The organism is Pandoraea sp. SD6-2, from assembly GCF_000389825.1.
GTDB lineage: Bacteria > Pseudomonadota > Gammaproteobacteria > Burkholderiales > Burkholderiaceae > Pandoraea > Pandoraea communis.
Window position 1 is genome coordinate 1 of sequence record NZ_KB944439.1, and the last position, 57,671, is coordinate 57,671.

A 57,671-nucleotide genomic window follows, 5' to 3' on the forward strand; every position below is an offset into this window, starting at 1 on the left:
AAGCGGTGCGTCTGAAGGAAGCGGGCGTGGCGACGGAGGTGATCGCGGTGTCGGCGGGCGTTGCGCAAGCGCAGGAGACACTGCGCACGGCGCTGGCCATCGGCGCGGATCGCGCGATTCTGATCGAATCGGATGAAGAACTGCAACCGCTGGCTGTGGCCAAGTTGCTCAAGGCGGTGGTGGACAAGGAGCAGCCGCAACTGGTGATCCTGGGCAAGCAGGCGATCGACGACGACTCGAATCAAACCGGTCAGATGCTCGCGGCGCTGGCGAAGCTGCCGCAGGCGACGTTCGCCTCGAAGGTGACGGTGGCGGATAACCGTGCGCAGGTCACGCGTGAAGTGGACGGCGGTCTGGAGACGGTGTCGCTGTCGCTGCCTGCGGTCATCACGACGGACTTGCGCCTGAACGAGCCGCGTTACGTGACGCTGCCCAACATCATGAAGGCGAAGAAGAAGCCGCTGGAAACGCTCAAGCCTGCGGATCTGGGTGTGGATGTGAGCCCGCGTCTGAAGACGCTGAAGGTGGCGGAGCCGCCCAAGCGCAGCGCAGGGGTGAAGGTGGCGGACGTGGCAGCGCTCGTCGACAAGCTGAAGACCGAAGCGAAGGTCATCTAAGAAGGGAGACGACGAGATGAGCATTCTGGTAATTGCAGATCACGACAATCAATCGATCAAGGCGGCAACGCTCAACACGGTGACAGCTGCGCTGCAATGCGGCGCCGACGTGCATGTGCTGGTTGCGGGCAGCAATGCCAAGGCAGCGGCGGATGCGGCCGCGCAGATCGCGGGCGTGAAGAAGGTGCTGCTGGCCGATGCGCCGTACTTCGGCGACGGGCTGGCCGAGAACATCGCCGACGAGGTGGTGTCGATTGCGGGCAACTATTCGCACATCCTGGCGACGGCCACGGCGTATGGCAAGAACATTGCGCCGCGCGTGGCAGCGCTGCTGGACGTTGCGCAGATTTCGGACATCACGAAGGTCGACAGCGCGGATACGTTTGAGCGCCCGATCTACGCGGGCAACGCGATTGCCACGGTGCAAAGCGCGGACAAGGTGAAGGTGATCACGGTGCGCTCGACGGGGTTCGACCCGGCAGCGGCGACGGGCGGCAGCGCGGCGGTGGAGACGGTGGCGGCAACGCCGGACGCGGGCGTGTCGCAGTTCGTTGGGCGTGAGGTGACGAAGCTGGACCGTCCGGAGCTGACGAGCGCGAAGATCATCGTCTCGGGCGGCCGGGGTCTGGGTAGCGGCGAGAACTATACGAAGGTGCTCGAGCCGCTGGCGGACAAGCTGGGTGCGGCGCTGGGCGCGTCGCGTGCGGCGGTGGACGCGGGCTACGTGCCGAACGACTATCAGGTGGGGCAGACGGGCAAGATCGTGGCGCCGCAGTTGTATATCGCGGTGGGCATTTCGGGGGCGATCCAGCACTTGGCGGGGATGAAGGATTCGAAGGTGATCGTGGCGATCAACAAGGATCCGGAAGCGCCGATTTTCTCGGTGGCGGATTATGGCCTGGTGGGCGATCTGTTCACGGTCGTGCCGGAGCTCACGGGCGCGCTGTAAGCGCGTCATGAGTCAGGTGAGGTTGCGGGGCGTGCGTGTGAACGCGTCCCGCAGCCGATCCGCATGAGGAAACTGGCCGGCGACGGTGGGGGGCTTCATGCGAATCGGAAGGTAATTAAGGAATAGCAATGGACAAGGTCGATTGCGTCGTGATCGGCGCGGGGGTGGTGGGGCTGGCCGTCGCGCGGACGATGGCCATGGCCGGCCGCGAAGTGGTCATCCTGGAATCCGAGCGTGCGATCGGCACCGGCACGAGTTCCCGTAACAGCGAAGTCATTCATGGTGGCATCTACTATCCGCCCGGCTCCCTCAAAGCGAAGCTATGCGTCGAGGGCAAGCACCGGCTGTACGATTTCTGTGCCTCGCATGGGGTGGAGCACCGCCGTTGCGGCAAGCTGATCGTCGCGACCACCGGCCAACAGGTGGGTGAACTCGAGGCCATCGCCGCCAACGCGCGCGCCAATGGTGTCGACGACTTGCAGTGGCTGAGCGCCGATGAAGTCACCCAGCTTGAACCCGAATTGCACGCATTTGGTGCATTGCTCTCCCCGTCGACGGGCATCGTGGACAGCCATGGGTTCATGCTGGCTTTGCAAGGCGATGCGGAGAATGCCGGCGCGATGCTCGCGTTCGACGCGCGTGTCGTCGGCGGTCGTATCGGTCATGCCGATGGCATCGAGCTGGATGTCGAGACGCAGGGCGTCATGTCGACACTGCTCGCGGACACGGTGATCAACAGCGCCGGGCTTTACGCCGTCGACATCGCCCGCACGTTCGCGGGGCTGGCGTCCGATCGCATTCCGCGGCGCTATTACGCGAAGGGAAGCTACTTCACGTGTGCGCAGCGCGCGCCGTTCTCGCACTTGATCTATCCGGTGCCGGAGCCGGGCGGGCTGGGTGTGCACCTGACGCTCGATCTTGCCGGGCAAGCGCGCTTCGGGCCGAACGTGCAATGGGTCGACGAGATCGACTACACGGTCGATCCGGCAGATGGCGATGGTTTTTATGCCGCGGTGCGGCGCTATTGGCCGACGCTGGCAGACGGCGCGTTGCAACCCGGCTATGCGGGCATTCGACCGAAAATCAGCGGGCCGGGCGAAGCGGCGGCGGACTTCCGTATCGACGGGCCGGCGGCACATGGGGTGGCAGGGCTCGTGAACCTGTTCGGCATCGAGTCACCCGGCCTCACAGCCTCGCTGGCTATTGCCGAAGCGGTGCGCGCGGTACTTTGACGCGAGACGTGACCGGCGGTCACATCTCGCGCATTCGCTGCTATCTGGCTAACCCCGTAATTCCCGTTCGGCGGTGCCGCGAGCGTTGCGCGGACATTCCTGTCGAATGAGAACGATTGCGATGACGGTGCGGCGTAACCGTAAGGGCGGCCGCTCAACGCATTGCAACCGGTGGCTTCCACGACGCCGGGTTCGTCCAGAACACCCCGCGCAGGCGATCGGTGTCGCCGCACGGCGTGCTGCGGGCCGGCTTGCTGACTTGACCTGCGCAGGTGCTGATATCGCGGCCCGATTGTTGCAGGCGTTTCAGGATCGTATCGAGCATGCCCGATTCGCGCCACTCATTGAGTTTGCGGCGGCAAGTCGGCACAGAGGGGTACTGCATGGGCAGCTTGGACCAGCTCTCACCGGTGAACAGCACCCACAAGACAGCATTGGTCAGCGTGCGCTGCTCGACTTGAGGGCGGCCGCGTCGTTCCGTACGGACCGGTCGGTCGCAAATCAGATCACGCAGGGCGTGCCATTCAACGTCGCTCAGTTCAGTAAACATAACACCTCGACCCAAAACAAACGGAGGCGCCGCAGGGGGCGAGTCCGGGCTTCACGATCTGGCAGGTACCGGTGCAATCTGGTGCGTGCTTATCAATGAAACCTCGGCCAAGGCGGCGTCGTTCCCCGATGCTGGAAATACAAGCAACAAGCATGCCAGGGCATCGGATTCTCTCGTGAAGAACGCCGAGGGCGGGTCGAACCACACTGCGAAGGGAGCGTTTAACCAGCAAAAAAACGCCCACTTGGCAGGTGGGCGCAGCTCCTGAGTGGCTATTGGGATAGGCAATCGCAAAAGCGTCAGGAGAAAAGGAATACGTGCCTTTGGGCCAGTCCGGATCGTTTTTTATTCTCGGTCCCGGCTTCGGTGTCTCGCTCCACATGCGCCAGCTTGTCAAGCTTGCAGGCGCCATGATGACAAAAAGCGCGAGTCGACGCGCTTCGGAATTACCCCCATTGCGGTGCATGGCTCACGACGAAGGCGACTCGCCCAAGTTGGGTGCTCGCTTGCGCCCCGATAGGGCACCATGTCGCGAGAATGGGCGCAACCCGATTTGTCAGAGGCGCAACCGAATCTCATCAGGCGAGAAAGCGCCCCGGTCGCAGCGTCGCGTTCCGTCAGGCCTCCACGGCCTGACGTCGATAATCGCCGGGGCGAACCCCCGTCCATTTCCGGAATGCGCGAAAGAACGCGCTCGGATCGGCAAAGCCTAGCGAGAGGGCAATCTCCATCATCGGCTTGGACGTGTGACAAAGCGCGTGAATGGCGAGATCGCGCCGCAATTGGTCCTTGATGGACTGATACGACTGGCCCTCGTCTTCGAGCCGCCGGCGCAGTGTCGATGGTGTTGTGTGAAATTCTCCCGCGAGCACTTCGAACGCCGGCCAGCCATCGGTCGGCATCGTCTTCAGACGCCGGCGTACCCGTGCAACCATGCCTTTCGTATTCTTGTATTTGAGGATGATGTTGGCCGGGGCCGCGCGCAGGAATTCCTTGACGGACACTTCGTTCTGCACCACGGGCAGATCCAGACATGCGGCGTCGAATTCAATGGCGGTATGCGCCGCGTGAAAGACCAGACGGGGGGAATACATCGTCCGGTACTCGTCGCTGTAAGCCGGTTCGGGAAATGCGAAGTACGCCGTGCTCAGTGTCACGCGACGCGCGATCAGCCAGCACGTCAGCGCATAGAAGAGGATCAGGAGCGTTTCGTGCCCGAAGATGCGCGGCGCTTGTGCGTCCGCACGCTCATGCACTTCGAGCCGGGCGAGCGCGCCGTCGCGCACCAGATGCATTTCAAGATCGTCCAGCAACAACGCCATGAAGCGCGCAGCACGTTGCAGCGCCTGTTCCAGCGTGCGGCAACCGATGACGCTGTAGCACAGCATCGCGAAGCTGCCGACCTTCATGCGGCGGGAATCCTGTCCGAAGAATTCGTCGTCGAGCGCGAGACTGATCAACCGCCACAAGTGAGCGTAGCGATCTGCCGAAACGCGGGCTTGCGGATGCGCGAGCAACGACGGTGCAATATCGGCGGCACGCAGCAATGCCGTCGGATCACCGCCGAGTCGCTCGACATGCGCCAACGCGTTGATAACGAAATAGATCGAGATGCTGCCTTTTTCCATGCGTCGCGAAACCGTACGTCGTAGCAGGGGAACCCAAGGATTCTAGCAGCGTGGCCCCTGTCGGCGCTTCCGGCGCCGTCCGAAAACTAGCTCGGCGCCTTCCGATTTCGCGTGTGTCGCGGGATCTCGATACGTCCGGTGACTTACTTCGGTGCCATACGCAATGCGCCATCGAGACGAATCACCTCACCGTTGAGCATGGTGTTCTCGACGATGTGACGCACGAGCGCGGCATATTCCGACGGACGTCCGAGGCGTGGGGGGAAGGGAACCGAGGCCCCCAGTGCGGCTTGCACCTCTGGCGTCATGCCCGCCATCATCGGTGTCTCGAAGATGCCGGGTGCGATCGTCACTACGCGCACCCCGACGCGCGCCAGTTCGCGGGCAGCGGGCAGTGTCAGCGCGGCAACACCGCCCTTCGATGCCGCATACGCTGCCTGCCCGATTTGCCCGTCGAACGCCGCGACGGACGCCGTGTTCACGATCACACCCCGTTCGCCTTCGGCGTCGGCGGTGCCCTCGGCCATTGCCGACGCCGCGATACGCAGCACGTTGAACGTGCCGATCAGATTCACGTTGACGATGCGGGCAAAGGTGTCGAGTCGGTGCGGGCCCTGCTTGCCCAGGATGCGCTCGCCGATCACGAGTCCTGCGCAGTTCACAGCACCGTTCAGCGCGCCGAATGCGTGCTGCGCAGTATCGACCAGACGCTGTACGTCGTCCTCGCGTGTGATGTCGGTCGCCACAAAGCGAGCGGCGTCGCCCAGCAGGTTGGCTTGAGCGGCACCCGCTTCGGCGTTGATGTCACCGAGCACGACCTTGGCGCCGGCGTCGACGAACATGCGCGCCGTGGCGGCACCCAGACCCGACGAGGCGCCGGTGACGAGAAAGACACGATCCTTAATTTGCATGAGTTGCGATTCCTGAAAGAAGAGGGCGGCGCTCAGGCCGCGTTGGCCGACGCCTGCGCGGCCTTGGCGATTTCCTGATTGCGCAAGATGAAGCGCTGGAGCTTGCCGCTCGGCGTCTTGGGCAACTCGGTGACGAATTCGATTTCACGCGGATAGGCGTGTGTGGAGAGGCGGTGCCGGACGTGAGCCTGCAACTCGCTCGCGAGTGCCTCCGTCGGTGCGAACTGCGGATGCAGCACGACGAAGGCTTTGACCAACTCGGTGCGCTCCGGGTCCGGCTTGCCGACCACGGCCGTTTCGATCACTGCCGGATGTTCGATCAGCGCGCTTTCGACATCGAACGGCCCGATACGGTACCCGGCCGACGTGATGACATCGTCATTGCGCCCGACGAAGCTGATACTGCCATCGTCATTTCGCTCGACGGTATCGCCGGAGAGGTAGTAGTCGCCGGCGAATGCTGGCGTGTCCCGCTCCCAATACCCGCCGAACCACATCAATGGTGACTGTTTGCGATCAAGCGCGAGAACCCCCGGCTGCCCGACCGGGCATTCGCACCCGTCGTCATCGAGCACGACCACACGGTGGCCGGGCGAGGCAAAGCCGGCGGCCCCCGCCTGCACGGGGTGGGCGAGGGCGTGGTGGTTGCAGACGACCATGCCGAGTTCCGTCTGCCCATAGTGGTCGTGAATGGTCACGCCGAGATGGTTGGCGAACCAGCGGATGACCTCGGGGTTGAGCGGCTCACCAGCACTGGATACCGCGCGTAGCTTTCCCTTGAGCGGCGCCGCTGCCTGATCGCCGCCCGCAATCAGCAGGCGGAATGCAGTCGGTGAACCGGCCAGATTCGTAACGCCGAGTTTGTCGATGATCCGGTAGGTGCTTTCGACGGTGAAAGGACCGTCGTAAAACGTTGTGGGGATGCCCATGGCGAGTGGGCCCGTCACCGCGTAGTACAGGCCATAGGCCCAGCCCGGATCGGCGATGTTCCAGAACGTGTCGGTGGGGCGCAGGTCGACGGCGTCGCGCATGTAGCCGGCGAACGCCAGAATCGCACGCAACGGCACCATGACCGGTTTCGCGGCCCCGGTCGTGCCGGAGGTGAACATCATCAGGAACGGATCGTCGCCGCGCCGCAGCACGGGCTCGAAGTCCGGTGCGTGTTGCTCGACCTCGTGCCAGAAGCTGAAATCACCGCGGCGCACGCCCTGACCGCGCGGGCCGCCGACCGTGACGACGCTCGGGCAGTTGGGCACTTCATCGAGCTTGGCCCGATTGGCTCCGTCGGTGATCACGAGCTTGCTTTGCGCACCGAGCAACCGGTGCTCGATGGCCTTCGGCCCGAACGCCGTGAACAACGGTTGATATACCGCACCCGCACGCCATGTGCCGAGGATCGTCACGAGCAATTCGGGCGTTCGCGGCAGCAGTCCGCTCACGCGGTCGCCGGGCTGCACGCCCTGTTCGCGCAGGAAGTTGGCAAAGCGCGCGGAGAGCGTCTGCAATTGCCGGAACGTCCACGTCTGGCTCGTGCCGTCTTTTCCTTCCCAGAACAAGGCGATGCGGCCGGGAAGTGCATGCCGGTCGCAGCACTCGACACACGCATTCATCGCGTCGAGATTGCCTGCGAGCGTGGCGCGTACAGCGGCGTCGAGATCGAACGCCCGATAGGCGTCGGCGTAATCGGCAGTCATGGATCGTCTCCTGTAGTCAGTGCTGGCCGGCGGCGCGCCTATCATGGAGAGACTCGGACGCGCGTCGCCGGCCACCCCCGGCGCCGTCTTGACGGGGCGCAGCGCTCAAGGGCAATGGCGAAATTCATCGTAATGCGTGGCGTCGGCGGCAGGCAATGTCCAAACGGCTCAGAGTTCGTGAGGGATTTATCCACTCCGGCGATGGGGAAAGCGAGGCCGGACAAGGGTTTGCCAGACAATACCGCTCGGGGTTGACCTACGCGCTAAGGGTTTGTCCGGGGCGGGTTTCGGACGTCTCCGATGGCAATTCCGCTCATGCAAATTGCCGTTTTTGGCTATGGTGCCAATGCGGTGCGATGCCTAAACTGGGTCCATCGACATGGCACAAGCGCCGGCGGTCCATTCGGACAGCGTCAGGGCGCAGGAGACAGAACATGGATTTCTATACCGAAGACCAACGCATGATTCGTGACATGGCGCGCACGTTTGCCAGTGAGCAGCTTGCGCCAAATGCCGCGCAGTGGGACCGCGATTGCGCGTTGCCGGATGCGATAGTGGCGCAAATGGGGGAACTCGGGCTGTTGGGAATGATGGTGCCCGAGCAATACGGCGGGTCGTACACCGATTACACGGCGTATGCGCTTGCGATGGAGGAGATTGCCGTGGGGTGCGCCTCCACAGCCACGATGATGTCGGTGCATAACTCCGTGGGGTGCGCACCGGTCCTGAAATTCGGTACGGATGCGCAACGTGAGCGCTGGCTGCCGGATCTTGCTGCCGGCCGGAAGATCGGAGCGTTCTGCCTGACCGAGCCGCAAGCCGGGTCGGAAGCCAATAATCTGCGAACGCGTGCGGAGCGTCGCGGTGACAAGTGGGTGCTCAATGGAAGCAAGCAGTTCGTGACGAACGGCAAACGCGCGGCAATGGCCATCGTATTCGCGGTGACAGACCCGGCAGCCGGGAAGCGAGGCATTTCGGCCTTCATCGTGCCAACGAATACGCCGGGCTTCGAGGTGGGGCGCCCCGAACACAAGCTTGGCATCCGGGCATCGGATACCTGCCCGATTACCCTCGTCGATTGTGAAGTTGGCGACGACGCAATGCTTGGCGAGCCGGGGCAGGGGCTGAAGATTGCGCTGTCCAATCTCGAAGGCGGACGCATCGGCATTGCTGCGCTTGCCCTCGGTGTGGCGCGCGCGGCGTTCGAGGCGGCGCTGCGTTACGCCGGTGAGCGTCAGCAGTTCGGCAAGCCGATTCGCGAGCATCAGAGCATCGCGAACATGCTGGCCGACATGACGACGCGCATCAACGCGGCAAGATTTCTGATTCTCCACGCGGCAGCACTTCGCACGCAGGGATTGCCGTGCTTGTCCGAGGCATCGCAGGCCAAACTCTTTGCGTCCGAGCTTGCCGAGTGGGTGTGCTCGCACGCCATCCAGATTCACGGCGGATACGGTTATCTCGAGGACTATCCGGTGGAGCGTCATTATCGCGATGCCCGTATCACGCAGATCTACGAGGGCACCAGCGAGATTCAGCGTCAGGTCATTGCACGCGCGCTGGACTGACCGCGTCGCGGCACTCACTACGAATCGTATTGCCACAAGATTGTGCATGTGCCTGCCACCGGAAGCAGGGCACCGCAAGGAGGAGGGGGAGTGAATCTGCGTGACAACGCCGTTGAGGCGCAAGACGAAGTGTTGTTCGAGGTGGTCAATGGACTCGGCGTGATTACGCTGAACCGGCCGCGTGCATTGAATGCGATCACACACGGCATGGTGCGCGCGATGTGGGCGCAGCTCAACGCGTGGGCGCAAGACCCGGCAGTGCGGGCGGTGCTGATCGAAGGCGCGGGCGAGAAGGCCTTCTGTGCAGGGGGCGACGTTCGAGCGCTCTACGAGAGCCGCGTGAATCATGCCAACGAACATCAGGCGTTCTTCATCGACGAATACCGGCTCGACTATCTGATCCACCGATATCCGAAGCCGTATATCGCATTGCTCGACGGCATTGTGATGGGTGGGGGCATGGGCGTTGCGCAAGGGGCGGCGCTGCGCATCGCCACCGACCGCACACGATTGGCGATGCCGGAGACGGGGATCGGTTTGTTTCCGGATGTCGGGGCCAGTTGGTTTCTGGGGCATCTGGCGCCGACGCTGGCGCGCTATCTGGGGCTGTCCGGTGTGACCGTCAACGCCGCCGATGCGCTGTATTGCGGGCTCGCAGATGTCTGGCTTGAGGGCGACGCGCCTGCACAACTCAAAGCGATGCTCCGTGAATTCGATTGGCGCACCGGTGCGGCGGGAAGCCCGGCGAAGCGCCCTGCGGGGCAATACACGTCTGACTCGGCCGATCTGCTCGAGCGACTGCGTGCCGCCATTCTGCCGCTGGGGCGCACATGGACGGACGCCGCGCCGCTCGCTCAGGTGAGGGCGACGCTGGATCGGCATTTCAGCGCCATCGATGTGCCAGGCATCGTGGCGTCGCTTGCCAACGATGCGCGCACGCCGTGGGCAGCCGAGACGCTGGCATTGTTGCAGCAGCGCTCACCGCTGAGCCTGTGCGTGACCGACCTGCAATTGCAGAAGGGGCGTCGCCTCGATCTGGCCGACGCCTTCCGGATGGAACTGGTGCTGGGGTATCACGCATTCGCGACCGGTGATTTCGTCGAAGGCGTGCGGGCGCTGCTGATCGACAAGGACAAGCAACCGCGCTGGTGCTATGCCACGCTGGCGGATGTGCCGGCGGCGCAGGCCGATGCCTTCTTTGTCTCGCCGTGGCCGGAAGACGGTCATCCGCTCAAAGCGTTAGGGGAGCATTGAACTCGGGCAAACGCATGCGACAATGCCGGTTTTGCGGGGGACCGCACAATCCGTTGGAGTCCAGATGCTCGTCGAAATCGCCCGTCTGCTGCTAGACCTTGTTTTCTCGCTATTCGGCGCCTTGTTGCTGTTGCGTGCGTGGATGCAGGCCACGCGGTTGCCGCCGCGCAATCCGCTCTCACAGGGAGTGTTCCAGTTCACGAACTGGATGGTGTTGCCGTTGCGGCGTGTGGTGCCGGGTGTCGGCGGGATCGACTGGGCGTGCGTGATCGGCGCATGGCTGAGCGCCATCGTCTATCTGGTGCTGATCACGGCCGTGGTGGGGGTGTCGCCGGTCTCGGTGTTCCCGCGAGGCTTGCTGGTGGCGCTGGTGCTGGTCGCCAAGTGGGGCGCCAACCTCGTGATGTGGCTCACGCTGCTGATGGCCGTGCTGTCTTGGGTCAATCCGCGCGCCACCGCTATGCCGATTCTCCAGCATCTGCTCGATCCGCTGCTGCGCCCGATCCGCAAAGTCATTCCGATGATGGGCGGCTTCGATCTGTCGCCGCTGGGGCTGTTCCTGCTGATGCAGATCCTGCTGATCGTGCTCGCCCGCTTAAGCCTGTTCTTCGCGACGCTCTGATGCGTCGGCAGGCAGCGCCGCTGCCTGCTGCCATTCACGGGCGGTCTCCCCGGCGAAAGCTTCCGCCGGCGCGGACCGCCCGCTGACACCGTTCTCCGCCTCCCGATCCGTGCGCCGCGCGATCGTCATCGTCAGCCGCGGTGCTTCTGTGCGCTCACCAACCGAGCGCTCCAGCCCCAGACGACGCAGCACCCGGTGACCATCTTCGGTCACGATCACTTTGGCGTGTCCTTGCTCGACATCCACATGCACCAGACGCGCTTGTTCCAGCGCGGCAAGGTCCGGTGGCTCGAGCGCGTCGGCATCGATGGGGCCAAGGGATGCGGCCGCCAGCAACAGCGTGGCGATTTCATGCGGACTCAGCATGGTCATGCTCCTTGAGGCGAATTCATATCGTCAGCGTACCGGGCAGAGGTCAGCCTGCGGCTACGCCATGGTTACCGCACGTTACGACTCGCCTCCGGCCAAGCCTCCCCAGGCGGTCCCGCGACAGTCCTGTGTTCCGTTGCCTGATGATTTCGCGACGGTAGAACACCGTCGCCTCGTGACACCGTAGTTCTGAAGTCGGATCGCAAAACGTCCGGCAAGTTCGTGCATTCGGGTTTTCCCTAGTATGCCCGTATTTTGCGTATCTATGTGACGCAGCCCCCTTGTTTTGACAGGGTTTGGGCGACGCCGGGAGGGTATGTGGGGAAGTCTCGACGGCATTTGAAATATTTTTTTTCATTTGACGGGGTTCTGATGAAAATATACTTTCCTTCACTTCGATGGATTGCCTTGACTCATGATTGACGCCGAATCGTTGCCCGCCGATCTGCCGCTCACCGAGCGCATCGTGCGCGCCATGCCCGACCTGACGCCCGCGCAGCAGCGCATGGCGGCGTTCGTGCTCGACAACACGTTTCGTGCGGCGACCATGCGTATCGACGAATTCGCCGATGCCGTCGGCGTATCGCTTGCCACGGTCAATCGTTTCGCGCGCGCACTTGGTTTCGACGGCTATCCGCAATGCCGGGCGGCGATGGTGCGCGGGTATGAAGCCACGCTCGCGCCGATCGAAAGTCTGCGCACGAGCAAGGCGCAGGCGAGCGCGAGTGCTGATGTGATGGCCGCGTCGCTGGCGCAGGCTATCGAGAATCTGGATTGGACGCGTCGTGCGCTCGACGCCGCGACTTGCGAGCGTGCCGTCGAGTCGATCCTGCAGGCGCGTCGTATTTATGTGCTGGGGCTGGGGGCGAGCGGATATCTCGCCGGGCTACTGCACCATGGCCTTGATCCGTACTGCGAGAACGTGCAGGCGGTGGTCGGTGCCGGGGGATCGACGCATGCCGCGCGCCAGCTCTTCAAATTGCGCGAGGGCGATCTGGTGATCGCACTCGCGTTTCCGCGATACGTGTCCGACACCATCACGCTGTGCCGCCGTCTGCGTGGGCGCGGCGTACCCGTCATGGTGCTGACGGACAGTCCGACGTCTCCGCTGGCGCCGCTTGGCGATATCGTGATTTTCGTGCGCAGCAAGCCGCGTCTGTCGAGCAACTCGGAAGCGAGTGTGCTGGCGGTCATTGACGCCCTGTGCGATGCCGTCGCCCAGCGCGCCAAACATGCGGTGGATCGTGCCACCGAACTCACCGATTTCCTGCTGCCGTGGCTCGACTCGGCATCGCTCGCTTCGGCGGCAAGCGCGAGCGCGAGCGCACCGGCCAATGTGCCGGCGGGGCCGGTGGTCGGGCGGATCGTCACACCACAACGCACCGCCGCCGCCAACGCCACGGCGAACTCTCTTACGAACGCCGCCGTTGTGGCGAGCGCTGGCACGCAAGGCGCACCGAACCCTGGCCAACAGGCCACGCCCCGCACTGCGCCGGGCAGTGAGGACAGAAAGGACAAAGCATCATGAGTCACGCCCAACGCGCGGTCATCGCCATTCATGGCGGTGCCGGCACCATCAGTCGCGAGACCTCGCCCGAAGAACTCAATGCCTATCACGAGGCGTTGGCCGGCGTGTTGCGCGGCGGGCAGGCCGTGCTCGCCGCAGGCGGTTCCGCACTCGACGCCGTGACCGAAGCCGTGCGTCTTCTCGAAGACTGCCCTCGCTTTAACGCGGGACGCGGTGCAGTGTTCACACACGAAGGCACGCATGAACTCGACGCCGCGATCATGGACGGCGCGACGCTCGACGCGGGCGCCATCGCCTGTGTTCATCGTTTGCGCAATCCGATTCTCGCCGCCCGCGCGGTGCTCGAACACAGCCCGCACGTGTTGCTCGTGGGCGAGGGCGCAGAAGCCTTTGCGGCGGCGAACGGCGCCGTACTGGTCGAGCCCGATTATTTCTTTACCGAAGCGCGTTATGCCCAATGGCAACGTGCGCTGGCCGACGCCGCTGTGGCGCTCGACCACGACATGCCGCTAAAGCAGGAGCCCATCGATCCCGACACCAAGTTCGGCACGGTCGGTGCGGTCGCCTGCGATAGCAACGGTCATGTGGCAGCGGCCACGTCTACCGGCGGCATGACGAACAAGGCCGTTGGCCGCGTGGGCGATTCGCCACTCATCGGCGCGGGTTGTTACGCGAACGATGCCACGGCGGCCGTCTCGGCCACGGGGACGGGCGAGGCATTCATTCGCACCGTCGCCTGCTACGAAGTGGGCGCGTTGATGGCCTACGCCGGACTGTCGCTCGCGCAGGCTGCCGAGCGCGTGATCCGGGAGCGTCTGCCGCGCGTGCACGGTCGCGGCGGATTGATCGCGGTGGACGCGCAAGGCAATGTGGCTTTGCCGTTCAATACCGAAGGGATGTATCGCGGCGTGGCTCGTGTGGGCGAGACGCCTGTGACGGCTATTCACGAGTAACGCCCCCGAAAGATCAGGCCCGGCCGTTGACGGCAGGGCCTTTGGCACCAGATTCAGCAAGCGAAGATTAGCGAGGACAGGCGTGGCAGAGCGCAAGACAACCCCAACGATTTCGTTGCCCGACGAGCGAGTGCTCGACGTGAGCGGCCTTACCGTGCAGTTCGCGACGTCCGAGCGCGTGGTCACGGCCGTGCGCGACCTGTCCTTCCATGTCGATCGTGGCGAGACCCTCGCCATCGTGGGCGAATCCGGCTCCGGCAAGTCGGTGACGTCGCTCGCGGCGATGCGCCTCGTCGAGAACGGGGGCGGAAGCATCACGCAAGGCTCGATGATCATGCGCCGCCGTAACGGCAAGCTCGTCGATCTGACGCGTGCCAGCGGCCGGACCATGCGCAGCATTCGCGGCGCCGACATGGCGATGATCTTCCAGGAGCCGATGACCTCGCTCAACCCGGTGTTCCCGGTGGGCGAGCAAATTGCGGAATCCATTCGCCTGCATCAGGGCAAGGACGTGGCGTCCGCACGTGCCGAAGCCCTGCGTATGCTCGAACTCGTGCGAATTCCCGAGGCGCGCCGCGTGCTCGGGCGCTTTCCGCATCAGCTCTCGGGCGGCATGCGCCAGCGCGTCATGATCGCGATGGCGCTGTCGTGCAAGCCGGGCTTGCTCATCGCCGATGAACCGACGACTGCGCTCGACGTGACGATTCAGGCGCAGATTCTGCAATTGATTCGTGCGTTGCAGGACGAAATGCACATGGGCGTCGTGTTCATCACGCACGACATGGGGGTCGTGGCGGAAGTGGCCGACCGCGTGCTCGTCATGCATCGTGGCGACAAAATCGAAGAAGGCCCCTCGCGCGAAATATTCGCAGCGCCGCGCGAGCGCTACACGCAGGCGCTGCTCTCCGCCGTACCGCGTCTGGGCTCGATGCATGGCACCGATTTGCCCGCCCGTTTCCCGCTGCTGCGCTACGACGCGCCGGCCGGCGCCAAGCCCGCTGCCGAAACGCCGCAGCCGACCGTCCGGACCGACGCCGGTCCGATTCTGCGCGTGAAGGATCTCGTGGCCCGCTTCGACGTACCGTCGGGCTTCTTCGGCCGTGTGAAGCAACGTGTGCACGCCGTCGAGCGCGTGAGCTTCGATCTGTATCCGGGCGAGACGCTGGGCCTGGTGGGAGAGTCCGGATGCGGCAAATCGACTACCGGTCGCGCGCTGCTGCGTCTGGTCGCCAGTCAGGGCGGCTCTATTGAATTCGGCGGCAAGCCGATTCACGATCTCGCCGGACGCGCCTTGCAGACACTGCGCCGCGACATCCAGTTCATCTTCCAGGACCCGTTCGCTTCGCTCGATCCGCGCCTGACGGTCGGATTCTCGATCATGGAACCGCTGCTCGTGCACGGCGTGGCCAGCGGCGCGGAGGCAGAGAAGCGCGTGGCCGAACTCCTCGACCGGGTTGGTCTGCCGGCCGATTACGCACAACGCTATCCGCATGAGTTCTCGGGCGGCCAGCGTCAGCGCATCGCCATTGCGCGCGCGCTGGCGCTCAAGCCCAAGGTCGTGATCGCCGACGAATCGGTCTCGGCGCTCGATGTCTCGGTACAGGCGCAGATCATCAACCTGATGCTCGACCTGCAAAAGGAGTTCGGCATCGCGTTCCTGTTCATTTCGCACGACATGGCGGTTGTGGAGCGTATCAGCCATCGGGTCGCGGTGATGTACCTCGGCCAGATTGTCGAGATCGGTCCGCGCCGCGCCATTTTCGAGAACCCGCAACACCCGTATACGAAGAAGCTGATGTCGGCGGTGCCGATCGCCGATCCGGCGCGCCGTCACGCCAAGCGGGAGTTGTTGACGGAAGAAATTCCGAGTCCGATCCGCGCGGTCGGCGACGAACCGCAGGTGCAGCCGCTGGTGGAAGTCGGCGCGGGGCACTTCGTGGCGCGTCACCGCGTGGCGGGCGCGTATTGAACCGGTGACCCGGCGAATGCGGCGGCGCGGCCAGATGTGCGGGCTTGCGTTCACCGGCATGGTTTCCCCTGGGGAGTGATTCCCCGGTAGCTCAGGCAGTACCCAGTTGCAGCTCTAGTTATCACCACAATGTCCGCCAAGGGAAGCAGTCCTACGACTCGCTCGCGGCGACCCCGTCAGACCAGAAGGAGAAAGACAGATGTCGAAAAACGCTTTGTTGGGCGCTCGCTGGAAAACCGCGTTCGCGTCCGTCGCCGTGACCTGCGCCGTGCTCAGTGCAGCGCCGGCGTTCGCCGCCAAGGATGTCGTGATGGCCGTGCAGTCGACGTTCACGACGATGGATCCATACGATGCCAACGACACGCTGTCGCAGGCGGTCGCCAAGTCGTTCTACGAGGGCATGTTCGGTTTCGACAAGGACATGAAACTCGTCAACGTGCTGGCCGATAGCTATACGGTTTCGCCGGATGGTCTCGTCTACACGATCAAGCTCAAGTCGGGCGTGAAGTTCCAGGACGGCACGACTTTCGATGCCGCCGCCGTCAAGGCGAATTTCGACCGCGTGACGAATCCGGACAACAAGCTCAAGCGCTACAACCTGTATAAGGAAATCGCCAAGACGGAAGCGGTCGATGCCCATACGGTGAAGTTCACGCTCAAAGAGCCGTTCTCGCCGTTCATCAATACGCTGGCTCACCCGTCGGCCGTCATCATTTCGCCCGAAGCCCTCAAGAAGTACGGCAAGGACATCGCTTCGCACCCGGTCGGCACCGGTCCGTTCGAGTTCGTCGAATGGAACCGCACCGATTACGTGAAGGTGAAGAAGTTCGACGGCTACTGGAAGAAGGGCTATCCGAAGGTCGACACGATCACCTTCAAGCCGGTGGTCGACAACAACACGCGCGCCGCTGTCATGCAGACGGGCGAAGCAGGTTTCGCTTTCCCGGTGCCGTATGAGCAAGCCGACGGCCTGAAGGCGAGTGGCAAGGTCGACGTGATCGCCGGCCCGTCGATCATCCAGCGCTACGTGAGCTTCAACACGAAGCAGAAGCCGTTCGACGACGTACGCGTGCGTCAGGCCATCAATTACGCGATCAACAAGGAAGCGCTGGTGAAGGTGGCCTTCTCGGGCTACGCCACGCCGGCTGAAGGCGTGGTGCCGAAGGGCGTCGACTTCTCGACCAAGACCGGCCCGTGGCCGTACAACCCGGCCAAGGCGAAGGAACTGCTCAAGGAAGCCGGTTACCCGAACGGTTTCGAGACCACGCTGTGGTCGGCCTACACGTTCACGACCGCGCAAAAGGTGATCCAGTTCGTGCAGCAGCAACTGGCGCAAGTGGGCATCAAGGCGCAGGTGCGCGCGCTCGAAGCCGGTCAACGTGTCGAGCTGGTCGAGTCGGCACCGGACCCCGACAAGGCCCCGGTGCGCATGTACTACGTGGGCTGGTCGTCGTCGACGGGTGAAGCCGACTGGGCGCTGCGTCCGCTGCTGGCCTCCGAATCGTTCCCGCCGAAGCTGTTCAACACGGCGTACTACAAGAACGACGCGGTAGATGCCGACCTCAAGAAGGCGTTGCTCACCACCGACCGTGCCGAGAAGATCAAGCTCTACACGGACGCGCAGCAGAAGATCTGGAACGATGCGCCGTGGGCGTTCCTCGTGACGGAAAAGCTGCTGTACGCACGCAACAAGAACCTGTCGGGCGTGTACACCATGCCTGACGGCTCGTTCAACTTCACCGACATTTCGATGAAGTAAGCATCACGCGCAAGTGTGAAGTGCCCGCGCCGCCGCTCCGGCGGGTGGCGCGGTTTACCGCAAGACATGGTTTGGCAAGACGTTCGGCAAGACTGCGATGCTCAATTACTTTCTCAAACGCCTGCTCGGCCTGATCCCCACGCTGCTGATCGTGGCAGTGCTGGTGTTCGGCTTCGTGCACATGTTGCCGGGCGATCCGGCGCGTCTGGCCGCCGGCCCGCAGGCGGACGAGGCGACCGTGGCGCTGGTGCGTCAGGATCTCGGCCTCGATAAGCCGCTGCTCACGCAATTCACACACTTCATCACGCATGCCCTGCGGGGTGACTTCGGTTTGTCGATGCGCAGCAAGCAGCCCGTCTCGGAGGAGATCGGCAGCCGCTTCCTGCCGACGTTGTGGCTCACGCTGGTGAGCATGATCTGGTCGGTGGTCATTGGCATGGGGCTGGGCGTGGCGTCCGCCGTCTGGCGCAATCGCTGGCCCGACCGGTTGGGTATGACGTTCGCGGTGTCAGGCATCTCGTTCCCGGCATTCGCGCTGGGGATGCTGCTGATGCAGGTTTTCTCGGTGCAGCTCGGATGGCTGCCCACGATGGGCGCCGACTCCTGGCGGAGCTACATCCTGCCTTCGATCACGCTCGGGGCGGCGGTGGCGGCCGTGATGGCGCGCTTCACCCGTTCGGCGTTCGTCGAAGTGCTTCATGAAGACTTCGTGCGCACGGCGCGCGCGAAGGGCCTCAACGAAATGCACGTGGTGTTCAAGCACGCCCTGCGTAACGCCATGATCCCCGTCGTCACCATGATGGGTTTGCAGTTCGGCTTCTTGCTCGGCGGCTCGATTGTCGTCGAGGTCGTGTTCAACTGGCCGGGGCTCGGACGTCTCCTGATCGATTCGGTCGAGATGCGCGACTACCCGGTGATTCAGGCGCTGGTACTGTTGTTCTCGCTGGAGTTCATTTTGATCAACCTCGTGGTCGACGTGCTGTACGCCGTCATCAACCCGACCATTCGCTACAAGTGAGGCACGCATCATGAACGCGGGTCAACCGACTACTGCCACCAACACCGCAGCCGCTGCCGGCAGCGATCGCGTACGCACGCCGTGGCGCGAATTCTGGCGCAAATTCAAGAAACAACACATCGCCTTGGTTGCCGGGGCATTCGTGCTGGTACTGGTCATCGTCGCAATCCTGGCGCCGCACCTCGTGCCGTTCGACCCGGAGAACTTCTTCGACTACGATGCGCTGAACGCCGGCCCCTCGGCGACTCACTGGTTCGGCGTCGATTCGCTGGGGCGCGACATCTTCAGTCGCGTGCTCGCGGGCACGCGAATTTCGCTGGCCGCCGGTTTCGGCTCGGTCGCGCTTGGCGCTGTGATCGGCACGGTGCTCGGGCTGCTCGCCGGCTATTACGAGGGCTGGTGGGATCGCATCGTCATGCGAATTTCCGACGTGCTCTTCGCCTTCCCGGGCATTCTGCTCGCCATCGGCGTGGTGGCCGTGCTGGGGAACGGCATGATCAACGTGATCGTCGCCGTCGCCATCTTCTCGATCCCGGCGTTTGCACGGCTCGTGCGCGGCAACACGCTCGTGCTCAAGCATCTGACGTACATCGAAGCGGCGCGCTCCATCGGGGCATCGGACTGGACGATCATCATGCGGCACATTCTGCCAGGTACGGTGTCGTCCATCGTGGTGTATTTTTCAATGCGTATCGGCACGTCGATCATCACCGCCGCGAGCCTGTCGTTCCTCGGCCTGGGGGCGCAACCGCCCACGCCCGAGTGGGGCGCGATGCTTAACGAGGCGCGTGCGGATATGGTCAACGCGCCGCATATCGCCATCTTTCCGAGCGTGGCCATTTTCCTGACCGTGCTTGCGTTCAATCTGTTGGGCGACGGCCTGCGCGACGCGCTCGATCCCAAGCTCGATCGCCATTGATTTCGACCGGGAGCGCGACATGACCCCATCGTCAGACCTTCGCGAAGCCTTGTTCGGTGCGCCATACGTCGGGCATCTGCCCGCCGGCGCGCGCGATGCGATCACCGATGTGCCGGGCGTTTTCGTCGGTCATGTCACGCTCGCGGACGGACCGTTGCAGACGGGGGTGACGGTGGTGTGCCCGACACCCGCCGACGCGGCGGCGACCGCTCCCGACGCCCGCTGGGACCCGTTCCGCACCAAGATCCCGGCGGCGGCGGCCGTCATCAATGGTTTTGGCAAGAGCGTCGGTCTCATGCAGATCGATGAACTCGGTGTCATCGAAGCGCCTGTGGCGCTGACCAACACGTTTTCCGTGAGTCATGTGGTACTTGGCCAGTTGCGCGCGGCACTCGCAGCGAACCCCGATATCGGGCGCGGCGGCCCGTCGCTCAATCCGACCGTTCTCGAATGTAACGACGGTTATCTGAACGATATGCAGGCGTTCGCCGTGACCGAGGCGCATTATGCGCAGGCACTGGCGAACGCATCGTCCGAGGTTGAGCAGGGGGCCGTTGGCGCCGGGCGAGGCATGTCGAGCTTTGGTCTCAAGGGCGGTATCGGTTCCGCGTCGCGTATGGTGGAGACGGCGGGGCAGACGTTCACCGTCGGTGTTCTCGTGCTGTCGAACTTCGGCCGTGCCTCGCAACTGACCGTCGCGGGGCGTCACGTCGGGCCGGTGCTCGACGAGCGTCTTGCGCAGCCCGAGCAAAGTGCAGCACCCGAGCGCGGCTCCATCATCATGCTGGTCGCCACTGACGCGCCGCTCGATGCGCGGCAGTTGCGTCGCGTCGCCACGCGCACCGGTGCCGGACTGGCGCGTACCGGCTCGGTGTACGGTCATGGCAGCGGCGACGTCGCGCTTGCCTTCACAACGGGCTACACGGTGCCGTATGACGCCATGGGGCGCGTCGCCCCTGCGGCCCTCGTGCCCGACACACAACTCGATCCGATTTTTCAGGCCACGGCCGACGCCACCGAGCAGGCGATCCTGCACGCGCTCTTTGCGGCCGAGTCCGTGCTCGGGCGCGACGGCCACGTGCGGCGTGCACTTGCCGACGTGCTGCCCGACTGGGCGACGCTGTGAGCCTCTTCCTCTATTGCTGACATCATGCGCATCCTGATCTCCACCGACATCGAAGGCGTCGCGGGCGTCTTTCACGCCGAACAGACCCGGCCGGGCAACGGCGAGTACGAACGGGCGCGCCGCTGGATGACGCGCGAAGCCAATGCGGCCGTCGAAGGGGCGTTCGCGGGCGGGGCGACCGAAGTCATGGTCAACGACTCGCACGGCGGATTTCGCAACCTGCTGCCGGACGACCTCGATCCCCGTGCCCGCCTCGTGCTGGGCAAGCCGCGCTATCTCGGCATGGTGGCCGGGGTGGAAGCGGGCTGCGACGCGCTGTTCATGATCGGCTACCACGGCAAGGCGCAAAGCGCAGGCATTCTGGCGCACACGATCAACAGCTTCGCCTTCGCGCGCGTATGGCTGGGGGGCGTGGAAGCGAGCGAGGCCATGCTCTACGGCGCGCTCGCGGGCGAACGTGGCGTGCCGATGGTCATGGCGAGCGGCGACGACGTTTTCTGCGAGGAAACACAGTTGATCTTCCCGCACGCGCGCTTCGTGCAAACGAAGGCGGCGTGGGGGCAGGGTAGCGGCATGACGCTCAGCCCGAGCCAGTCATGCGACCTGATTCGCGACGCGGCGAAGGCGTCGCTTGCTCAACCGCGCAAGTGGCACACGTATCAGGTGGAAACACCCGTCGAAGTGCGTCTTCAGGCGCAGACAACGGCGCTGGCCGATCTCTTCTGCCAATGGCCCACGCTTGAACGTGTCGACGGTGTTACGCTCCAATATGTGGCGCCGAGCGTCGAAGCGGCGGTGCGGGTGTTGAACTGCCTGTCCGCCATGTCGTTCATGCTGAGGTAGTGGCTGTCGCCTGGTTCCGAGGGTATTGAGTGCCACAGTGCCCGTCGTGGCCGGCAATGTTCCATGGTTCTGCCGGAAGCATCGCGCTGGTTGGCGTCTCGATGGTTTGTGATCGAATATCCCCTAAATCGCTAGGGTATTCCCTGTCAGACAGACAGGCTGGCATCGCGTGTGATAACGCGCCAGTGCCTGAGTCCGGCAGGCGCGCGTATTTCGTGTTGCTGAAATGGGACTGAGTGGGCGGCAGCCTATCGATGGCTGTCGTCGGCATGCGATAATTCGTAATATTTTGTAACAGGCGCGCCGCCTTATGAGGTGCAGCTTCGGATTATTGGACGCCGGTCAGTCCCGGCGGTAAATCATGGATATCAGAAACGCCCGACGTTGGGCGGAGCCCGGCGCCAAGCGTTACGTCGGTGCGTTAATGGTGGTACTTGCTGCGTTTCTTGTTCGCAGCCTGCTGCATCCGGTGCTCGATCACTCGATGCCGGGCATCTTCTTCGTCTGCGCTGTCATCATTGTCGAATTCTTGTGGGGTCTGGGACCGGCGATCATGGCCATGGTCATCAGCATCCCGATTTTCGATTTCTTCTTCGTTCCGCCATTTCGCGACATCGCTGAGCTTGACCGGCGCGACGTGTTGATCATCACGGGCTTTCTGCTGATCGCACCGCTTGCCGTCGTGCTGATCGAACGCCTGCGCCGAGCCCAGTACCGCGCAGAGTTGATCGCGGAGGTTGCACAGACGCGCTACGAGATGTTGCTGCGCGCCGAGAACGAGCGCATGTTGCTGTCCGACTCGGTGCAGTTGGGCAACGCCTTGATGACGTATCTCACGAATCACCTCGATACGATTTTCTATCTGGCCAATCCCGCGACGCATTACGAATTTATCGACGAGCATTTCCGCCGGGCGACGGGCGTCGCGCCCGAAGTCGTCAAGCGCGAGGGGCTGCGTGCGTTGCTGCATCCCGAGGACGCCGCGCGCGTGGAGGGACTATTCTCTGCCGATGGCGAGCGTCCGCAGCACGGTGCGCACAATCTGCGCATACGCACTCGCGAAGGCGGCTATGAGATGTTCCACTGCGAATTACAGTATTTCCAGGCTCATGTCGGCACCTACGTGATTCTGCGTTTGCATGCGGGGCCGGCAGTGCGTCCGGTCACGCCGTTGCACACGCTCACGCCGGCAGCCAATGCGCGAGATGTTGCCGAGACGCCGGTCGTCTCCGGCGGGGGTTGACGATGTTTCAGGAAGATATTTTCTACCAGGGTGGCGAGCACGCGGTGCTGCTGTTGCCGGGGCTGTCGAGCACACCGCTCGAAATGCGTCCGGTGGCGAAGGCGTTGCATCGCGATGGTTATACCGTTTCGGTGCCGCATATCGAGGGCTACGGACTCGGCACGCCGTGCACCGATTGGCGCTCGTGGATCGCCGCGGCACGGGCGAAGTATCGTGAATTGCGCGATACGCACGAAACCGTGTCGGTATGCGGCCTGAGCATGGGCGCGACGCTGAGTCTGGCCGTCGCGGAGGAGGAGCCGGATATCACGGCGCTTTCGCTGCTTGCCGTCACGCTCGTGTACGACGGCTGGACCATTCCCTGGTATTACCCGCTCGTCGATCTGCTCTATCACACGCCGTTCCGTCATCGCTATCGCTATCAGGAAAGGGCGCCGTTCGGCCTGAAAAACGAAGCGCTGCGCGCGCGTGTGGCGAAGTCGATGTCGCTGCACGACGCCTCGGAAATCGGCTCGGCCTCGCTGCCGTTGGCGCACCTCTACAACGCGCGCCGGCTGGCGGCGCATGTGCGCGAACGGCTGAGCCGCGTGACGGCCGATTGCCTCATTATTCACGCCGTGGATGACGATACGGCGAGCCCGCACAATGCACGTATTGTCTACGACGGTGTGTCGTCCGAGGTGAAGCAGAAGTGCCTGCTCGGCGAGAGCTATCACATTCTGACGATGGACAACGAGCGCGAGACCGTCGCCGACGAGACGCGCCGCTTTTTCCGCGACGCCGTCGCGCGAAGCACAGGTGCCGCCGCATCCGAGACGCGCATCATTTCCAAGGCGCTGCTGCGCGCCAAGCGCCGTCAGGCGGCTGCCTGACACGAAGCGGCAGCCGCACGCACGGGCCCGAGGGCTTGTGCGGTGCTGCCGCTGTCGTCTTCATTGTCCCCGTCACCCTCCACGTTGTTTCGCATCTGTGAAGCGGTGTCTGACATAGCGCTCGTCGACAAGTTGTCGACGAGCGCACGCGTCAAATCGATTTCGCCATGCCGGCGCAGTTCCGCGAGCAGCGTCTCGTGGACACGTTGGCAGACGCCCGCGTGCCGCCATGCGGCGAGCTGTCGCCGGCAGGCTGTGCCCGAGCCGCACCCCATCTCCTGCGGCAGCAGGTTCCACGCGATGCCCTAGCGCACAAACACAATGCCAGTCAGCACCGCACGGTCGGGTGTTGGCTCGCGGCCTGCATACCGGCGATTGTGTGGTGCTCGCTCGGGCAGAAGTGGCTCGATGAGTGACCGCAATTCCTCGTCGACAAGTTCTTTAGGCATCGCTTCCTGTTAGACAAAACAAGACAGGAAGTTAACGTCGAGTCGGGAAATTTAGTAAACCTAAAATTTAATTTGGCAACGGCATCCTTGGTGATTGTGGGAATTATCCCATCCAAAGCGAATTTGTGAATGAGCCCAATTCTATGCCGATATCTTGGGTTTGCGATATTTCTGATCCTAGAATCTGTACGTTCATGGCACTCCAATGACGTCGCCCTTTGGGTGGTGGTCGTTGTGTTTTTTTGATTTTTAAAAACAACTTAAACATAAAAATTCAGATTCATCAAAAGGATTGAAGATGAAAAAGTTTCTTGTGTTTGTTGCGCCGCTATTTTTGGGGGCATTGTATGGGGCGGCAGCAGTAGCTCAACCTAGAAATACAATCACTGTTGGCTATGCGCAGAGCCGAATATCGGGCGGCGCCGCCGATCAATATCTTGCGGCTCCACTTACCTCGGGGTTGGGTGGTGTTGTTGCTCAGGCGCTTGGTGCAATCCTCTTGCCTGCCGGTAACAAGCCGGGTGGCGTAAACCTCAAGTACCGATACGAATTCGATGAAAACCTCGGATTTATTGTTTCTTATACAGGCACGGGAGGAACCACGAGCATAGGGTCTAACTCGAAAAAATTGAGATATGACTCACTAACGGCAGGTCCTTCGTATCGATTTAATAATTATTTCAGCCTCTACGCAGGTCTGGGTGCGTCAAGGGGTGAATATGGGTTTGATATAAATAACGCTATAATAAAAATCAAAGAATCGAATACAAAATACGGATTGGCTTCAATTGTCGGTGCTCAGATCAATGTCTACAAAAATGTTACGCTTGATTTTAGCTACGAATACTCCAAGTTGAATTTCAAAAACAATAAAACCGGAAAATTCAATACCTGGTCGGTGGCGCTCGGGTACAGATTCTAGTCAGGGGTTAAGCGTCGGAGACCATTTTGAAGATTCGCTCGCGTCCCCTCATGCCGAACTCGGCGTTGCGTGCGAGCCAGACTTCCCATCGTTACGTTCCGCATCGACGCTGGATGAATGACCAAGCCTGACGGAGCGGTTTCTGAACGCCGTCGTTGAGCGCGTAAGTTGCCATGTCATCAAACTGCCATCGATAGCCGGTTATGGTCGAAGTTTCCCGATCCAGCCGCCGGCATGACCTGTCGGCGGCGCTGTACACATCCGCCATGTCATCGCTCGTCATCGAATCCGTCAGCAAGCAGTGGGGCAATACACATGCGCTTCAGGACGTGAGTTTCGCGGCTGACGCCGGTTCGCTAGTCGTGCTGCTCGGCCCGTCGGGGTGCGGCAAGTCGACGCTGCTGCGCATGATCGCGGGCCTCGATACGCCGAGCACCGGACGCATTGTGCTGGGCGGCACCGACGTGACCGGGCTGCCACCGGCACGTCGCAAGCTCTCGATGGTGTTCCAGTCGTACGCACTCTTCCCGCATCTGTCGGTGCGCGAGAACCTGCTGTTCGGTCTGCGCGTGCGCGGCGAACCGGCGCGCGATTACCCGCAGCGTCTGGCGCGCGTGGCGTCGCTGCTCGGGCTCGAGCCGTATCTTGAACGTAAGCCTTCACAGCTCTCGGGCGGTCAGCAACAGCGCGTGGCACTGGGCCGCGCTGTGATCGCCGAGACGTCCGTCTGTCTGATGGACGAACCGCTCTCGAATCTCGACGCTCAACTGCGGCAGGAAATGCGTCGTGAGATCCGCGCGCTGCAACAGCAACTCGGCATGACGCTCGTCTACGTCACCCACGATCAGACCGAAGCGATGAGCATGGCCGATCAGGTTGTGTTGCTGCGCGACGGTCGCATCGAGCAACGCGGCGCACCGCACACGCTCTATGCCACGCCGGCCACCCGTTTTGCGGCGAGTTTCATCGGCACGCCGCCGATGCAATTGCTGCGCCTCGTGCGCCATGGCGACGCGCTGGTGCCTGCCGGGCAGACCGGCCCCGCGCTGGCCTCGGCCCAAGGCGGCGCACGAGACACCGTGTTGCTCGGGTTGCGTCCCGAGCATGTGCGCGCGGTCCCGCCAACGTCGGTGGGTGCGGTGCTGGCCACGGTGAGCGCCGTCGAATATCTGGGCGCAGACACGCTCGTCGCCTGCACGCTGGGCGAGGCAGGCGAAGTCGCCACCCGCGTGCCGGGGCACCGGCCGTTTGCGCCGGGCGAAGCGATCGGTTTGCAATGGGACACGGCCCACCAACATCTGTTCGACACGACCACCGGCGTGCGCCTCGCCGAGGCGACGGCGAACTGGCGAACCGTGGAAGTTGCGGAGCCGGTCTGCACCGGCGCTATTGCCGCGTCGGCGAGCGAATTGGCGACGGCGGCAGCACTCGCGTCGCTCAAGCCCGAGCAACACGTCTGACACGGGCTCGCCGCCGTAGCTGCGGCACCGGCGCGAGCCGGCCCGGTGCGGCGATCGAGAAGCCCGGCATCGGACACCAATCACACCACCACAACGCTTATATGGGGAACCAAGCGACATGCGACGCACGATTCTGAAAACGTTTGCGGCCAGTCTGGCTACGCTGGCATTGGGCGGCCTGACGGGCTCGGCCATGGCGCAGCAGAAGCCGGTCGAGCTTACGTTCTACTACCCGGTCGCTGTTGGCGGCCCGGTCACGAAGATCATCAACGATCTGGTGGCGGACTTCGAGAAAGATCATCCGAACATCAAGGTCAAGCCGGTGTACGCCGGGACGTACCAGGATTCCGTGGTCAAGGCGCTGACCGCCGCGAAGGCCGGCACGCCGCCGCAACTGGCGGTGCTCGCCGCCGCCGATGTCTTCACGTTGATCGACGAAGACGCCGTGGTGCCCATCGACAGCATCGCCGGCACGGCTGCCGACAAGCAGTGGCTCGACGGCTTCTACCCGGCGCTGATGCTGAACTCGCGCATCAACGGTCACACCTGGGGCGTGCCGTTCCAGCGCTCGACCATCGTCATGTACTGGAACAAGGACATGTTCCGCGAGGCCGGTCTCGACCCGGATCGCGCGCCTGCGAACTGGGCCGAACTGACCAGCTATGCGCAGAAGCTCACCAAGCGCGACGCGTCGGGCAATGTGACGCAGTGGGGTATCAAGGTGCCGTCGGTGGGCTTTGCCTACTGGTTGTTCCAGGCGTTCACCACGCCGGCCGGCGTCGAACTGATGAACCCGGCGGGCACCAAGACGTTCCTCAACGCGCCGCAGGCGGTCGAGTCGCTTCAGTATTGGGTGGATCTCGCAGCGAAATACAAGGTCATGCCGACGGGTGCGATCGAGTGGGGCACCACGCCGAAGGACTTCCTCGAGAAGAAGACTGCCATCATCTACACGACGACGGGCAACCTGACCAACATCCGCACCAATGCCACGTTCCCGTTCGGCGTTGGCAAGATGCCGGCCAAGGTGCGCGGTGGCAGCCCGACCGGCGGCGGCAACTTCTATGTGTTCAAGAAGACCACGCCGGAAGAAAGGCAGGCCGCGATGACGTTCATCAAGTGGGCCACCACGCCTGAGCGCGCAGCGCAGTTCGGTATCGACACGGGCTACGTTGCCGTGACGCCGGCTGCCTGGGAGACCCCGGCAATGAAGCAGTACGTGCAGAAGGTGCCCGCTGCCGCTGTGGCACGCGACCAGCTTGGCGTGAGCGTGGCGGAATTCTCGACGCACGACAATCAGCGTGTCACGAAGGCGCTTAACGATGCGCTGCAAGCCGCGCTCACCGGCACCAAGTCGCCGAAGCAGGCGCTGGACGACGCGCAACGCGAAGCGGACCGCATCTTGCGCGCGTACGCTCGCTGAAGTCTCGTCCTCGCTGGACGTCGCTGTCAGTCTCTTTGAAATGCGGGGCCGGCATATCGCGGTGACACTTCCGCGTGTACCGGCCCCGAGTGTTGAATCGATGGACCGTCGATGAATCGTTCCTCTGCTTCTTGGGTGCCCTGGCTGCTGCTGTTACCGGCGCTGGTGCTGCTCGTCGCTTTCACCCACTATCCGGCTGTGGCTACGCTATGGCACAGCGTTTTCTCGACGGCGCGTGCCGGCGCGTCGTCTGTGTACGTGGGCACCGAGAATTATCAGCTTCTGCTCGAAGACGCCGTCTTCTGGCAGGCGCTGCGTAACAACGTTCTATTCGCACTGATTACCGTGCCTGTGGCAATTGCGCTCTCGATTGCCATGGCGCTGTGGGTGCATCGTCAGGTGCCGGGGCGCGCGCTGTTGCGTCTGGCGTATTTCACGCCGGCCATTCTGCCGATGATTGCGGTGGCCAACATCTGGCTGTTTTTCTACACACCGCAGTACGGCCTGATCGCGCAGATTTCGCAAGCGTTCGGATGGGGCGACCATAACTGGCTCGGTCAGCCCGACACGGCGCTGCCCGCGCTGATGATCGTGACGATCTGGAAAGAAGCCGGGTTCTTCATGATCTTCTATCTGGCCGCACTGCAACAGATTTCGCCGACGCTTGCCGAGGCGGCCGCGCTCGAAGGCGCGTCGCGCTGGCAGTTCTTCCGGCGCGTGCAGTGGCCGCTGCTGATGCCCACCACCGTGTTCGTGCTGATCAATGCCCTCATCAACGCGTTCCGCCTCGTCGACCACATTGTCGTGATGACGCGCGGCGGGCCCGACAACGCGACGCAATTGCTGCTGTACTACATTTATCAGGTGGCCTTCAGCTTCTGGGATACGTCTTACGCGGCGGCGCTGACGGTGGTCTTGCTCACGCTGCTCGCTATCGTCGCCTTTGTGAAATTCCGTCTGCTCGACTCACGCACGCACTATCAATGACGAACTCCACCAGCCCGACGCCTGCCACGCTCACGCCTGTGAAGCCACGTGCCGTCCTTCCCGCATTTTCCGCGAATGGTCAGGCGAACCTGATCGACACTGCGGGGGCATGGCTGCTCGGCCTGCTGTGGCTGCTGCCGTTGCTCTATGCGTTCTGGAGCGCGTTTCATCCGTCGGCCTATGCCACGCGCTTTTCGCTGAGTGCGCCGCTCACGCTCGAGAATTTCGTCCACGCGTGGCAAGCGGCGCCGTTCGGGCGCTATCTCATCAATACGTTCGCGCTGGTGACGGTGATCCTCGCCGCGCAACTCGTGCTCGCGACGCTCGCGGCCTATGCGTTCGCTCGCTTCACGTTTCGCGGCAGCGAGGTGGCGTTCATGATCGTGCTGCTGCAATTGATGGTCATGCCCGACGTGCTCATCGTCGAGAATTATCGCACCATCGCCTGGATGGGCCTGCGTGACACGATCCTGGGCATTGCATTGCCGTACTTCGCGTCGGCATTCGGCATTTTCTTGTTGCGTCAGGCGTTCAAGACCGTGCCGCGCGAACTGGACGATGCCGCGCGCGTGGAGGGCGCCAACGCGTGGCAAGTGCTCTGGCGCGTGTATGTGCCGCTCGCGCGTCCGGTATATGTCGCATACGCGCTGGTGTCGATCAGTCACCACTGGAACAACTTCCTGTGGCCGCTCATCGTCACGAACTCTGTTGAAGCGCGCCCGCTGACGGTGGGGTTGCAGGTGTTCGCGTCGACCGATCAGGGGATCGACTGGTCGATGATTACCGCCGCCACGTTGATGACCGCCGCGCCGTTGTTCATCGCCTTTCTTCTCTTTCAGCGTCAGTTCGTGCAGTCGTTCATGCGTGCGGGCATCCGCTGAACGGCGAGCAGGCAGGCCTCATTCAGTGGCCCGAAAGCAAAACGGCACGCGGAAGTGCGTGCCGTTTCGTTGATCGCCGGACCCTATCGGGTCAGACCGGCGGCTGTCGCCGGCTTATTGGTCGGCGGCCTTGACCAGCAGAACCGGCAGCGTGGTGATGCGCAGCAGCGTTTCGGCGACGCTGCCCAGCAGCAGGCGATTGAGCCCGCGGCGGCCGTGCGTGCCGAGCACGATCACGTCGGCGTTCCATTCCTGCGCTTCGCGCAGCACGGCGTCGGCGATTTCATCGGTGCCTGCGTCGAGCGTGATCATCTTCGTTTCGGCTTCGACACCGCGCTTTTTCAACTCGGCTTGTGCCTTGGCGAGAATCTCGCCCGTTTCCTTCTCGAACGACTCCTGGCCCTCCAGCGGCACGAAGCCGCTATAGGCGCCCGCAGCGTAAGCGTTGGCAAGCGAGGGAACGACCGACACCAGGCGGATCTTGCCCTGGCTCAGGGCCACGAGCTTGACGGCCTCGTCCATGGCGCGGTTCGAGGGGGTGCTACCGTCGATCGAGACCAGAATGCGTTCGTACATGATGGTGTCCTCTTTGGGCTGAAAACGTGTGAAGGTTTGCGATGATGCCACGAAGACATCAATACGCCGGGATGATTTTGATTTTCGCACCGGGCGTATCGAAAGTCATCCCATGCAACGGTGCCGGGTTGACCATGCGCAATATCGCATCGTAATGCCAACCGCCGGCGCGTGCACGCCGGGAGGTTTGTGCTGTTTCAGATGCCGGAACGCATGCCGCCTCAGTTCGGCTGGCAGGCGATCACGAGATTGGCGACGCCGCCGCTCACGTCGCGTGCGAGTACGTCGTAGCCCTTTTGCAGGCATTGGGTGCGGGCGCGCTGGTCGCAGTCGCCGGCATTGGTGGCCGAGCACTGGATTCGCTGAGTGGGGCGTCCGTCCGAGGTGAACAGCGGGGCAGACGAGCCGCAAGCAGACAGCGCGAGAGTGAGAAGCCCCGAGGAAAGCAGAGTGGCGATCTTGGCGAGATTTTTCATGACGGTCGTCTTATAAGCTCTCGCGAGTATAACGCGGTGTCATGGCGCCGAGCGCGCCCCGGCCCCAAGGTTGGGATACGTCTCAAGCGGCCCCGCAGCGGCCCCGGATCGCCCTTGGCTGCCGCCCCCTTATCGATCCGTCGCGCCGGTGCGCTCTGCGGCACTTGCCAGACGTTGGCGGCGCAGTGTGCGCAGGCTGTCGAACACGACGAGCACGACACCGAACCAGATCGGCATGTACGTCCATAGACCGCGAGCCGTGAAGGGTTCGTCGAGCAGGAAGATCGAGACGACGAAAAGCAGCACCGGCTCCACGTACCCGAAAATGCCGTACAGCCCGATAGGCAGCATACGAGCGGCACCTAGCGTGCTCGCCAGTGCGCCGGCACTGAGCAGGCCAAGCGCGGGCAGCCAGAGCCAGTAGCGAGGCTCGCCGAGCACGATGGCGTTTTGCGGCCAGGCTTGCCAGAGCACCACGGCGGCGACCGGTGTCATGGCCAGCACTTCCATCGTGAAGCCGCTGAGTGGGTCGAGCCGCAGCCGCCGGCGCAGCACGAAATAGGGCGGATAGCCGAACATGATGAGCGCTGTCACCCATGACAGGGCGCGCGTCGCCCAGAGTTCATGGGCCACCCCCAATGCGGCCACGATTACGGCGGCCAACTGCAGCCGGTTCAGCCGCTCCTTGTACACCGTGCGCCCGGCCAGCACCATGGTGAGCGGCAGCAGGAAGTAACCGAGGGAGACATCGAGCAGACGCTGTTGCAGCGGAGCCCACACGAACAGCCAGAGCTGAACGCTCAACAGCGCCGCGCAGAGCAATACCGCGCCCAACAGCGCCGGCCGGTGAAGTACGTGCGAAATCGTGCTGCCGAGAATGTTCCAGCGCCGCAGTACCGACACGATGAGGAGCGTGCCGGGCAGCGTCAGCAGAATGCGCCAGGCGAACACATCCAGGCCGGTCAGGGGCGCCAACTGCGAGACGAGCGCGGGCATGACGGCGAACATGACCGACGCCGAGACAGAGAGCATCACGCCGCGACCGGAAAGCATGGGTGTCCTGTGAAATGAGGCGAGAGGGCAGGCGCTTCGCCCGGATCAGGCCGCGAGCATAGCAAATTTGCACCAGACCGGGGCGTTCTCGTGAGATTGCGCCCGGCCGGGCCCGGCCAGGCTCATGAGCGCGTATGATCGCCATTCGTCGCCGTTTTTCATTTCTTGCCGCCGCGCGCGGCACATTTGCAGGAGATTCGTGCATGTCGTCCGTCCCCGCTGTTGCTGAATACGCGGCTTTCGCAGCTTCGATGGCCGATGCCGTCAGGCCGCTGTCGCTAGGCTGGTTCCGCCGGCGTCTGGCCGTCGACGACAAGGCGGACGAGAGTCCGGTCACGATTGCGGATCGCGAGGTCGAGACCGCGCTGCGCGAGAAGATCGCGGCACGATATCCGTCGCACGGCATTTGGGGCGAGGAGTTCGGCAAGCGCGGTGTGGATGCGGAATTCGTCTGGTCGGTCGATCCCATCGACGGCACGCGCAGCTTTATCACGGGGCACCCGCTGTGGGGCACCTTGCTGGCGCTGCTGCAAAACGGTAAGCCGATCGTCGGTGTGATCGACATTCCGGCAACGGGCGAGCGCTGGGTCGGTGTGAACGACGCCGCCAGCGGCGTGCACGAAGCCCGCTTCGGCGGCGAGCTATGCCGCACCAGCCCGGTGACTGTGCTGGCCGACGCGACTGTTTATGCGACGTCGCCCGACATTTTCGATGCGGCGGAGTATGCGCAATTCGAGCGTTTGACGAAGGCCGTGAGCCGCCGTCGTTTCGGCGGCGATTGCTACGCCTACGGGCTGCTGGCGAGCGGGCACATCGAACTCGTCATGGAAGCCGGATTGCAGACCTACGACTATCTGGCGGTGGCGCCTGTCGTCGAAGCGGCGGGGGGGGTCATCACCGATTGGGAAGGCAAGCCGCTCACGCTGACCTCGCAGGGGCGCGTGCTGGCGGCTGCGAATGCCGAACTGCACGCCGCCGCGCTGGCGTGCATTCGCGCGGACTGAGATCGCGAGCGCGCCGGGGAACGATCACGCCATCTGGCGCGGAAGGCTTCGCCAGATGCGCGGCAGCAAGACACCCAGCACGATGCCGCGCGTGGCGAGAAACGCCAGCAGCGCCAGCCACAAGCCGTGATTGCCCCACGCCGCGAGCGTGAGCGGCATCACGGCGCCAAAGACCAGCAGACCGATCAGCGAGGACGTGAGCAGTTCGCGCGTGCGCGTCGCACCGATGAACACGCCGTCGAGCTGAAAACACCACACCGCGACAATGGGCGAAAGCACCGCCCACGGCAGAAATTCGCGCGCGGCCTCACGCAGCGCCGGTTGATCGGTCAGTGTGTCGATGATGGCGCCGCCCGCCAGCGCGTAGGCCAGCGCAAACGCAACGGCGCAGCCCAGCGCCCATCCGAGCGACAGCCGTATCGCATGCAGCAACGCCTGCCGTTGGCGGGCGCCGACATAGGCGCCTACCAGCGCTTCGGCGGCGTGGGCAAAGCCATCGAGACCATACGCCATGAACGTCTGGAAGTTCAGCAGCAGGGCGTTGGCGGCGAGCGTCGTATCGCCAAGCCTCGCGCCGACGCGGGCAAACCACGCGAAGGCGAGTTGCAGGAACAGCGTGCGCAGGAAGATATCGAGATTGAGCCGCAGCAGGCGCCACAGGGCGGTTCGTTCGACGAGCGTGGCAAGCCGCAGGGGCGGCAGGCCGGGTGTGCGGGCGAGCCAGAGCAGCCAGGCGCCGAGCACGAAGCCAAGCACATCGGCCAGTGCGCTCGCCGAAGCGATGCCCGCCACGCCCCACCCGAATACGCGCACGAAGACGAGCACGGCCACGATGTTCACAAGGTTGATGAATACCTGCACGGCGAGCCCTTGCCGCACGCGTTGACACGCCAGCAGATAGCCGAGCACCACATAGTTGCCCAGTGCCAGCGGCGCGGCGACGATGCGGATGCTGGCGTATTCGCGCCCGAGCGCCCGCACTTGCTCGCTGCCACCTAGCCACGAAATGCCCACCGACACCAGCGGATGGCGAAAGACCAGTAGCACCGCGCCGATGGCAAACGCCAGTGCCAGCGCACGCGCGAGCGTATCGCGCAGACGCACCGTATCGTTCGCACCGAACGCCTGCGCGGCAAGCCCCGTGGTGCCCATGCGCAGGAACGAGAAGCCCCAGAAGATCAGGTTCAGCAGCAGGCCGCCAAGCGCGACGCCGCCCAGATAGGCCGGTCCCGGCAAGTGACCGGCCACGGCAGTGTCGACGGCCGAGAGCAGGGGCTGGGTGAGATTGGCGAGCACGATGGGCACCGCCAGACGAAGCAGTTGCCGGTGACCGGTGGCCGCAGGGGCAGGGTTCATGGGTGAGTTGTGCGGCAGCCGTTCATGGCGGCACCGTCGGTCCGCGCAGGGCGGTGGGTTATGAGTGCGCCGATTATAAGGGCTGGCAGACGTCTGGACGCGATAGGGCCAGGGCACGCGTAAAGCACGAACGGTACAATGCCTGACTTCTCCGTCGCCACGGAAAGGCCGCGTAGGCCGTCCCCGTCGTTTTCACTGGTTTCGTCCGTCATGACTTCACCGAACTTCCCGGCTTCCCGTTCGGCCTGCCGCCCCCACCGCCGTTATGCGCTTGCCGTCGCCTTATGTCTTGCAAGCCTGCCGGTGCTCGCCGATGTGACGCTGCAACGCGGCCCGCCGCCCCCACGCTTCGAAGATCCGCATGCGGCTCCCAAGGGAGAGTTCTGGGTGCCGGGCTACTGGCAATGGAAAGACGGCCGCTACGACTGGGTCGACGGTCACACGGAACCCAAACGGCCGGGTATGCGCTACACCCCGCCGCACTGGGAGGCGACGGGCGATCACGAATGGACCTTGCGCGATGGCGCATGGGAGCCGTCTGGCTGGGGGCCAGGCACGATTCACGAGATTCGTGCGCCCAAGTGATGTTGCGCTGTCGCCCTGCGGCATTGGGTCGCACACACCGAGAATCCACTGGGCGTTTTAGTCGGCAATCCGATGTATTCGATTATTTACCGACTTGACGGGCACAAGGCGGTGCCGTTAAGCGAAAAATATTGACACGTCCAGAACGTTGAACAACACTATGCCGACATCGCGTCACCACGAAACGCGGAACAGTCGCAGTTGGCGTAATTTAAATTATTTGTGCAAAGAAATTGCGCGAGATTCGCGTGTGTCGGATAGACATTTCGCGTGCGTCGCCGGCGGCTGAAGGTGTAACGTCCAAGGACTTCCGGGGAGGAGGCGGGCGTCATCGATTATCGGGTTGTCTCAACGTTTTGGGATCCGTTATGTGCACCGTACGCATTGTCTCGAGCACCTCCCCGAGGGCAGCGCGCCTCGCTCGTCATTTGGCTCGGTATTCTTCCGTCCCCACTCAAACGCCTGGCGGATTCACGCACAGGTGCATAACGTAAGACCCCATACACGGTCTGCGGTCTCTTCGATCTGCGGGGCAATTGCCACGAAGATCTGTCGTTTCCCGAATTCATATGCCGGACAATCGCCGCGACGTGCGGCACGGCTCGTCACCATCGTGTGACAAATGGCAGGAGCGTGTATGCAGTGTTCAGTACCGTTGTTCGATGCCGTACCGTTGATCACCGTGTTTGTCTGCGTCGTGCTGGGCCAACTGCTCGGGCGCGTCAGGCTCGGCCCGATACAACTCGGCGGCGTGTGCGGTGCGCTGCTCGTCGCGTTGCTTGTGGGCCAGACCGGCTGTATGGTGGAGGGCTCGCTCAAGGACTTCGCATTCGCGCTCTTCATCTTCGCCATGGGCTTTTCCGCCGGGCCACAGTTCGTAGATAACCTGAACTTGCGTGGCCTGCGCTTTGGCGTGCTTTCCATTATCGAAGTGGTCTTCGTGTTCGGCATCGTGATGATCGCCGTGACGTGGCTCGGCCTGGACCCCGGCACGGCGGGCGGGTTGGCGGCGGGGGCTGCAACGGAATCGGCGATGGTTGGCACCGCCATCGAAGCCCTCAATCGGCTCGGCCTTGCGCCCGACGCGTTCAAGGCATTGCAGGCCAACGTCGTGACCGCTTACACGCTGACGTATGTGTTCGGCCTCATCACCATCGTGCTGTTCACCAACCTGCTGGCGCCGCGTTTGCTGGGCATCGATCTCAAGCAGGACAGCGCGCGCCTCGCCCGGGAAATGGAAGACGAGAACGGCGGCGAAGCCGGTGTGCCCGCGGCGCCCGATCTGGTCGGACGCAGCTATCGTGTGGCGCATCCGGGGCTGAGCGTTGCCGCGCTGGAGGCGGCGCTCGAGGGAAGTGTGGCCGTTGAGCGGGTGCGTCGTGCGTCGGCGTCGGTGCCTGTCGCGCAGAGCCTCGCGCTCGAGCCGGGAGACGAACTCCTGCTCGTCGGCCGGCGCGACGTCATGCTCGAAGCGCATGCGCTTGTCGGCCCCGAGGTCGCGGGCACCGAAACGAACGAGATCGTGCTGGTGGAGCGCGACTTCGTCATGACCAATAAGGAAGCCGAAGGCCGCACCGTGAGCGACCTGCGCCGCGAAGCGCCGATCGACGTGCGTCACGGCGTGTTCGTCAAGTCGGTCAGACGCATGGGCATGCCATTACCCTCGCTGGGCAAGATTGCGCTGCAACGCGGCGACGTGGTCACGCTGCAAGGCTTGCAAAGCGATGTGGACCGTGCGGGCGAGGTGCTCGGCAAACCCGTGCCGTATGGCAACAAGACGAGTCTCGTGTTTGTCGGCCTTGCGCTGATCGTGGGGCTTTGCATCGGACATCTGTCGGTGCGTATTGGCGGTGTGCCGATGACGCTGGGCTCGGGTGGTGGCGCGCTGCTCTCCGGTCTGGCGAGCGGCTGGCTGCTCTCGCGGCGTCCTACCTGGGGCGCGTTCCCGCCTGCGGCCTATGAATTGCTTAAGGAACTGGGGCTGGCGGTGTTCGTGGTGTGTGTCGGTCTGTCGGCCGGGCCGCAAGCTGCCGTGCTGCTGCGAGAGCACGGTCTGGCATTGCCGGTGGTGGGCATCTGTGTGTCTCTCATCCCGGCCCTGGTGTCGTTGTGGGTCGGCCACAAGTTGCTGCGTATCGACGGGCCCATTCTCATCGGCGCCATCGCCGGTCAGCAGGCGAGTACGCCGGCGATCAGCGCCGTGGTGCAAACGGCGGACAGTGCGTTGCCGGTCGTGGGGTACACGGTGACGTACGCGCTGTCGAACGTGCTGTTGCCGCTCATGGGGCCGGCAGTGGTTTTTGTCGCTCATCAGTTTTCGCGTTAGGGCGTGCCGGCAGGGTCGGGGCAAGGCCCTGACCCCGCCGGTCGCCGTTCCCATTTTTTGACGGAGGTTCTCCCGTGGAACTCGTGCATAGCATTCTTAAACATGTCCCGGAGGTCGCGATCTTTCTATCGCTCGCCCTCGGGTACGCCATCGGGGCGATCAGGTTCGGGTCATTCCAGTTGGGCGGTGTCGGCGGTTCGCTGCTCGTGGCCGTCGTTGTCTCTCAGATCGGCATCTCAGTCGACGCGGGCGTGAAGAGCATCATGTTCGCGCTCTTCATCTACGCCGTGGGTTACGAGAGCGGTCCGCAGTTCTTTAGTTCGCTCTCGCGCAAGACGCTGCGCGAAATCGGCATGGCCGTCTTCCTTGCCGCCTCGGGGCTGGTGACGGTGCTGATCTGCGCCAAGATTTTCGGCTTCGACAAGGGGCTTGCCGCAGGTGTGGCCGGTGGCGGTCTCACGCAGTCGGCCATCATCGGCACGGCCGGCGATGCCATCTCGCGTCTGGGGCTATCGGCGGACGAGGTCAAACGTCTGCAATCGGAGGTGGCCATCGGCTATGCCGTCACGTACATCTTCGGCAGCCTCGGCGCCATCATCGTGTGCGCGTCGCTCGTACCGAAACTCATGGGCCGCACGCTCAAGGACGATGCGAAGAAAGCCGAACTCGAGATGGCCGGCGGTCAGACTGCGCTCTCGGCCGACCAGGTCGATTCGCTGCCGCCGCTCGTCGGCCGTGTCTATCGCGTGACGACCGGCGCGGGCAAGCGTGTGGTCGACGTCGAGAAGCAGTTGACCGATGGCGTGACCGTCGAGCGCTTGCGCCGCAACGGGAAGATCATCATCGCCACCGACGATCTGGTACTCGAAGCCGGCGACGACGTCATGCTCATTGGACGCCGTGAAGCGGCGACCGACGCGTGGCGTCTGTTGGGCGACGAGCAGCGTCCGTCGAGCGATCTCGACATTCCGTTGCGTATGCAGGAAGTCGTGTTCGCCCGCAAGGGCGGCAACGGCAAGACGCTCGGCGAACTGAAGGCGGGCGTAGCGCGCGACGTCAAGCACGGCGTGTATATCGCGAAGATCGCGCGGATGGGGCAGCCCGTGCCGGTGCTCGACGACACCATCGTCTATCACGGCGACGTGGTCACGCTGTATGGCGCCGACAGCGACGTGCAGCGTGCTGCGAAGGAAGCCGGTTACCCCGTCGCTTATTCGGTGAAGACCGATTATGTGTATATGGGGATCGGCATCGTGTTCGGTCTGCTGATCGGCTACATCGTGGTCAAGGTCGGCGGTATTCCGCTCACGCTGGGCAGCGGCGGCGGTGCGCTGCTCTCCGGTCTGATCTTCGGGTGGCTGCGCGGCAAGCATCCGACCTTCGGCGCGATGCCGCTCGCTGCGAGTTCGCTGCTCAAGGAGCTGGGGCTCGCGGCCTTCGTGACCTGCGTTGGTCTGTCGGCTGGCGCGCAGGCATGGCAAACCCTTCAACAGAGCGGCGTCTCGATCTTCGTCGCCGGGGTGATCGTCACGATCGTGCCGCTGCTTCTCACCTATCTGTTCGGCCGTTACGTGCTTCGCTACGACAACGTGGCCATTCTGGCCGGTGCGCTCTCAGGCTCGCGCAGCGCCAACCCGGCCTTCGGCGAAGTGCTCGACAAGGCCGAGAGCAATGTGCCGACCGTGCCGTTCGCCATTACCTACGCCATCGCCAACGTGCTGCTCACGCTGCTCGGGCCGCTGGTGGTGTCGCTGACCTGAGGTACGCAAAGGCGTCGCGTGATCGCGACGCCGTACCGCCCGACGTATTTGGTTCATTCACCCGATCGTCCGTCATTGCCCCCGCAAGACGGAATCGCGATGGGTGGTAGATGGTTGTTCATGGAGAAATTGCTATGAAATCGAAGGAACTCGACGCACTCGCCAAACTCAGCCCGTTCGAACTCAAGGACACGCTGATCGCACTCGCTCAGGACAATGCCGCACAGCGCTCGATGCTCAATGCCGGGCGCGGCAACCCGAACTTCCTCGCGCTCGAGCCGCGGCATGGCTTCTTTCAGTTGGGCCTGTTTGCACTCTCGGAAGCCGAGCGTCAGTTCACGTACATGCCCGAAGGCGTGGGCGGTATTCCGCCCGGCAAGGGCGTTGAAGCGCGCTGGCTGGATTTCGCGCGCGAGCATCAGCACGAGCCGGGGGTGAAATTCCTCGAGAAGGCGATCTCTTATATCCGTGACCAGATGGGTCTGGTCGTCGAGGACTTCCTCACGGAAATGGTGAACGGCATTCTCGGGTGTAACTACCCGGTGCCGGATCGCATGCTGCGCAACACCGAGACGATCGCCGCCAAGTATCTGCGTCACGAGATGGTCGGCCGTCATCCGTTCGTGGGCAACTTCGACCTGTTCGCGGTCGAAGGCGGCACGGCAGCCATGACGTACCTGTTCAATACGCTCAAGACCAACCACTTGCTGCAGGCCGGCGACACCATCGCGCTGGGCATGCCGATTTTCACGCCTTACATCGAAATTCCGGAACTGGCCGACTACCAGCTCCAAGAAGTGAACGTGAACGCCGATCCGGCGCTGGGCTGGCAGTATTCGAAGAAGGAACTCGACAAGCTGCTCGATCCGAAGATCAAGGCGTTCTTCCTCGTGAACCCGAGCAATCCGCCGTCGGTCAAGCTCGACGACGCGTCGCTCGATCACCTGGCCGAGATCGTCAAGAAGCGTCCCGATCTGATCATCCTGACCGACGATGTCTACGGCACGTTTGCCGACGACTTCCGCTCGCTGTTCGCGATCGCGCCGTACAACACCATCCTCGTGTATTCGTACTCGAAGTACTTCGGGGCGACGGGCTGGCGTCTGGGCGTTATCGCCACGCACGAGAAGAACCTGTTCGACGACAAGATCGCCAAGCTGTCCAAGGCGGAACGCGAAGGACTCAATGCGCGCTACGCGTCGATCACGACGGAGCCGGAGAAGCTCAAGTTCATCGACCGTCTGGTGGCAGACAGCCGCGCGGTGGCGCTCAACCATACGGCCGGGCTGTCCACGCCGCAGCAGGTGCAGATGGCGCTCTTCTCGCTGTTTTGCCTGATGGACGAGCCGGATGCCTACAAGCACGCCGTCAAGCGCATCATCCGCCGCCGCAAGACTGCGATGTATCGCGCAGCGGGCATTGCCGACGAGACCGGACCGACGGCCGTCGACTATTACAACATCCTCGACCTCGAAGTGTTGGGCACGAAGATCTACGGCAAGGGCTTCGTCGACTGGTTCATGAAGAACATCGACCCGTCTGAGGTGCTGTTCCGACTGGCCAAGGAAAGTGGCGTGGTGCTGCTGCCGGGCCGTGGCTTCGGCACGTTGCATCCGTCCGGCCGTGTGTCGCTCGCCAACCTCAACGAGCCAGACTACATCCAGATCGGCAAGACGGTGCGCAAGCTCATGGACGAGTACAACGCGCGCTTTCTCGCGGGCGGCAGCAAGGGCGGCAAGAAGAAGTAAGTCAGCCGCACTGGGCGTTGCGCATCGACTTCGGTGCCGGGTCTGATCGCCCGGCACCCGCTGGCGCCCCCTCGGTCGCCCCTTCATGGCGATCGACCATTGCCCGGGAAGCGGTTTCCCGGGCTTTTTTGTGATGTGGGAGCGATGCGGCTCGCTAGCGGTGGGAATGCGCGCAAAGTGCGTCGTAGGTGCGAAACGCGCAAGGCGGGCGTGTGATCGACGGACACCCAATAAAAATGCCCGCACGAGGCGGGCAAAAATCACTACAGGGGAAGTCACGCGATATGAGTGGCAATCGATCGAAAGAGTTCCCGGCATTTTGTGACTGGCAGCGCGTCATCCGATCGACGTAAAATAGCCCCTTGTCGCTAAAGCACCCTCCTCATGTCGGACGCGGCGCATAACGCTAGCGGATGGCATCAGTGTGGGGTGGGATTTCGGGTGTCGAATGTCGTCGGTAAATCCGGCCATGTGGAGTCGCCTCCTGCTGGCCGCGTGCCTGAGTGCCGGGATACCGGTGTTCGCGCACGCACAATCCTTGCTCTCGGATCTCAATCCGCCATGTTTTACTGAGCAGAATGCCGTGTCCTATGGTTTGTGGGATCGCGGCCTTGCGCCTCAGTATTTCGTGCCCCCTCCCGCGCCCGTCGTGCAGGACCCTGGCGCTTCATCGGACCCCATCGCCTTGTTCGCGGGGGACGATCCGAACGCCGTCGCGGCGGCCGTCGATCGCGAGGCCAGGCAACGGGCTGCCGCCGCTCAGGCGCCGCGGACGGCATCGGCGGCGCAAGCGTCGAACACCGATCCATCCCAAACGACGCCAGTCGCAGAGGACACCCCGGAAGCATCGGCCGACGCCCCCCCTGCACCACCTTCTTCTGCACCATTACCCGCTGGCGACTTTGCGGTCGCGCCGGAGTTGAGTGCTGATGGCACGGCAATTTCCGTGGTGGATCTGGATGCCGCCGCATCGGCAGCATCGGCCGCAGGCGAGCCGCCGGCCGTCGCCGACGTCGCGCCGCCGAACGCCTTCCTCGCGCGCGCCGCCTGCCTGCGCGGGCAGCCGCGCCACGAGAGTTTCGCGACGCGCAACCTGCGCATGTTGATGCGCCAGGGGCTCGTGGTGCGCGACGATTCATTGCCACTCATCGCCACGCGCAGCCGCACACCCGGCGAGGGCGCAGTAGGCTTGCAGGTGCTCAACGAGCAGCCTTATCAGTTCAACGTCGGCATGAACAACAGCGGCATGACGACCACGGGCAAGATGCAGGGCACGGCGAACCTGTTGATGAACAACCCGCTGGGCATGTACGGCAAGTTCCATACCACGTTGAGTCAGGACTTGCAGAACGCGCGTCGCGATACGACGAATCGAAATGTGACGGCCAACTACTCGTTGCCGATCGACGCGGACTGGACTGTCGGGATCACGGGCAAGACCAACGCGGCCACGGACCAGATCGCCACCGGCACCACGCAAACGCAGACGCTGCAGTGGCGCGTGCGCCGCGCGTTCGACTTCACGGCCAACGGCTCGACGGGGCTCGAGTTTCGCTACAACCGCAGTCGCACCGAAGATCCGAACGCCATCCACACCTATGACAGTTTTGCCGAGGTGGGGCTGAGCCACACGCACAATCTGGGCACGTCGAAGCTCGATGTGTCGGTGATGCAGCGATTGAACGCGCCGTGGATGCCGGCGTCGAGCGGCCCGCCGGGATGGTCGTATCGCTTCCATTCGATCGACGCGAAACTCACCGTGCCGTTCTGACGAAGTCCATCACGGTATCGAGCGATACCGTTCGCACGAGCGAAGCGGGCATGTCCGCGAAGTGCTCGCACTCCCCGAACAGAATGACGGGCTTGCCGTAATGCACGGCGAGCCCGACCTCGTCACGCGTGCCGTGATTGCCGGGCAGCGCGACGATGACGTCGCTCGAGAGCACATTGATGTGATTGCGCGAGAGCGTGCCGGCCGGCGCGTCGGGCAAATGGCGTGGCAACGGACTCACGATAGGCACTTCCACGAACGGATTCGGATAGCCGGGCAGCGGACGGAACGTCGGGGCTGTGCCATCTTCACCGACGGCCTCGGTCGGCACGACACCGATACTGCGTCCTATACGTATACGCTGCGGAACGGCGCAAAAGGCTTCGCTCACGCTAGTCATTACGCCTTGCCCCCCGCCGGTGAGCAGGTGGTAACCGGCGAGCGCGAGTGCACGTCCGAGCGGCGCAGCAAGTTCGGTCCACGGCTGTTTGCCGGAGCCCATGACACCAACGGTTTTGGGACGCAGAGCAGAGGTCATATCGGAAGGCGGGCCAGAGCGCTGCCGATGATAAACGAATTTGCGTCGACGCATTGAGCACGACGGGACGGGGTGGGAACGGGAGGAAGTCAAGCCGGCCTGGCAGCGCGAATCGTTCAGGCAAAAAAAACCCGCCGGATGGGCGGGTGAGGAAGCAGGCCTCCCACGGGGAAGTGAAAGCCTGGTCTCGCGAGGTGTTTGCGAGACCCGTGTAGTATCGTGATCCGAACGTCTGTTGGCTATGGGTCAAGTCCTAAAGTCCATGTCAGACACTTTCCATTTCCGTTTCTTAACCTTTCTGACGCTTACGGGGCGATAGATGACCGAACCGATCGATACTACACCGGCCAACGCTGCCCAGATCACCGCCATGCAGGCATTGCGCGCGGCACTGCTCTCCCAACACAAGGTGCTGATTGCCAATGACCGCCAGCAATACGAAGCCGTCTTCGGGCCGGTGCCGACGGGACGCTTCGTGCAATTGCTGACGGAAGATGCCTGGTTCCGCTGGCTGGATCCGCTTTCGCGTCTGATCGTCGCGCTCGACGAGTGGCTCGAGCAGACGCCTCCGTTGGCCGAGGCGGGCATTGCGCTGGCCGATGAAGCCGCCAAGCTGTTCCGCAACGCCGACGCCGAGTTCGGCGAGCGCTACCGGCTGGCCTTGCAGCAGGCGCCCGACGCGGTGCTTGGCCAGCGTCAGGTCGTCGTGGCGCTGCGCGGCGTGCCGCAGTCACCGCCCGATGCGACGGGACAGACCGGCACGCCAATCGGGCAGGACGCCGATGGGGCGGCAAACAAGGGGAATGGCGCTTGAGCAGGGAGGGGGCAGACCGTCAAGCCGAATATTTGTTCCGGCGCTGACCGTTTTTTGGGCAATGATCTTGACAGCCCCTGTTCACGGGGCCTTCGAGAAGGTGGGGGCGGGTTATCCAGTAGGTTATCCACAAAGGGTGTGGACAACTTTCACCCTGGCAGTCCATGGCCGCCGGTCTCCTCACCTGCGATGTCCGAATCGGTGCCCGAAGCAACGGCTCGCTCGTTTTGTCAGAGACAGCGAGCGATCGAGATGACTGTCACTCCCGTCGTGTCGCTTAGCCGCGTGGCCAGAGTTCGGCGCGATGTGCCGTAATCGCCGCCACGACAATCTCGCGCATGCCATGCCCATCGGTGGCTTCGAGATGCTCGAGAATCGTCATGCGCATGCGCGGGGCCCAGAAGCGCCGCAGGTGGCCTGCAATGTTCTCGAGCGCCTCGCCGCGGTCGGGCATTGTCTCGAAGAAGTCCCCGATCTGATTGGCCATCTTGACCAGGTTGTCGGTGTCCATGATCTGTTCTGTCCCCTGAGTTCGTTCTCTGCCGTGTGATGCCGTGTGGTGTTCTGCGTGGCGTGGCCAATCTCGCGTCCGCCGCACCGTCTTCTGGCGTTAGACGGTGAAGCCCGCCGGAGCCCTCCGGCGCTGGACGCGGATTGTCTGTCACCGCGCCGCTTCGTAGATATCGCAGACCTCGCGGACATCCGGCAAAGCGGCGCGCGTTGCTTCCTTCGACAACTTAGCCCGGACTCGCTTCCGTCGTGCTATGCGCGTGTCCGAGGAACGCCTCCTGCTGACGGTTGAAGTCCGAGTACTGACGCTGCCATTCCGACGGTTGCGCCACCGGTGTGACCTGCACTGCCGTCACCTTGTACTCGGGGCAATTCGTCGCCCAGTCGGAGTTGTCGGTGGTGATGACGTTTGCGCCCGACTCCGGGAAGTGGAACGTCGTGTACACCACGCCCGGCTGCACGCGCTCGCTCACGACGGCGCGCAATACCGTCTCGCCGGCACGACTCTGAATGCCGACCCAGTCGCCGTCCTTCACGCCGCGCTCTTCGGCATCGTGCGGATGGATTTCGAGGCGGTCTTCGTCGTGCCAATGGACGTTGTCGGTGCGACGCGTCTGCGCGCCGACGTTGTATTGCGACAAAATCCGGCCGGTCGTGAGGATAAGCGGGAAACGGCGTGTGACCTTTTCGTCCGTCGGCACGTATTGCGTGATGAGGAACTTGCCTTTGCCGCGCACGAATTCGTCGATGTGCATGACGGGCGTGCCTTCCGGCGCGGCTTCGTTACACGGCCACTGCACGCTGCCCAGACGGTCGAGCTTCTCGTAGCTCACACCCGTGAACGTCGGCGTGAGTCGGGCGATCTCGTCCATGATCTCCGACGGATGCGAGTAGTTCATCTCGTAGCCCAGACGCTTGGCCAATTGGATCGTCACTTCCCAGTCGGCGTAACCGGCGCGCGGCGGCATGACCTGACGCACGCGTGAGATGCGGCGCTCTGCGTTGGTGAACGTGCCGTCCTTTTCGAGGAACGATGAGCCCGGCAGCAGCACGTGCGCATACTTCGCCGTCTCGTTCAGGAAGATGTCCTGCACGACGATGCACTCCATTTGTTCGAGTGCGTGGGTCACGTGTTGCGTGTTCGGGTCGGACTGCACGATGTCCTCGCCCTGGCAGTACAGACCCATGAAGGTGCCGGCGAGCGCTGCATCGAACATGTTCGGGATGCGCAGACCCGGTTCGGATTGCAACTCGACACCCCATTCGGCTTCGAACAGCGCACGGGCGCTTGAGTCCGACACGTGACGATAGCCGGGCAGTTCGTGCGGGAACGCGCCCATGTCGCACGAGCCTTGCACGTTGTTCTGACCGCGCAGCGGGTTCACGCCCACGCCCTCACGGCCGATGTTGCCGGTGGCCATGGCGAGGTTGGCGATGCCGATCACCGTCGTGGAGCCTTGTGCATGCTCCGTCACACCGAGACCGTAATAAATCGCCGCGTTGCCGCCTGTCGCGTACAGGCGCGCCGCACTGCGCACGAGATGCGCGGGCACACCAGTATGAGCCTCGGTAGCTTCGGGCGAGTTCTCGGCGCGGGTGATGAAATCACGCCACTGCTCGAACGCGCGATCCTCGCAGCGCTGCGCGATGAACGCATCGGCCATCAGGCCTTCCGTCACGATGACGTGCGCGAGTGCGTTGATGATCGCCACGTTCGTGCCCGGGCGCAGTTGCAGGTGATAGTCGGCCTTGATGTGCGGGCTCTTGACCAGATCGATGCGGCGCGGGTCGATCACGATCAGCTTGGCGCCTTCGCGCAGACGCTTCTTCATGCGCGAGCCGAACACCGGGTGGCCGTCGGTCGGGTTCGCGCCCATCACGAGGATCACATCCGACTGCTCGACAGACTTGAACGTCTGCGTGCCGGCCGATTCGCCGATGGTTGCCTTCAGGCCGTAGCCGGTCGGCGAGTGGCACACCCGTGCGCAGGTGTCGACATTGTTGTTGCCGAACGCGGCGCGCACGAGCTTCTGGACCAGATAGTCTTCTTCGTTCGTGCAGCGCGACGACACCAGACCGCCGATCGAGTCGCGCCCGTATTTGGCCTGAATGCGCTTGAACTCCGACGCCGCATAGTCGAGCGCTTCGTCCCACGACACTTCCTGCCACGGGTCGGTGATCGTCTTGCGAATTTTCGGCGTCAGGATACGGTCCTTGTGCGTGGCATAGCCCCAGGCAAAGCGGCCCTTCACGCAGGCGTGCCCTTCGTTGGCCTGTCCGTCCTTGTGCGGCACCATGCGCACGACTTCGTTACCCTTCATCTCCGCCTTGAACGAGCAACCCACGCCGCAATAGGCGCAAGTGGTGATCTTGGCGTGCTCGGCCTGACCGAGATGGATGACCGACTTTTCCTGCAATGTCGCGGTCGGGCAAGCGGCCACGCAGGCACCGCACGACACGCACTCCGAATCCATGAACGGCTGATCCTGACCCGGCGAGACGCGGGCTTCGAAGCCGCGGCCCGAGATCGTCAGCGCGAACGTGCCCTGCGTTTCTTCGCAGGCGCGCACGCACCGGTTGCAGACGATGCACTTCGAGGCGTCGTAGGTGAAGTACGGGTTCGATTCGTCTTTCTGTGTGTCGAAGTGATTGGCGCCATCGAAGCCGTAGCGCACTTCGCGCAGGCCCGTCACGCCCGCCATGTCCTGCAGCTCGCAGTCGCCGTTGGCCGCGCAAGTCAGGCAGTCGAGCGGGTGATCGGAGATATACAGCTCCATCACGCCTTTGCGCAGTTCTTGCAGCTTCGGGGATTGCGTGCGCACCTTCATGCCGGGCTCGACGGGCGTCGTGCACGACGCCGGGAAGCCGCGACGGCCTTCGATCTCGACGAGGCAGAGGCGGCAGGAACCGAACGGCTCGAGCGAGTCGGTGGCGCACAGCTTGGGTACGTTCACGCCGCCTTCGGAGGCAGCGCGCATGATCGAGGTGCCCGCGGGCACGGTGATCTGTTCGCCGTCGATCTCCAGCGTGACTTCCTTCGTCGATTCGCGGCGCGGGGTGCCGTAATCCTTATCAAACATCGGGTCCATCATGGTGGGCACTCTCCTAGGCGGCCTTGGTCGGCAGATTCGACGGTTCGGCCGCGCCGAAGTCTTCGGGGAAATGATTCAACGCAGACAGCACGGGGTAGGGCGTCATGCCGCCCATGGCGCACAGCGAACCCGCGAGCATCGTGTCGCACAGGTCGCGCAGCAGCTTGATCTGCTTGGGACGGTCGCGGCCGTCGATGATCCGGTCCATCACTTCGACGCCACGCGTCGAGCCGATACGGCACGGCGTGCACTTGCCGCACGATTCGATGGTGCAGAACTCCATGGCATAGCGCGCGAGCCTGGCCAGATCGACGGTGTCGTCGTGTGCCACGATGCCGCCGTGGCCGAGCACGGCCCAGAGGGCGGCGAACGCTTCATAGTCGAGCGGCGTATCCCATTGCGATTCGGGCAGATACGAGCCGAGCGGCCCCCCTACCTGTACCGCGCGCAGTGGCCGGCCGGTGATGGCGCCGCCGCCGTAGTCGTACAGGATTTCACGCAGCGTCACACCGAACGCCTTCTCGATGAGACCGCCGTATTTGATATTGCCGGCGAGTTGGATGGGCAACGTGCCGCGCGAGCGTCCCATGCCGAAGTTCTTGTAGAACTCTGCGCCGCGATCCATGATGATCGGCACCGAGGCGAGCGAAATCACGTTGTTGATGACCGTCGGCAGGCCGAACAGACCTTCGATGGCGGGCAGCGGCGGCTTGGCGCGCACTACGCCGCGCTTGCCTTCCAGGCTTTCGAGCAATGCGGTCTCTTCGCCGCAGACATACGCTCCTGCCGCCTTGCGGACTTCGAGATGGAACGTATGCCCCGAGCCCAGAATGTTCTCGCCGAGGTAGCCTGCCTTGTTGGCGTTGACGATGGCCTCGGCCAGCACGTCGATGGCGTGCGGATACTCGCTGCGCACATAGATGTAGCCGCGCGTGGCGCCCACGGCGATACCGGCAATCGTCATGCCCTCCACGAGGACCAACGGATCGCCTTCCATCAACATGCGGTCGGCGAACGTGCCGGAATCGCCTTCGTCGGCGTTACATACGATGTATTTCTGTGCGGCCGGTGTGTTCAGCACCGTCTTCCACTTGATGCCCGTCGGGAACGCCGCGCCGCCGCGACCGCGCAGGCCGGACTCGGTCACTTGCGCGACGATGGCTGCGCCGTCCAGCGCGAGCGCGTTGCGCAGGCCGCGATAACCGTCGTGAGCCACGTAATCATCGACCGAAACGGGATCGGTGATGCCTACGCGGGCGAACGTCAGACGTTCCTGCTTCTTGAAATACGGGATCTCTTCGGTCAGCCCAAGGGCGAGCGGATGATCGCCGCCGGCCGTGACGTTGGCGTCGAGCAGGCCGGGCACGTCGTCGACATCGACCGGTCCGTAGGCGACGCGCCCGGCGGGCGTGACGACTTCAAGCAGCGGTTCGAGCCAGAGCATGCCGCGCGTGCCGTTGCGTACCAGCTCGATATCGAGGCCGCGCTGCGCGGCTTGCGCCGTAATGGCTTCGGCAACTTCGTCGGCGCCGAGTGCGAGGGCGGCGGAGTCGCGCGGCAGATAAAGCCGCACCTTGCCGGGCGTCTTGGCGGGAGTAGAGGCTTGGCTCATGCGGCATCCTTGGCGCGGGCGACCAGACGGTCGAATTTCTCGGGGGTGACGCGCGCGTGCAGCTTGTCGTCGATCGTGATGGCGGGTGACGTCGCGCACTGGCCAAGGCAGTACACCGGCTCGAGCGAGACATCGCCGCAATGACTGTGCATGGTGCAGCCCAGCACCCGTTCCGCATGGGCCACGAGTGCGTCGGCGCCCATGCTCTGACACGCCTCGGCACGGCAGATCTGCACGACGTGACGCGTCGGCGCGCTGGTGCGGAAGTGGTGATAGAACGTGATCACGCCATGCACTTCGGCGCGAGAGAGATTGAGAGCGTCGGCGATGACAGGCACGGCATCCGGGGGTACGTAGCCGAAAGCTTCCTGAACGTCATGGAGGATCGGCAGAAGGGGGCCTTCCTGAGCCGCATGAACGTCCAGAATCGCTTGCACCGTCGCGATGGAAAAAGCCTCGCGCATGGCTGTTGTCTCCTGTTTGGCACACCGTGGGGAACGGTGCGCCTGAGGGTATGGGTTTATGTTCTTGTCCTGCCCCGGGGCGAGAGGCCCAATGGTCACATCCGGCGACGCTGCTCGGGTCTAGCGATCAGCGCGGCACCGGAAGAGCGTGCGGCACATAGCCCCCACCATATGCCGCACGGGCTCGGCCTCTCGCCCGTTGCTGACTTCCGTCAATCTTCGTCAAAGCTTTAGTACTGCGACTCGACAACCCCGCGCCGCGCTTCGATTCGCCCGATGGGCGGCGGCGCTTCGTCACACGTTCCCGGTCGCTTGGCAGGCCTGCGCCGGCTGTGTGGCGAAGCATCAGTATGTGAAACACGATATATGATATACGGTATACTTGCAATAGATCGAAGCCCGGTTTGGGAGGCTCGTTTACCCGAATTGGGGAGGGCAGAGATAAGAGGTGCGGCGCCATGCGCGCGAAGGAAGGGAGATGCGCAGGGTGGACGGGCAAAGAAAAAGCCAGCGACATTCGCATGTCACTGGCTTTTTTACGGCAGCGTCCGTTGCCGGACCGGATGCAGCGGCTGACCTTACTCGAGGAAGTCGCAGTGTTCTTCCACGAAGGCGGCCAGGCCCAGCGTGTGGTCGCGTGCGAGTTTCTCGGCGAGTTCGGTGTCGCGCTTCTCGAGTGCAGTGATGATCTTAAGGTGATCGACAATCGAGCGGGCGGCCCGATCGTTTTGAGCAATCGTCACCTTGCGGATGGCGCGCACGTGAATGAACAGGTTCTTGATCGTATTGGCAATGGCTTGCGAGCCACCAAGATTGATCAGGGCCTGATGGAAGTCGATGTTCGCGTCCGAATACTCTTCGATATGATCGGTCGGTGGTGCATTGACGAACTCATCGAACAGGTGACGTAGCTTGGCGATTTCTTCATCGCTCGCATGCAACGTGGCCAACCGCGCGGACATCCCTTCGAGGGCGGCCCACATCTGGATCATTTCAACGATTTCACGCTTGGTCTTGCGGATGATGAAAATGCCGCGGCGCGGTACCGTGCGCAGGAAGCCTTCTTGTTCCAGCAGGGTCATGGCTTCGCGAATCGGGGTGCGCGAAACGCCGAGCACCTGGATGAGCTGACGCTCGTCCAGGCGAATCTCTTCCTTCTGGTTATAGATATCGGCGTCGGCGATGGCTTTTTTCAGCAGCGCATACGCCTGATTGCGAAAACTCGTGGTGGTGTCGATCGGCTCCAGCGCGAGCGGAGTCACGCGCACCGGAGTTGGGGTGATCAGGGACATGCAATAGTCTCCTAGGTATTACGGCCCCTTCAGAGGCGCAATGCTTGCTGCCCCACGATGGTTGCCGACTTTGTGACGAGTTTACCCGATTCATTTGCCTGCGTGGTTTCCGCCAGGTACGCGAAACGGCCGTTCTGTTCGGACTTTTCGAGCATCGAGGCCGGCAGGGCGACGAAGAGGTGAACCATCGCAACACCGGCGGCAAGTGCGGAAGCAAGGGCAAGCAAAGTAAGCGCAGCGACTAACATGGTGACACTCCTGATAAACGGTTAACGGTCGTAATGTGGGGGAGAACTTGCTTTGCATTGTATGTCGCGCCGCAACAAGTCTCAAGATATACCACATACCGAATATCAAAATTTATCGTTTTTCGGGACGTTCTTTACGTCACTCTGCCTGTCCGTCGCCCGGAGTTGTCTCTTTTTCCGATAGTGTTCCTTGGGTCGATGATGGCGGTGTACCTCCTGGGATGTCCGTCAGGCTTGCGTTAGTGTGGATTTCGGGACGCGGGTGGCGTGCTCGATTTTCGAGGGAAGCGGTCATGCCTCCTTGCTGTGGCAAATCAACGTTATTGCGTTGCCGCGAAACCACATCCGGTGTGGTTTGCCTCAGCCGGATAAGCCGAGGGTCTCCGGCAAAAAATCGGCCGCGACCGGAGAACCGGCGGCGGCACGTTTGAGCGGCTGCGGGGCAGGGCGGCAGCGCGAACCGTTTCGCCGGTCGCGCCGACCATTTTTCCGTTCTCTCTATATAGAGAGAGAACCGCTGAATCCGGCGAGGCACAGTCGCGTGCCCCGCACTACGCCGTCTCGAAGCAACGGCGTCCGGTTCAGGCCGCCTTGGCCAATCGCTCCTGCGCGGCGGCGACCGCATCGGGCTGCGTCATGAACTCGCGCTGTTGAATGAGGGCGAGCACTACGTCGAGCGTTGGCGTCGGCACACCGGCGAGGCGTCCCATTTCCTGGACGACGGAGACAAGCGGATCGATTTCCATTGCGCGGCCGCGCTCGAGATCCTGGAGCATCGACGTCTTGTGCGCGCCGACAGCGCCCGCACCGTTGATGCGGCGCTCGACGTCAACGCGAAAGTGCACCCCGAACTTATCGCCGATCGCCTTGGCTTCGAGCATCATGGCGCGCGCGATGGCGCGCGTGCCCGGATCGCTGGCAATGATGTCGAGCGTGCCGTGCGTGAGTGCCGAAATCGGGTTGAAGCAGAGATTGCCCCAGAGCTTGAGCCAGATTTCATCGCGGATGTTCTCGCGAATGGGAGCGTCGAGTCCGCCGGCAATCATCAATTGCGAGAGCTTCTCCACGCGCTCGGTACGCTCGCCGCTGGCTTCGCCCAGCGGAAACTTATTCCCGTAGACATGCTGGATCACGCCCGGCGCAACCACTTCCGTGGCCGGGTAGACGACGCAGCCAATGGCGCGCTCCGGTCCGAGCTGACGCCACTGGCGGCCGCCCGGGTCGATGCTCTCCAGCGTCGTGCCCTCGAGCGCGCCGCCGTGCTTATAGAAGTACCAGTAGGGGATGCCGTTCACGGCCGTGACGACGGCCGTGTTCGGGCCGATCAAAGGCTGCATCGCGTCGAGTACCGCAGGGACCGAGTGGGCTTTCAGGGCGATGATCACGTAATCCTGCGGACCGAGTTCGCGCGGGTCGTCCGTGCAACGCAACTGGGCGACGCGTTCCTCGCCATCGATCAGCAGTTTGAGTCCGTGCTCGCGCATGGCGCTCAGGTGCGGGCCACGCGCCACCAGACTGACATCGGCTCCGGCGCGCGCGAGTTGCACGCCGAGATAGCCACCGATGGCACCGGCGCCATAGATGCAAATCTTCATGAAGTCTCTCCCTCCAAAGGTCAATCGAAACCTGGGCCTGGTACTGGCCGTTTATTTTTCTAATACCAAATGTTGTATATCGTATATCACAAGGAAGGCAGCGCCAAGCATTCTGGGCGCGACGAGCGTCATGGTTTCCCCGCAGATGCGCGAGAAATCGCGGTCCCGATGTGTGAGCCTGACCGGCATGAAAGGCACCGCCGAAATCGTCCCCCCGCGTCTGATGAGCGAATTATTACGGTGTATTACAGCGATGCCGGGGGATTGAGGAAATCGAGTTGTTGTGAGTAAAACTAACAAAAATATCGTCTTGTGCTGGTTTTGAAAAATAGCAAGGAGGCCGATGTAAAAAGGCTGCGCGCCTTATCTGGCAGGCTTCGTGGATCAGGTTAACTCCTTAGTGTTTTCGCATTGCGTTGTTGCGCCGCTCCGTCCTACAGTGGCGTTACTGTATCTAGCCGCCACTTAGGACAGTGCCTCGCGTGCCGTAGTTGTTTTCGCTGCAATGGACGAAAACGACTTCGGCACGCGAGGAGGAAAGCGAGGACAGCAATAAATTAGTGTTGACTTATATCTGATATATCGTATATTTCGTTCGGTATATTTGCGGGGAAAAGCAAGAGTCCCCGTAAGCATCAGAGACAAGTCGACGAGGCGAAGACCTCGTAAAGCATACCCAGGGGGCACAGATCCCATCCGGAAGGTGTTGTTGTTGTGAAGCTGCCAAACAACTGGAAACCGATGGAGGAGGTACAAGTGGAGACGACAAATCAACACGGTAAGCAATCCGTGTTCGCGAGCCCTTGGGTTCAGCTCGTGTTCGGCGTGATTTGCATGGCGATGATCGCCAATCTGCAGTATGGGTGGACGCTGTTCGTCAACCCGATCGATGAGAAGTATCACTGGGGCCGTACGGCCATTCAGGTCGCTTTCACGATTTTCGTCGTGACTGAGACTTGGCTGGTGCCGATCGAAGGGTATCTGGTCGACAAGTTCGGCCCGCGCCCGGTGGTGGTCGGGGGTGGTCTGTTGTGCGGTATTGCGTGGGTGTTGAATGCGTATGCATCCTCGCTGCCGATGTTGTATTTCGCAGCGGCGGTGGGCGGCGTGGGTGCCGGTGCGGTGTATGGCACCTGCGTGGGTAACGCGCTGAAGTGGTTCCCGGATCGTCGCGGTCTTGCCGCGGGCATTACCGCTGCCGGTTTCGGCGCCGGTTCGGCACTGACCGTGGTACCGATCGCCAACATGATCAAGTCCAGCGGCTACGAGAACACCTTCCTGACCTTCGGGCTGGGGCAGGGGATCATCGTGCTGGTGCTGGGTCTGGCGCTCGCCAGTCCGCCTGCATCGATCGAAGCACTCAAGAAGCTGGCCCCGGGCGCCATGCGCTACAACGCCAAGCCGACGGAAGTCATGCGCTCCCCGGTGTTCTGGCTGATGTATCTGATGTTCGTGCTGATGGCCGCCGGCGGTCTGATGGCAACGGCACAGCTCGGCCCGATCGCCAAGGACTACGGTCTGGATCAGGCACCTGTCTCGCTTCTGGGTCTCACACTGCCCGCACTCACCTTCGCACTGGCCATCGACCGTGTGCTCAACGGGGTGACGCGTCCGGTGTTCGGCTGGATATCGGACAAGATCGGTCGCGAAAACACGATGTTCATCGCCTTTGCGATGGAAGCCGTGGGGATCTACGCACTGGCGAAGTATGGCCAGCACCCGGTGGCCTTCGTGCTGCTGACTGGCCTGGTGTTCTTCGCCTGGGGCGAGATCTACAGCTTGTTCCCGGCGACCTGCGCCGACACGTATGGCTCGAAGTATGCCGCCACCAACGCGGGGATGCTGTACACCGCGAAGGGGACCGCCGCTTTGCTGGTGCCCTTCTCAAGTGTCATCACCTCGATGACCGGTAGCTGGCAGGCCGTGTTCATGGTCGCCTGTGCCATGAACGCCTTCGCCGCCTTCCTTGCCTTGTTCGTCCTCAAGCCGATGCGTGCCCGTCTGGCACAGCGTTACGCCAGTGACTTCAAGGAGCAATCCAGTGAGCCGGTCGTGAAAGCTGCGGATCTGAGCCGCAGCACCACGTAACGCGCACTGACTAAGCGAAGACGCAGACTGGCTGGCTTGATTAGCGAAATGTTTGACCGGCGTGCAATCCGTGCCCTCGCGGGCCCGGTTGCACGACCGGATGAGCAAGTAGAGAAGCAGTACAGGAATACCCACTAATCGTCAGACAAGACGACGCAACACTGAAACCGGAAAATTTGGAGGAGAGAATTATGTCCATTGCGATGACCGTGCCAGTCGGCAAGGCGGAAAACGACACCGCGGGCGACACGCTCAAAGACACCAGCCGACACGCGAACATCGTGTCCGAGGCAGAAACGACGGATGGTTTTCATCTGGTCATCGATGCCCTGAAAGCGAACGACATCGACACCATCTTCGGTCTGGTGGGGATTCCCATCACCGATCTGGCTCGCCTCGCGCAAGCCGAAGGCATGCGTTTCATCGGCTTCCGCCACGAACAGCATGCCGGCCACGCGGCCGCTATCGCCGGCTTCATGACGCAAAAGCCCGGCATCTGCCTGACCGTCTCCGCCCCTGGCTTCCTGAATGGCCTGACGGCACTCGCCAACGCGACCACCAATTGCTTCCCGATGATCCTGATCAGCGGTTCGAGCGAACGTGAGATCGTCGATCTGCAGCAGGGCGACTACGAAGAAATGGACCAACTCAATGCGGCCAAGCCGTATTGCAAGGCCGCATACCGCGTGCTGCACGCCGAAGATATCGGTGTTGGCCTGGCTCGCGCGATCCGCGCGGCCGTGTCGGGCCGTCCGGGCGGCGTCTATCTGGATCTGCCGGCCAAGCTGCTCGCGCAGACCATCGACGCTCAAAAGGCGAAGGACTCGCTGATTCGCGTGATCGACGCCGCACCGCGTCAGATCCCCGCGCCGGATGCCGTCCAGCGCGCGCTTGACGTCATCAAGGGCGCCAAGCGTCCGCTGATTCTGCTGGGCAAGGGCGCGGCCTACGCGCAGGCCGACGCCGACATTCGTGCCCTCATCGAGAAGACCGGCATTCCATATCTGCCGATGTCGATGGCCAAGGGGCTGCTGCCCGACACGCATGAGCAATCGGCATCGGCCGCGCGCTCGTTCGTGTTGCAAGAGGCCGATGTCGTCGTGCTGATCGGTGCGCGCCTGAACTGGCTGCTCGCCCACGGCAAGGGCAAGACGTGGGGCTCGGCACCGAAGAAGTTCGTGCAGATCGATATCTCGCCGACGGAAATCGACAGCAACGTCGCGATTGCCGCGCCGGTTATCGGCGACATCGGTTCGTGCGTGTCGGCATTGCTCGCGGGCGTTGACAGCAAGTTCGGCAAGCCGTCCGCCGAGTGGACGGGCGCCATTGCAGAGCGCAAGAGCAAGAACCTGGCCAAGATGGCGGCAACGCTTGCCCAGAACCCGTCGCCGATGAACTTCCACAGTGCACTTGGCGCGATTCGCGACGTGCTCAAGCAGCATCCGGACATCAACCTCGTCAACGAAGGCGCGAACACGCTCGACTACGCGCGGGCCATCATCGACCAGTACCAGCCGCGCAAGCGCTTCGACTCGGGTACCTGGGGCGTGATGGGCATCGGCATGGGCTTCGCCATCGGCGCTGCTGTGACGAGCGGCCAGCCGGTCGTCGCCATCGAAGGTGACAGCGCGTTCGGCTTCAGCGGCATGGAACTCGAAACCATCTGCCGTTACGAGCTGCCGGTGACCACCATCATCTTCAACAACAACGGCGTGTATCGCGGCACCGACGTCAATCCGACGGGCGGCAAGGACGTGGCGCCGACCGTGTTCGTGAAGGGCGCGCGCTACGACAAGATGATCGAAGCCTTCGGTGGCGTTGGCTACAACGTCACCACGCCGGAAGAACTGACGAAGGCGCTGAAGGAAGCCATCGCGGCAGGCAAGCCGGCCCTCATCAATGCCGTCATCGACGAAGCCGCGGGCACCGAAAGCGGTCGTCTGACGAACCTGAATCCGCAAAGCGCGGCGATGAAAAAGTAATCCGAGTCAATCAAGGAGACATGACATGAGCAAACCCCTCGAAGGTATCAAGATCATCGACTTCACGCACGTGCAAGCCGGCCCCGCCTGCACGCAGTTGCTGGCCTGGTTCGGTGCGGACGTCATCAAGGTGGAGCGCCCCGGATCGGGCGACGTCACGCGTAGCCAACTGCGCGACATCCCCGACGCCGATGCCTTGTACTTCACGATGCTCAACAGCAACAAGCGCTCGTTGACGCTGGATACGAAGACGCCGGAAGGCAAGGAAGTGCTCGAGAAGCTGGTGAAGGAATCGGACGTGCTCGTCGAGAACTTCGCACCGGGCGCCCTCGATCGCATGGGCTTCACGTGGGAGCGTCTGAACGAACTGAACCCGAAGCTGATCGTCGCATCGGTCAAGGGCTTCTCGGACGGCCACCACTACGACGACCTGAAGGTCTACGAGAACGTGGCGCAGTGCGCCGGCGGCGCCGCCTCGACGACCGGTTTCTGGGACGGTCCCCCGACGGTGTCGGCTGCTGCACTCGGCGACAGCAACACCGGTATGCACCTGGCCATCGGTATTCTGACGGCACTCATCGGCCGTGGCCAGACGGGCCGCGGTCAGAAGGTGGCCGTCTCGATGCAGGATTCGGTTATCAACCTGTGCCGCGTGAAGCTGCGCGACCAACAGCGTCTGGACCGTGTCGGTTACCTCGAAGAGTATCCGCAGTACCCGCATGGCGAATTCAGCGATGTGGTGCCGCGCGGCGGTAACGCGGGCGGTGGCGGTCAGCCGGGCTGGGTGCTCAAGTGCAAGGGCTGGGAGACGGACCCGAACGCGTACATCTACTTCACGATTCAGGGTCACGCCTGGGAGCCGATCTGCCGCGCGCTGGGCAAACCGGAATGGATCAGCGATCCGAACTACGCCACGGCGCAGGCGCGTCAGCCGCACATCTTCGACATCTTCGCGACCATCGAAGCCTGGCTGGCCGACAAGACGAAGTACGAAGCCGTGGACATCCTGCGCAAGTTCGACATTCCTTGCGCTCC

At 63.0% G+C, this 57,671-nt stretch carries 48 protein-coding genes and 1 pseudogene (1 of these 49 running past the window's edge); 31 read left to right on the forward strand and 18 right to left on the reverse strand.

Features of this window, described 5'->3' with window-relative positions:
* The 3 genes from C266_RS11070 to C266_RS11080 form a co-directional block, all read left to right on the forward strand.
* Positions 1 to 617 (forward strand): electron transfer flavoprotein subunit beta/FixA family protein (locus tag C266_RS11070; RefSeq protein ID WP_010806341.1); only part of this gene is annotated, 617 nt, incomplete at its 5' end.
* A 16-nt stretch (positions 618 to 633) separates the two neighbouring features.
* Positions 634 to 1,566, forward strand: a complete 933-nt coding sequence (locus C266_RS11075; protein WP_010805493.1) for an electron transfer flavoprotein subunit alpha/FixB family protein — start codon at positions 634 to 636, stop codon at positions 1,564 to 1,566.
* A gap of 128 nt (positions 1,567 to 1,694) precedes the next feature.
* On the forward strand, positions 1,695 to 2,798 hold the full coding sequence (locus tag C266_RS11080) for an NAD(P)/FAD-dependent oxidoreductase (RefSeq protein WP_010806342.1): 1,104 nt from the start codon (positions 1,695 to 1,697) through the stop codon (positions 2,796 to 2,798).
* Positions 2,799 to 2,952: 154 nt separating this feature from the next.
* On the opposite strand, the gene C266_RS11085 is transcribed toward C266_RS11080, so the two are convergent.
* The 4 genes from C266_RS11085 to C266_RS11100 all read right to left on the reverse strand — a co-directional run bounded on the left by C266_RS11085 (position 2,953) and on the right by C266_RS11100 (position 7,581).
* Positions 2,953 to 3,348, reverse strand: a complete 396-nt coding sequence (locus C266_RS11085) for a transposase (RefSeq protein ID WP_010806343.1) — start codon at positions 3,346 to 3,348, stop codon at positions 2,953 to 2,955.
* Positions 3,349 to 3,965: 617 nt separating this feature from the next.
* The gene (locus tag C266_RS11090; RefSeq protein ID WP_010806344.1) at positions 3,966 to 4,976 is read right to left on the reverse strand and encodes an AraC family transcriptional regulator; all 1,011 of its coding nucleotides are present in this window, start codon (positions 4,974 to 4,976) and stop codon (positions 3,966 to 3,968) included.
* 143 nt (positions 4,977 to 5,119) lie between these two features.
* Entirely contained in the window at positions 5,120 to 5,887 is a 768-nt protein-coding gene (locus tag C266_RS11095) for a 3-hydroxyacyl-CoA dehydrogenase (protein WP_010806345.1), read from the reverse strand.
* A 32-nt stretch (positions 5,888 to 5,919) separates the two neighbouring features.
* Positions 5,920 to 7,581 carry an acyl-CoA synthetase gene (locus C266_RS11100; protein ID WP_010806346.1) on the reverse strand — a complete coding sequence of 554 codons (1,662 nt, stop codon included), beginning with the start codon at positions 7,579 to 7,581 and terminating at the stop codon, positions 5,920 to 5,922.
* 434 nt (positions 7,582 to 8,015) lie between these two features.
* Between C266_RS11100 and C266_RS11105 the strand changes: the two genes are divergently transcribed.
* From C266_RS11105 to C266_RS11115, 3 genes are all read left to right on the forward strand, one after another.
* Positions 8,016 to 9,149 carry an acyl-CoA dehydrogenase family protein gene (locus C266_RS11105; protein WP_010806347.1) on the forward strand — a complete coding sequence of 378 codons (1,134 nt, stop codon included), beginning with the start codon at positions 8,016 to 8,018 and terminating at the stop codon, positions 9,147 to 9,149.
* Between the two features lie 90 nt (positions 9,150 to 9,239).
* Complete coding sequence (locus C266_RS11110) at positions 9,240 to 10,403, forward strand: enoyl-CoA hydratase/isomerase family protein (RefSeq protein WP_010806348.1); 1,164 nt, start codon at positions 9,240 to 9,242, stop codon at positions 10,401 to 10,403.
* 64 nt (positions 10,404 to 10,467) lie between these two features.
* The gene (locus C266_RS11115) at positions 10,468 to 11,025 is read left to right on the forward strand and encodes a YggT family protein (RefSeq protein WP_010806349.1); all 558 of its coding nucleotides are present in this window, start codon (positions 10,468 to 10,470) and stop codon (positions 11,023 to 11,025) included.
* Here C266_RS11115 and C266_RS27900 read toward each other — a convergent pair.
* A complete protein-coding gene (locus C266_RS27900) occupies positions 10,999 to 11,391 on the reverse strand; it encodes a hypothetical protein (protein WP_010806350.1) in 393 nt (130 codons plus the stop codon). The two genes, C266_RS11115 and C266_RS27900, sit on opposite strands and share 27 nt — an antisense overlap.
* A gap of 418 nt (positions 11,392 to 11,809) precedes the next feature.
* On the opposite strand from C266_RS27900, the gene C266_RS11125 reads away from it, so the two are divergent.
* The 10 genes from C266_RS11125 to C266_RS11170 all read left to right on the forward strand — a co-directional run bounded on the left by C266_RS11125 (position 11,810) and on the right by C266_RS11170 (position 23,624).
* Positions 11,810 to 12,922 carry a MurR/RpiR family transcriptional regulator gene (locus C266_RS11125; protein ID WP_010806351.1) on the forward strand — a complete coding sequence of 371 codons (1,113 nt, stop codon included), beginning with the start codon at positions 11,810 to 11,812 and terminating at the stop codon, positions 12,920 to 12,922.
* Positions 12,919 to 13,875 carry an isoaspartyl peptidase/L-asparaginase family protein gene (locus C266_RS11130; protein WP_010806352.1) on the forward strand — a complete coding sequence of 319 codons (957 nt, stop codon included), beginning with the start codon at positions 12,919 to 12,921 and terminating at the stop codon, positions 13,873 to 13,875. Before C266_RS11125 ends, C266_RS11130 begins: the two co-directional genes overlap by 4 nt.
* Positions 13,876 to 13,957: 82 nt before the next feature.
* Entirely contained in the window at positions 13,958 to 15,844 is a 1,887-nt protein-coding gene (locus tag C266_RS11135; protein ID WP_036662656.1) for a dipeptide ABC transporter ATP-binding protein, read from the forward strand.
* A 199-nt stretch (positions 15,845 to 16,043) separates the two neighbouring features.
* Positions 16,044 to 17,603: a glutathione ABC transporter substrate-binding protein GsiB gene (gene gsiB / locus C266_RS11140; RefSeq protein ID WP_010806354.1), complete on the forward strand. Its 1,560-nt coding sequence runs from the start codon at positions 16,044 to 16,046 to the stop codon at positions 17,601 to 17,603.
* Positions 17,604 to 17,700: 97 nt separating this feature from the next.
* A complete protein-coding gene (gsiC, locus tag C266_RS11145) occupies positions 17,701 to 18,621 on the forward strand; it encodes a glutathione ABC transporter permease GsiC (RefSeq protein WP_010806355.1) in 921 nt (306 codons plus the stop codon).
* Between the two features lie 10 nt (positions 18,622 to 18,631).
* Positions 18,632 to 19,540 (forward strand): glutathione ABC transporter permease GsiD, encoded by a 909-nt coding sequence (gene gsiD, locus C266_RS11150; protein WP_010806356.1) that lies wholly within the window; start codon positions 18,632 to 18,634, stop codon positions 19,538 to 19,540.
* Between the two features lie 19 nt (positions 19,541 to 19,559).
* Entirely contained in the window at positions 19,560 to 20,666 is a 1,107-nt protein-coding gene (locus C266_RS11155; RefSeq protein ID WP_010806357.1) for a P1 family peptidase, read from the forward strand.
* Positions 20,667 to 20,690: 24 nt separating this feature from the next.
* On the forward strand, positions 20,691 to 21,509 hold the full coding sequence (locus tag C266_RS11160; RefSeq protein WP_010806358.1) for a M55 family metallopeptidase: 819 nt from the start codon (positions 20,691 to 20,693) through the stop codon (positions 21,507 to 21,509).
* A gap of 361 nt (positions 21,510 to 21,870) precedes the next feature.
* Entirely contained in the window at positions 21,871 to 22,752 is an 882-nt protein-coding gene (locus C266_RS26150; RefSeq protein ID WP_010806359.1) for a DUF4118 domain-containing protein, read from the forward strand.
* Between the two features lie 2 nt (positions 22,753 to 22,754).
* Entirely contained in the window at positions 22,755 to 23,624 is an 870-nt protein-coding gene (locus tag C266_RS11170) for a carboxylesterase (RefSeq protein ID WP_010806360.1), read from the forward strand.
* Positions 23,625 to 23,737: 113 nt separating this feature from the next.
* On the opposite strand, the pseudogene C266_RS11175 reads toward C266_RS11170, so the two are convergent.
* Positions 23,738 to 24,073 (reverse strand): annotated as a pseudogene (locus tag C266_RS11175) (transposase); the annotation flags it as partial.
* Positions 24,074 to 24,371: 298 nt separating this feature from the next.
* On the opposite strand from C266_RS11175, the gene C266_RS26795 reads away from it, so the two are divergent.
* The 5 genes from C266_RS26795 (at position 24,372) to C266_RS11195 (ending at position 29,746) form a co-directional block, all read left to right on the forward strand.
* Positions 24,372 to 24,995 carry an Ail/Lom family outer membrane beta-barrel protein gene (locus C266_RS26795; protein WP_081636253.1) on the forward strand — a complete coding sequence of 208 codons (624 nt, stop codon included), beginning with the start codon at positions 24,372 to 24,374 and terminating at the stop codon, positions 24,993 to 24,995.
* A 266-nt stretch (positions 24,996 to 25,261) separates the two neighbouring features.
* Entirely contained in the window at positions 25,262 to 26,455 is a 1,194-nt protein-coding gene (locus tag C266_RS11180) for an ABC transporter ATP-binding protein (protein ID WP_081636262.1), read from the forward strand.
* Positions 26,456 to 26,573: 118 nt separating this feature from the next.
* Positions 26,574 to 27,878 carry an ABC transporter substrate-binding protein gene (locus C266_RS11185; protein ID WP_010806364.1) on the forward strand — a complete coding sequence of 435 codons (1,305 nt, stop codon included), beginning with the start codon at positions 26,574 to 26,576 and terminating at the stop codon, positions 27,876 to 27,878.
* A gap of 111 nt (positions 27,879 to 27,989) precedes the next feature.
* Complete coding sequence (locus C266_RS11190) at positions 27,990 to 28,865, forward strand: carbohydrate ABC transporter permease (protein ID WP_036662657.1); 876 nt, start codon at positions 27,990 to 27,992, stop codon at positions 28,863 to 28,865.
* Complete coding sequence (locus tag C266_RS11195) at positions 28,862 to 29,746, forward strand: carbohydrate ABC transporter permease (RefSeq protein WP_010806366.1); 885 nt, start codon at positions 28,862 to 28,864, stop codon at positions 29,744 to 29,746. The genes C266_RS11190 and C266_RS11195 overlap by 4 nt, the downstream gene beginning before the upstream one ends.
* Positions 29,747 to 29,860: 114 nt before the next feature.
* On the opposite strand, the gene C266_RS11200 is transcribed toward C266_RS11195, so the two are convergent.
* The 3 genes from C266_RS11200 to rarD all read right to left on the reverse strand — a co-directional run bounded on the left by C266_RS11200 (position 29,861) and on the right by rarD (position 31,851).
* Complete coding sequence (locus C266_RS11200; RefSeq protein WP_010806367.1) at positions 29,861 to 30,322, reverse strand: universal stress protein; 462 nt, start codon at positions 30,320 to 30,322, stop codon at positions 29,861 to 29,863.
* Positions 30,323 to 30,543: 221 nt separating this feature from the next.
* Positions 30,544 to 30,798, reverse strand: coding sequence for a hypothetical protein (locus tag C266_RS11205; protein ID WP_010806368.1), 255 nt, complete (start codon positions 30,796 to 30,798; stop codon positions 30,544 to 30,546).
* A 129-nt stretch (positions 30,799 to 30,927) separates the two neighbouring features.
* Complete coding sequence (rarD, locus tag C266_RS11210) at positions 30,928 to 31,851, reverse strand: EamA family transporter RarD (RefSeq protein WP_010806369.1); 924 nt, start codon at positions 31,849 to 31,851, stop codon at positions 30,928 to 30,930.
* 203 nt (positions 31,852 to 32,054) lie between these two features.
* Between rarD and hisN the strand changes: the two genes are divergently transcribed.
* Positions 32,055 to 32,855 carry a histidinol-phosphatase gene (gene hisN / locus C266_RS11215; protein WP_036662659.1) on the forward strand — a complete coding sequence of 267 codons (801 nt, stop codon included), beginning with the start codon at positions 32,055 to 32,057 and terminating at the stop codon, positions 32,853 to 32,855.
* Between the two features lie 24 nt (positions 32,856 to 32,879).
* Here hisN and C266_RS11220 read toward each other — a convergent pair whose 3' ends face one another.
* Positions 32,880 to 34,211 carry an MATE family efflux transporter gene (locus C266_RS11220; RefSeq protein WP_010806371.1) on the reverse strand — a complete coding sequence of 444 codons (1,332 nt, stop codon included), beginning with the start codon at positions 34,209 to 34,211 and terminating at the stop codon, positions 32,880 to 32,882.
* A 210-nt stretch (positions 34,212 to 34,421) separates the two neighbouring features.
* Here C266_RS11220 and C266_RS27430 point away from each other — a divergent pair, with 210 nt between their 5' ends.
* The 5 genes from C266_RS27430 (at position 34,422) to C266_RS11245 (ending at position 42,401) form a co-directional block, all read left to right on the forward strand.
* Positions 34,422 to 34,796: a YXWGXW repeat-containing protein gene (locus C266_RS27430; RefSeq protein WP_168162902.1), complete on the forward strand. Its 375-nt coding sequence runs from the start codon at positions 34,422 to 34,424 to the stop codon at positions 34,794 to 34,796.
* 637 nt (positions 34,797 to 35,433) lie between these two features.
* Entirely contained in the window at positions 35,434 to 37,122 is a 1,689-nt protein-coding gene (gene aspT / locus C266_RS11230; RefSeq protein ID WP_010806373.1) for an aspartate-alanine antiporter, read from the forward strand.
* 74 nt (positions 37,123 to 37,196) lie between these two features.
* Positions 37,197 to 38,882, forward strand: a complete 1,686-nt coding sequence (aspT, locus tag C266_RS11235) for an aspartate-alanine antiporter (protein ID WP_010806374.1) — start codon at positions 37,197 to 37,199, stop codon at positions 38,880 to 38,882.
* Between the two features lie 134 nt (positions 38,883 to 39,016).
* A complete protein-coding gene (locus C266_RS11240; RefSeq protein ID WP_010806375.1) occupies positions 39,017 to 40,630 on the forward strand; it encodes a bifunctional aspartate transaminase/aspartate 4-decarboxylase in 1,614 nt (537 codons plus the stop codon).
* A 469-nt stretch (positions 40,631 to 41,099) separates the two neighbouring features.
* Positions 41,100 to 42,401, forward strand: a complete 1,302-nt coding sequence (locus tag C266_RS11245; protein WP_144265789.1) for a ShlB/FhaC/HecB family hemolysin secretion/activation protein — start codon at positions 41,100 to 41,102, stop codon at positions 42,399 to 42,401.
* Here C266_RS11245 and C266_RS11250 read toward each other — a convergent pair.
* A complete protein-coding gene (locus tag C266_RS11250) occupies positions 42,385 to 42,939 on the reverse strand; it encodes a DNA-binding protein (protein ID WP_051126254.1) in 555 nt (184 codons plus the stop codon). The genes C266_RS11245 and C266_RS11250 overlap by 17 nt on opposite strands.
* Before the next feature lie 319 nt (positions 42,940 to 43,258).
* On the opposite strand from C266_RS11250, the gene C266_RS11255 reads away from it, so the two are divergent.
* Positions 43,259 to 43,753 carry a hypothetical protein gene (locus tag C266_RS11255; protein ID WP_010806378.1) on the forward strand — a complete coding sequence of 165 codons (495 nt, stop codon included), beginning with the start codon at positions 43,259 to 43,261 and terminating at the stop codon, positions 43,751 to 43,753.
* A gap of 277 nt (positions 43,754 to 44,030) precedes the next feature.
* On the opposite strand, the gene C266_RS11260 is transcribed toward C266_RS11255, so the two are convergent.
* The 7 genes from C266_RS11260 to C266_RS11290 form a co-directional block, all read right to left on the reverse strand.
* Complete coding sequence (locus tag C266_RS11260; RefSeq protein ID WP_010806379.1) at positions 44,031 to 44,264, reverse strand: formate dehydrogenase subunit delta; 234 nt, start codon at positions 44,262 to 44,264, stop codon at positions 44,031 to 44,033.
* 226 nt (positions 44,265 to 44,490) lie between these two features.
* Positions 44,491 to 47,355: a formate dehydrogenase subunit alpha gene (gene fdhF, locus C266_RS11265; protein WP_010806380.1), complete on the reverse strand. Its 2,865-nt coding sequence runs from the start codon at positions 47,353 to 47,355 to the stop codon at positions 44,491 to 44,493.
* 13 nt (positions 47,356 to 47,368) lie between these two features.
* The gene (locus C266_RS11270) at positions 47,369 to 48,967 is read right to left on the reverse strand and encodes an NADH-quinone oxidoreductase subunit NuoF (protein ID WP_010806381.1); all 1,599 of its coding nucleotides are present in this window, start codon (positions 48,965 to 48,967) and stop codon (positions 47,369 to 47,371) included.
* Positions 48,964 to 49,431, reverse strand: coding sequence for a formate dehydrogenase subunit gamma (locus tag C266_RS11275; protein ID WP_010806382.1), 468 nt, complete (start codon positions 49,429 to 49,431; stop codon positions 48,964 to 48,966). The genes C266_RS11270 and C266_RS11275 overlap by 4 nt, the downstream gene beginning before the upstream one ends.
* Positions 49,432 to 50,009: 578 nt before the next feature.
* Positions 50,010 to 50,723 carry a GntR family transcriptional regulator gene (locus C266_RS11280; RefSeq protein ID WP_010806383.1) on the reverse strand — a complete coding sequence of 238 codons (714 nt, stop codon included), beginning with the start codon at positions 50,721 to 50,723 and terminating at the stop codon, positions 50,010 to 50,012.
* Positions 50,724 to 50,752: 29 nt separating this feature from the next.
* Positions 50,753 to 50,971 (reverse strand): hypothetical protein, encoded by a 219-nt coding sequence (locus C266_RS11285; protein WP_010806384.1) that lies wholly within the window; start codon positions 50,969 to 50,971, stop codon positions 50,753 to 50,755.
* A 581-nt stretch (positions 50,972 to 51,552) separates the two neighbouring features.
* Complete coding sequence (locus C266_RS11290; RefSeq protein ID WP_010806385.1) at positions 51,553 to 52,566, reverse strand: 2-dehydropantoate 2-reductase; 1,014 nt, start codon at positions 52,564 to 52,566, stop codon at positions 51,553 to 51,555.
* 741 nt (positions 52,567 to 53,307) lie between these two features.
* Between C266_RS11290 and oxlT the strand changes: the two genes are divergently transcribed.
* The 3 genes from oxlT to frc all read left to right on the forward strand — a co-directional run.
* Positions 53,308 to 54,654: an oxalate/formate MFS antiporter gene (oxlT, locus tag C266_RS11295; RefSeq protein WP_010806386.1), complete on the forward strand. Its 1,347-nt coding sequence runs from the start codon at positions 53,308 to 53,310 to the stop codon at positions 54,652 to 54,654.
* Positions 54,655 to 54,845: 191 nt separating this feature from the next.
* Entirely contained in the window at positions 54,846 to 56,636 is a 1,791-nt protein-coding gene (gene oxc, locus C266_RS11300) for an oxalyl-CoA decarboxylase (RefSeq protein ID WP_010806387.1), read from the forward strand.
* A 25-nt stretch (positions 56,637 to 56,661) separates the two neighbouring features.
* Positions 56,662 to 57,671, forward strand: the 5' portion of a protein-coding gene (gene frc / locus C266_RS11305; protein WP_010806388.1) for a formyl-CoA transferase. 241 nt of this gene lie beyond the right edge of the window; 1,010 of the gene's 1,251 nt are visible here — the first part of the coding sequence; its start codon is at positions 56,662 to 56,664; its stop codon lies off the right edge, out of view.

Excerpts from the sequence above, each read along its gene's own strand:
- rarD (WP_010806369.1), bottom strand. The coding sequence starts at position 31,851 with ATGCTTTCCGGTCGCGGCGTGATGCTCTCTGTCTCGGCGTCGGTCATG.
- aspT (WP_010806373.1), top strand. The coding sequence starts at position 35,434 with ATGCAGTGTTCAGTACCGTTGTTCGATGCCGTACCGTTGATCACCGTG.
- fdhF (WP_010806380.1), bottom strand. The coding sequence starts at position 47,355 with ATGATGGACCCGATGTTTGATAAGGATTACGGCACCCCGCGCCGCGAA.
- C266_RS11255 (WP_010806378.1), top strand. The coding sequence starts at position 43,259 with ATGACCGAACCGATCGATACTACACCGGCCAACGCTGCCCAGATCACC.
- C266_RS11080 (WP_010806342.1), top strand. The coding sequence starts at position 1,695 with ATGGACAAGGTCGATTGCGTCGTGATCGGCGCGGGGGTGGTGGGGCTG.
- C266_RS11220 (WP_010806371.1), bottom strand. The coding sequence starts at position 34,211 with ATGAACCCTGCCCCTGCGGCCACCGGTCACCGGCAACTGCTTCGTCTG.
- gsiC (WP_010806355.1), top strand. The coding sequence starts at position 17,701 with ATGCTCAATTACTTTCTCAAACGCCTGCTCGGCCTGATCCCCACGCTG.
- C266_RS11280 (WP_010806383.1), bottom strand. The coding sequence starts at position 50,723 with ATGTCCCTGATCACCCCAACTCCGGTGCGCGTGACTCCGCTCGCGCTG.
- C266_RS11125 (WP_010806351.1), top strand. The coding sequence starts at position 11,810 with ATGATTGACGCCGAATCGTTGCCCGCCGATCTGCCGCTCACCGAGCGC.
- C266_RS11270 (WP_010806381.1), bottom strand. The coding sequence starts at position 48,967 with ATGAGCCAAGCCTCTACTCCCGCCAAGACGCCCGGCAAGGTGCGGCTT.
- gsiD (WP_010806356.1), top strand. The coding sequence starts at position 18,632 with ATGAACGCGGGTCAACCGACTACTGCCACCAACACCGCAGCCGCTGCC.
- C266_RS11130 (WP_010806352.1), top strand. The coding sequence starts at position 12,919 with ATGAGTCACGCCCAACGCGCGGTCATCGCCATTCATGGCGGTGCCGGC.
- C266_RS11240 (WP_010806375.1), top strand. The coding sequence starts at position 39,017 with ATGAAATCGAAGGAACTCGACGCACTCGCCAAACTCAGCCCGTTCGAA.
- C266_RS27900 (WP_010806350.1), bottom strand. The coding sequence starts at position 11,391 with ATGCTGAGTCCGCATGAAATCGCCACGCTGTTGCTGGCGGCCGCATCC.
- C266_RS11090 (WP_010806344.1), bottom strand. The coding sequence starts at position 4,976 with ATGGAAAAAGGCAGCATCTCGATCTATTTCGTTATCAACGCGTTGGCG.
- C266_RS27430 (WP_168162902.1), top strand. The coding sequence starts at position 34,422 with ATGACTTCACCGAACTTCCCGGCTTCCCGTTCGGCCTGCCGCCCCCAC.
- oxlT (WP_010806386.1), top strand. The coding sequence starts at position 53,308 with ATGGAGGAGGTACAAGTGGAGACGACAAATCAACACGGTAAGCAATCC.
- C266_RS11195 (WP_010806366.1), top strand. The coding sequence starts at position 28,862 with ATGACGAACTCCACCAGCCCGACGCCTGCCACGCTCACGCCTGTGAAG.
- C266_RS11100 (WP_010806346.1), bottom strand. The coding sequence starts at position 7,581 with ATGACTGCCGATTACGCCGACGCCTATCGGGCGTTCGATCTCGACGCC.
- C266_RS11095 (WP_010806345.1), bottom strand. The coding sequence starts at position 5,887 with ATGCAAATTAAGGATCGTGTCTTTCTCGTCACCGGCGCCTCGTCGGGT.
- gsiB (WP_010806354.1), top strand. The coding sequence starts at position 16,044 with ATGTCGAAAAACGCTTTGTTGGGCGCTCGCTGGAAAACCGCGTTCGCG.
- hisN (WP_036662659.1), top strand. The coding sequence starts at position 32,055 with ATGTCGTCCGTCCCCGCTGTTGCTGAATACGCGGCTTTCGCAGCTTCG.
- C266_RS11190 (WP_036662657.1), top strand. The coding sequence starts at position 27,990 with ATGAATCGTTCCTCTGCTTCTTGGGTGCCCTGGCTGCTGCTGTTACCG.
- C266_RS11250 (WP_051126254.1), bottom strand. The coding sequence starts at position 42,939 with ATGACCTCTGCTCTGCGTCCCAAAACCGTTGGTGTCATGGGCTCCGGC.
- C266_RS11245 (WP_144265789.1), top strand. The coding sequence starts at position 41,100 with ATGTGGAGTCGCCTCCTGCTGGCCGCGTGCCTGAGTGCCGGGATACCG.
- C266_RS11160 (WP_010806358.1), top strand. The coding sequence starts at position 20,691 with ATGCGCATCCTGATCTCCACCGACATCGAAGGCGTCGCGGGCGTCTTT.
- C266_RS11290 (WP_010806385.1), bottom strand. The coding sequence starts at position 52,566 with ATGAAGATTTGCATCTATGGCGCCGGTGCCATCGGTGGCTATCTCGGC.
- C266_RS11075 (WP_010805493.1), top strand. The coding sequence starts at position 634 with ATGAGCATTCTGGTAATTGCAGATCACGACAATCAATCGATCAAGGCG.
- C266_RS11115 (WP_010806349.1), top strand. The coding sequence starts at position 10,468 with ATGCTCGTCGAAATCGCCCGTCTGCTGCTAGACCTTGTTTTCTCGCTA.
- C266_RS11085 (WP_010806343.1), bottom strand. The coding sequence starts at position 3,348 with ATGTTTACTGAACTGAGCGACGTTGAATGGCACGCCCTGCGTGATCTG.
- C266_RS26150 (WP_010806359.1), top strand. The coding sequence starts at position 21,871 with ATGGATATCAGAAACGCCCGACGTTGGGCGGAGCCCGGCGCCAAGCGT.
- C266_RS11170 (WP_010806360.1), top strand. The coding sequence starts at position 22,755 with ATGTTTCAGGAAGATATTTTCTACCAGGGTGGCGAGCACGCGGTGCTG.
- C266_RS11105 (WP_010806347.1), top strand. The coding sequence starts at position 8,016 with ATGGATTTCTATACCGAAGACCAACGCATGATTCGTGACATGGCGCGC.
- C266_RS26795 (WP_081636253.1), top strand. The coding sequence starts at position 24,372 with ATGAAAAAGTTTCTTGTGTTTGTTGCGCCGCTATTTTTGGGGGCATTG.
- C266_RS11205 (WP_010806368.1), bottom strand. The coding sequence starts at position 30,798 with ATGAAAAATCTCGCCAAGATCGCCACTCTGCTTTCCTCGGGGCTTCTC.
- C266_RS11275 (WP_010806382.1), bottom strand. The coding sequence starts at position 49,431 with ATGCGCGAGGCTTTTTCCATCGCGACGGTGCAAGCGATTCTGGACGTT.
- C266_RS11155 (WP_010806357.1), top strand. The coding sequence starts at position 19,560 with ATGACCCCATCGTCAGACCTTCGCGAAGCCTTGTTCGGTGCGCCATAC.
- C266_RS11285 (WP_010806384.1), bottom strand. The coding sequence starts at position 50,971 with ATGTTAGTCGCTGCGCTTACTTTGCTTGCCCTTGCTTCCGCACTTGCC.
- oxc (WP_010806387.1), top strand. The coding sequence starts at position 54,846 with ATGTCCATTGCGATGACCGTGCCAGTCGGCAAGGCGGAAAACGACACC.
- C266_RS11260 (WP_010806379.1), bottom strand. The coding sequence starts at position 44,264 with ATGGACACCGACAACCTGGTCAAGATGGCCAATCAGATCGGGGACTTC.
- C266_RS11180 (WP_081636262.1), top strand. The coding sequence starts at position 25,262 with ATGTCATCGCTCGTCATCGAATCCGTCAGCAAGCAGTGGGGCAATACA.
- C266_RS11200 (WP_010806367.1), bottom strand. The coding sequence starts at position 30,322 with ATGTACGAACGCATTCTGGTCTCGATCGACGGTAGCACCCCCTCGAAC.
- C266_RS11185 (WP_010806364.1), top strand. The coding sequence starts at position 26,574 with ATGCGACGCACGATTCTGAAAACGTTTGCGGCCAGTCTGGCTACGCTG.